The following is a 57,671-nucleotide window of genomic DNA, read 5'->3' as shown; positions in this document are numbered from 1 at the left end:
AGCAAAGCATCTGGACTCAACTCCTGGTCGCAAGCTTCCCGATCCTCGTGATCATCGCCGTGTTCATGTTCTTCATGCGGCAGATGCAGGGCGGTGCAGGCGGCAAGGGCGGGCCGATGAGCTTCGGCAAGAGCAAGGCGCGCCTGCTCTCCGAAGACCAGGTGAAAACCACATTGGCTGACGTTGCCGGTTGCGACGAAGCCAAGGAAGAAGTCGGCGAACTGGTCGAGTTCCTCCGTGATCCGGGCAAGTTCCAGCGCCTGGGGGGTCGTATTCCTCGCGGCGTGCTGATGGTCGGTCCTCCGGGTACCGGTAAAACCTTGCTGGCCAAGGCGATTGCCGGCGAAGCGAAAGTGCCGTTCTTCACTATCTCCGGTTCCGATTTCGTTGAGATGTTCGTCGGTGTCGGTGCCAGCCGTGTTCGCGATATGTTCGAACAGGCCAAGAAGCACGCGCCGTGCATCATCTTCATCGATGAAATCGACGCCGTTGGTCGCCACCGTGGCGCTGGCATGGGCGGTGGTCACGATGAACGCGAGCAGACTCTCAACCAGTTGCTGGTAGAGATGGACGGCTTCGAAATGAACGACGGCATCATCGTTATCGCTGCAACCAACCGTCCGGACGTCTTGGACCCTGCGTTGCTGCGACCAGGCCGTTTTGACCGTCAGGTTGTGGTCGGTCTGCCAGACATTCGTGGTCGCGAACAGATTCTTAAAGTTCACATGCGCAAAGTGCCAATGGGCGACGATGTTGCTCCAGCGGTGATCGCTCGCGGCACGCCTGGTTTCTCCGGTGCTGACCTGGCCAACCTGGTGAACGAAGCTTCCTTGTTCGCCGCACGTGCTGGCAAGCGCATCGTCGAAATGAAAGAGTTCGAACTGGCGAAAGACAAGATCATGATGGGCGCCGAGCGCAAATCGATGGTCATGTCCGAGAAGGAAAAGCAGAACACTGCTTATCACGAAGCCGGCCACGCTATCGTGGGGCGCGTCGTGCCAGAGCATGATCCGGTCTACAAGGTCTCGATCATTCCGCGTGGTCGTGCGCTGGGTGTGACCATGTTCCTGCCGGAAGAAGATCGTTACAGCCTGTCCAAGCGTGCACTGATCAGCCAGATCTGCTCGCTCTATGGTGGCCGTATCGCTGAAGAAATGACCTTGGGCTTCGATGGCGTCACCACCGGTGCGTCCAACGACATCATGCGTGCCAGTCAGATTGCGCGGAACATGGTGACCAAGTGGGGCCTGTCGGAAAAACTCGGTCCGTTGATGTATGCCGAAGAAGAGGGCGAAGTGTTCCTCGGTCGCGGCGGCGGTGGTCAGAGTGCGAGCTTCTCTGGTGAGACAGCCAAGCTGATCGACTCTGAAGTGCGCAGCATCATTGATCAGTGCTACGGCACGGCCAAGCAGATCCTCACGGACAACCGCGACAAGCTTGATGCCATGGCGGATGCCCTGATGAAGTACGAGACGATCGATGCTGATCAGATCGATGACATCATGGCCGGTCGTGCACCTCGCGAGCCTCGTGACTGGTCAGGTGGTACCGGTACTTCCGGGACACCTCCGGTGGTGCAGGACGAGCGTCCGGAAACACCGATCGGCGGTCCGGCTGCTGACGTATAAGGTTTGAAATGACTTCTGTTCAGTCCTCGACCCGGTTGCCTTGCGGCAACCGGGTTCTTGATTTGGCCCAGACGCATGTCATGGGCATTCTCAATGTCACTCCTGATTCCTTTTCCGACGGCGGCCGATACAGCCAGCTCGATGCGGCCCTGCGCCACGCCGAGTCGATGGTATTGGCGGGTGCGACACTGATTGATGTTGGTGGCGAATCAACCCGCCCAGGCGCCCGGGCGGTTTCGCCGCTTGAGGAGTTGGAGCGAGTAGCGCCTATCGTTGAGCGCATTCATCGCGAACTGGATGTGATCATTTCCGTCGATACCTCCACTCCAGCGGTGATGCGCGAGACTGCGCGGTTGGGGGCGGGGTTGATCAACGATGTTCGCTCGCTGCGTCGAGACGGTGCCCTGGATGCGGCCGCAGCCACCGGATTGCCCGTGTGTCTGATGCATATGCTCGGTGAGCCGGGCGACATGCAGGACAATCCGCACTACGAGGACGTCACCAGGGAAGTCGGCGATTTTCTCGCCGAGCGAATGGCTCAATGCGCGTTGGCGGGCATTCCGCCGGAGCGGATTATTCTTGATCCGGGTTTTGGCTTCGCGAAAACCTTGCAGCACAATCTAAGCTTGTTTAAGCATATGGAAGCCTTGCATGCCTTGGGGCGGCCCCTGTTGGTCGGGGTTTCGCGAAAGAGCATGATTGGTCAGGCCTTGAATCGGCCGGTTGGTGAGCGACTTTATGGTGGTCTTGCACTCGCAGCGCTGGCTTCAGCCAACGGGGCGCGTATATTGCGCGTCCATGATGTAGCTGAAACAGTGGACGTAGTGCGGATGATCGCCGCGGTGGAATCAGCCGAATAAGAATGATGGAGCACTTATGAGCAAAAAATACTTTGGTACCGACGGTATTCGTGGTCGTGTCGGTGAATACCCGATTACTCCTGACTTCATGCTCAAGCTCGGCTGGGCAGCGGGTATGGCGTTCCGCAAAATGGGCGCTTGCAAGGTATTGGTCGGCAAGGACACCCGGATCTCGGGCTACATGTTTGAATCTGCACTCGAGGCCGGGCTGACGTCGGCAGGTGCTGATGTCATGCTTCTGGGGCCGATGCCAACCCCGGCGATCGCCTACCTGACGCGTACCTTTCACGCTGAAGCCGGTATCGTGATCAGTGCCTCGCACAATCCTCACGATGACAACGGCATCAAGTTCTTCTCCGGAAAGGGTACCAAGCTGCCGGATGAAGTCGAGCTGATGATTGAAGAGTTGCTCGACACCCCGATGACCGTGGTTGAGTCGAGCAAGATCGGCAAAGTCTCGCGCATCAATGACGCTTCTGGTCGTTACATCGAATTTTGCAAAAGCAGCGTCCCGACCGGCACCAGTTTCGCGGGCCTGAAGATCGTGATCGACTGCGCTCACGGTGCGACCTACAAGGTTGCCCCAAGCGTATTCCGTGAGTTGGGTGCTGACGTTGTGGTGCTGTCCGCGCAGCCGAACGGTCTGAACATCAACGACAATTGTGGTTCTACCCATATGGGTCAATTGCAGGCTGCCGTATTGGCCGAACATGCCGACCTGGGTATCGCGTTCGATGGTGACGGTGATCGTGTCCTGATGGTCGATCACACCGGCGCCATTGTTGATGGCGACGAGCTGCTTTACATCATCGCCCGCGATCTGCATGAGCGCGACAAGCTGCAAGGCGGTGTGGTCGGCACGTTGATGAGTAACCTGGGGCTGGAATTGGCCCTGGCGGACCTGTCTATTCCATTTGTGCGTGCCAACGTTGGCGATCGCTATGTCATCGCTGACTTGCTTGAGCGTAACTGGCTGGTGGGCGGTGAGAACTCGGGGCATATCGTTTGCTTCAATCACACCACGACCGGCGATGCGATCATTGCTGCACTGCAGGTGCTGATGGCGTTGAAGACTCGCTCCGAAGGGCTGGCTCAGGCCCGTCAAGCGCTGCGAAAGTGCCCTCAAGTGCTGATCAATGTCCGTTTTGGCGGTGGTGCGAGTCCGCTCGATCATCCTGCGGTCAAGGAAGCCAGTGACCGTGTTACCACAGCGATGGCGGGTCGTGGTCGGGTGCTGTTGCGCAAGTCCGGGACAGAGCCGTTGGTGCGTGTCATGGTCGAAGGCGAGGACGAAACACAGGTTCGCGGTTACGCCGAAGAGCTGGCAAAACTCGTTACTGAAGTTTCTGCCTGAATTCGGCTTGCCAGCCTTGATTGTGTTGGGTAACATCTGCGCCCACTTTGACCGACGAGGTACAGCATGCGTCGCCCTATGGTAGCTGGTAACTGGAAGATGCACGGTACCCGCGCCAGCGTCGCTGAGCTGATTAACGGCCTTAGTCATCTGGCCTTGCCGAGCGGTGTTGATGTAGCGGTATTCCCGCCTAGCTTGTTCATCAATCAAGTGATTGATGGCGTGAAGGGCAAGTCGATTTCGGTCGGCGCGCAGAATTCTGCGGTGGAAGCCATGCAAGGCGCATTGACCGGTGAAATTGCGCCGAGTCAGTTGGTGGATGCAGGTTGTACCCTGGTACTTGTCGGGCACTCCGAACGCCGCCAGATATTGGGTGAGCAGGACGCAGTGCTGATCCGCAAGTTCGCAGCGGCACAGGCATCTGGCTTGATCCCGGTGTTGTGCATAGGGGAGACCCTTGAGCAGCGCGAAGCCGGGAAAACGATTGAAGTTGTCTCGGCTCAGCTGGACAGCATCATCGATGAGCTGGGTGTCGGTGTATTTGCAAAAGCAGTGATCGCTTACGAGCCGGTTTGGGCCATTGGCACCGGGCTGACTGCTTCGCCGCAACAGGCGCAGGATGTGCATGCAGCCATTCGCGCGCAGTTGGCGGCAAAGAATTCTGAAGTCGCACAAGGTGTGCGGCTTCTATACGGCGGCAGCGTGAAGGCGGCCAATGCGGTCGAACTGTTCGGCATGCCGGATATCGATGGGGGCCTGATTGGTGGGGCTTCCCTGAATGCAGATGAGTTCGGTGCGATCTGTCGCGCCGCGGGAAACTGAAAAAATGCTGGAAACAGTCGTAGTCGTTTTTCATCTGCTGGGTGCATTGGGCGTAGTTGCTCTCGTATTGCTGCAGCAGGGTAAAGGTGCGGATGCTGGCGCGTCTTTCGGAGCAGGTGCTTCAAATACTGTGTTCGGAAGCCAAGGTTCCTCTACCTTTCTTAGTAAGTTTACTGCTATACTTGCCGCAGGTTTCTTCATAACCAGCTTAGGGTTAGGTTACTTTGCTAAAGAGAAAGCTCACCAGCTGACTCAAGTAGGTTTGCCAAACCCGGCGGTGTTGGAAGTTCCAAAGCAACAGCCGGCTTCTGATGATGTACCGGTGCTTCAAGAGCAAAAGTCGGCTACTCCAGCGACTGACGTACCTCCAGCTCAAGAGCAAAAGTAAGAAGGGTTTCAAACGTAGTATTGCCGAGGTGGTGGAATTGGTAGACACGCAACCTTGAGGTGGTTGTGCCCATAGGGTGTAGGGGTTCGAGTCCCCTTCTCGGTACCAATTATCAGGAGAGCCCGCTGTTGCGGGCTTTCTTGTAGGTGGAAGGTTACATTGACCCTGTTCGGGATCGGTCGTATACTTCCGCCCCAGCTTTGTCGCGGGGTGGAGCAGTCTGGTAGCTCGTCGGGCTCATAACCCGAAGGTCGTCGGTTCAAATCCGGCCCCCGCAACCAGTTTAAGGAGCCCCTTTTAAGGGGCTTTTTGTTAGCTGGACACTTTCTACGCCGCTGTTCGACGGCGTTTCAAGGATGGGCGTTTCGCCCATTTTTTTATTTTGCATAGCATGCACATACATGCACGAGGGGGTTCAGGTGTCGAGCAAGCTAGAAGAGTTGCAGGCCTTGTTGGCCCCGGTGGTCGTGGCCCTGGGCTATGAATGCTGGGGTATTGAGTTTTCGGCTCAAGGTCGTCACTCGATGTTGCGCGTTTATATCGATAAAGAGGGCGGTGTGCTGGTGGACGATTGCGCCATTGTCAGCCGTCAGATCAGCGGTGTCCTGGATGTTGAAGATCCGATCGCCGTTGAATACACCCTTGAAGTTTCCTCGCCTGGCATGGAACGCCCGCTGTTCACTATTGAGCAGTTTGCAAAATTTGCCGGTGAACAAGTGAAGATCAAGCTGCGCTCGCCTTTTGAAGGACGACGCAACTTTCAGGGCCTTCTGCGCGGTGTAGAAGAGCAGGACGTCGTGGTGCAGGTAGAAGACCATGAGTTCCTGTTGCCGATCGATATGATCGACAAGGCCAACATTATTCCCAGTTTTGACTGAGACGCGGATCCCGCGGATCCAATGGCTTGCGAAAGGCGAGGCGTACGATGAGCAAAGAAGTACTGCTGGTTGTTGAGTCGGTATCCAATGAAAAGGGCGTACCGGCAAACGTAATTTTTGAAGCGCTGGAGCTGGCCCTGGCCACTGCTACCAAAAAGCGTTTTGAGGACGAAGTCGATCTGCGTGTGGAAATCAATCGCCACACCGGTGCTTACGAGACATTCCGTCGCTGGACGGTCGTCGAAGAAGCAGACCTGGACGATCCGGCCATTGAAACCTGGCCGAGCAAGGTTGCCGAAACGCATCCTGGTGCCAAGGTTGGCGATGTAGTCGAAGAAAAAATCGAATCCATCGAGTTCGGCCGTATCGCTGCACAGACTGCCAAGCAAGTCATCGTGCAGAAAGTTCGTGAAGCCGAGCGCGCTCAAGTCGTTGACGCCTATCGCGAGCGCCTGGGGGAAATCATCTCCGGCACCGTGAAGAAAGTGACCCGCGACAACGTGATCGTCGACCTGGGCAACAACGCTGAAGCGTTGCTGGCTCGTGAAGACATCATCTCTCGCGAAACCTTCCGTGTCGGCGTGCGTCTGCGTGCGCTGCTCAAGGAAATCCGCACCGAGAACCGCGGCCCGCAGCTGATCCTGTCGCGTACCGCGCCGGAAATGCTGATCGAGTTGTTCCGCATCGAAGTGCCGGAAATCGCTGAAGGCCTGATCGAAGTAATGGCTGCGTCCCGTGATCCGGGTTCGCGCGCCAAGATCGCGGTCCGCTCCAAGGACAAACGCATCGACCCGCAGGGCGCTTGCATCGGTATGCGCGGTTCGCGCGTCCAGGCAGTGTCGGGTGAGTTGGGCGGTGAGCGTGTGGACATCGTCCTGTGGGACGACAACCCGGCTCAGTTCGTGATCAATGCCATGTCCCCGGCAGAGGTTGCAGCAATTATCGTTGACGAAGATGCCCATGCAATGGACATCGCCGTTGGCGCAGACAATCTGGCTCAGGCCATCGGTCGTGGTGGTCAGAACGTGCGTCTGGCTAGCCAATTGACTGGCTGGACCCTGAACGTGATGACCGAATCGGACATCCAGGCTAAGCAGCAAGCAGAAACCGGCGACATCCTGCGCAACTTCATCGACGAGCTGGAAGTCGACGAAGACCTGGCACAGGTGCTGGTAGATGAAGGCTTCACCAGCCTGGAAGAGATTGCCTACGTACCGTTGGAAGAAATGCTCAACATCGACGGCTTTGACGAAGAAACCGTCAACGAGCTTCGCGCTCGTGCCAAGGATCGTTTGTTGACCAAAGCCATCGCTACTGAGGAAAAGCTGGCAGACGCCCATCCGGCCGAAGACCTGCTCTCGCTTGAGGGTATGGACAAGGATTTGGCGATGGAACTGGCGGTGCGCGGCGTAATTACCCGCGAAGACCTGGCCGAGCAGTCTATTGACGACCTGCTCGACATCGACGGCATTGACGATGATCGTGCCGGCAAGTTGATCATGGCCGCCCGAGCCCACTGGTTCGAGTAATTAGGCGCGGCCTGAGGAGAGAAGTGCATGACGCAAGTCACGGTGAAACAACTGGCCGATGAGGTCAAAACACCGGTAGAGCGCCTGTTGCAGCAGATGCGTGAGGCAGGTCTGCCGCACACCGCCGCCGAAGAAAGTGTGACTGACAGTGAGAAGCAATCGTTGCTGACTCACTTGAAAAGCAGTCACAAGGCGAAAGTGGAAGAACCACGCAAGATCACGCTGCAGCGTAAAACCACCAGCACCCTGCGTGTTGCTGGCAGCAAAAGCATCAGCGTTGAAGTCCGCAAAAAGAAAGTTTTCGTACAGCGCAGCCCGGAAGAAATCGAAGCCGAGCGCAAACGCGAACTGGAAGAACGTCGCGCAGTAGAAAACGCTGCCCGTCAGAAGGCTGAAGAAGAAGCCAAGCGTCGCGCCGAAGAAGAAGCGCGTCGCCAGCCTGCTGCTGCGCAAAACGCTACGACCGACGCTGTTGCAGCGCCTGCTGCAGTTGCCGAACCCGTGCGTGAAAGCGCGCCGGTTGTGGCGGCTGCACCAGCACCGTCTGCTGACGTTCGCAATAAGCAGAACGAACAGCGCCGTCCGGACAAACCACGTGCCGACGATAACAATCGTCGTGGCAGTGGCGATGGCGAGCGCAAAAACGCTCCGCATCGTGCTTCGGTCAAAGAGAAAGCGCCTGCTCCACGTGTTGCGCCACGTACTACCGACGAAGAAAGCGATGGCTTCCGTCGTGGTGGTCGCGGCAAGGCCAAGCTGAAGAAACGCAACGCCCACGGTTTCCAGAGCCCAACCGGCCCTGTTGTGCGCGAAGTGAAGATCGGCGAGACCATCACTGTTGGCGATCTCGCCCAGCAGATGTCGGTCAAGGCTGCTGAAATCATCAAGTTCATGTTCAAACTGGGTACTCCAGCGACCATCAACCAGGTACTGGATCAGGAAACTGCCCAACTGGTTGCTGAAGAGCTGGGCCACAAAGTGACCCTGGTCAGCGACACAGCCCTGGAAGATTCCCTGGCCGAGTCCCTGAAGTTTGAAGGTGAAGCGTTCTCCCGTGCACCAGTCGTGACTGTCATGGGCCACGTTGACCACGGCAAGACCTCGCTGCTCGACTACATCCGTCGTGCCAAGGTAGCTGCAGGCGAAGCCGGCGGTATCACCCAGCACATCGGTGCATACCACGTTGAAACCGAACGCGGCATGGTCACCTTCCTCGACACCCCGGGTCACGCCGCGTTTACCGCAATGCGTGCTCGTGGTGCCAAGGCGACCGACATCGTGATCCTGGTGGTTGCAGCGGACGACGGCGTTATGCCGCAGACCGTTGAAGCCGTTCAGCACGCCAAGGCTGCCGGTGTTCCGCTGGTTGTTGCAGTGAACAAAATCGACAAGCCGGGCGCCGATCTCGATCGCATCCGTAGCGAACTGTCGGTTCACGGCGTGACCTCGGAAGAGTGGGGCGGCGACACCCCGTTCGTGTCGGTTTCGGCGAAAGTCGGTACTGGCGTGGACGAGTTGCTCGAAGCTGTTCTGCTGCAAGCCGAAGTGCTGGAATTGAAAGCAACTCCGTCGGCTCCTGGCCGTGGCGTTGTGGTTGAATCGCGTCTCGACAAAGGTCGTGGCCCGGTTGCAACCGTTCTGGTTCAAGACGGTACCCTGCGTCAAGGCGACATGGTGCTGGTCGGTTCGAACTATGGCCGTGTACGTGCCATGCTCGACGAGAACGGCAAGCCGATCAAGGAAGCCGGTCCTTCCATCCCTGTCGAGATCCTCGGCCTGGACGGTACCCCGGACGCTGGCGACGAGATGAGCGTGGTTGCCGACGAGAAGAAAGCCCGTGAAGTGGCTCTGTTCCGTCAAGGCAAGTTCCGCGAAGTCAAACTGGCCCGTGCTCACGCCGGCAAGCTTGAAAACATCTTCGAGAACATGGGTCAGGAAGAGAAGAAGACGCTCAACATCGTCCTCAAATCCGACGTCCGTGGTTCGCTGGAAGCGTTGAACGGTGCCTTGAACGGCCTGGGTAACGACGAAGTGCAAGTGCGTGTTGTGGGCGGCGGCGTGGGTGGTATCACCGAGTCCGACGCCAACCTGGCACTGGCTTCCAACGCTGTACTGTTCGGCTTCAACGTGCGTGCCGATGCCGGCGCTCGCAAGATCGTCGAGCAGGAAGGTCTGGATATGCGTTACTACAACGTGATCTACGACATCATCGAAGACGTCAAGAAAGCCCTGACCGGTATGCTGGGCAGCGATGTTCGCGAGAACATCCTGGGTACCGCTGAAGTGCGTGACGTGTTCCGTTCGCCGAAGTTTGGCGCGATCGCCGGTTGCATGGTTATCGAAGGTGTTGTTCACCGTAACCGTCCAATCCGTGTACTGCGTGAAGACATCGTTATCTTCGAAGGCGAGCTGGAATCTCTGCGCCGCTTCAAGGATGACGCTTCCGAAGTACGTGCCGGCATGGAATGCGGTATCGGCGTGAAGAGCTACAACGACGTTAAAGTCGGTGACAAGATCGAAGTCTTCGAGAAGGTTCAGGTTGCTCGCAGCCTCTAACTCGCGCACTTCAAGGGCCACGCCAAGCCGCCGCATGCAAATGCGCGGCACCGCGTCAGGACTCTAAACGCAACGCCCGGTCTGGCTTTTGTCAGGCCGGGCGTTTGCCGCTTTCAGACCCCTCGGGTTTCACCGAGGGGCAGTAACAGGTAACAAGACATGGCAAAAGAATACAGCCGTACCCAACGTATCGGCGATCAGATGCAGCGTGAGCTGGCACAGCTGATCCGTCGTGAAGTCAAAGACCCGCGCGTCGGCCTGGTCACCATTACTGCTGTTGAAGTCAGCCGTGACGTCGGTCACGCCAAGATCTTCATCACCGTGATGGGGCAGGACAATGCCGAAGACATCGCACAAAGCATCAAGGTGCTCAACTCCGCCGCCGGTTTCCTGCGTATGCAGTTGGCTCGCGAAATGAAGTTGCGCAGCGTTCCTCAGTTGCACTTCCACTACGACGAAAGCGTCGTGCGTGGCGCGCACCTGTCGGCCCTGATCGAGCGTGCGGTGGCTGAAGACAATCAGCACCCTGTAGCGGCTGAACCCGAAGACGCCAAGGAGTAATCGGTGGCTCAGGTCAAACGTATCCGTCGTAACGTCAGCGGCATTATCCTGCTCGACAAGCCGCTGGGGTTCACCTCCAACGCCGCGTTGCAGAAGGTTCGCTGGTTGCTGAACGCCGAGAAGGCCGGGCACACCGGCAGTCTTGATCCGCTGGCCACCGGCGTGTTGCCGTTGTGCTTCGGTGAGGCGACCAAGTTCTCGCAGTACCTGCTCGACTCCGACAAGGGTTACGAAACCCTGGCGCAATTGGGCAAAACCACCACCACGGCCGATGCCGAGGGGGAAGTTTTGCAGGAGCGCCCGGTGACCGTTGGTCGCGCCGATGTCGAAGCTGTTTTGCCCGGTTTTCGCGGACAAATCAGTCAGATACCGCCGATGTACTCGGCGCTCAAGCGTGACGGGCAGCCGCTGTACAAGCTGGCCCGTGCTGGCGAAGTAGTGGAGCGCGAACCGCGTTCTGTTACTATTGCGCGCTTGGAATTGCTGGCCTTCGAAGGTGATACTGCGCGGCTTGCAGTGGATTGCAGCAAAGGCACCTATATCCGCACCCTGGTGGAGGATATCGGTGAGAAACTCGGTTGTGGCGCTTACGTTGCTGAATTGCGACGTACCCAGGCCGGGCCTTTCACGCTGGCGCAGACGGTCACGCTGGAAGAGTTGGAAGCGGTACATGCCGAAGGCGGCAATGAAGCGGTTGATCGCTTCCTGATGCCATCGGACAGCGGTCTGCTGGATTGGCCGCTGTTGCAGTTCTCGGAGCACAGCTCGTTCTACTGGCTTAACGGCCAGCCGGTACGAGCCCCGGATGCACCGAAGTTCGGCATGGTACGGGTACAGGATCACAATGGTCGCTTCATCGGTATCGGTGAAGTGAGCGAAGACGGGCGCATCGCGCCACGTCGACTGATTCGGTCAGAATGACCGGACGAGGGTGGCTGTCAACAGGCACGGTCACTACTCATTTTTAGATACAGGGATTTGTCCCTGGCCTGTTGAAGCTGTTTCTTTGAAACAGTTTCCTGATAAAAGGATTGCCTCATGGCTCTCGACGTTCAAGAAAAAGCTCAAATCGTAGCTGACTACCAGCAAGCTGTTGGTGACACTGGTTCGCCAGAAGTGCAAGTTGCACTGCTGACCCACAACATCAACAAGCTGCAAGGTCACTTCAAGGCCAACGGTAAAGATCACCACTCCCGTCGTGGTCTGATCCGCATGGTAAACCAGCGTCGTAAGCTGCTGGACTACCTGAAAGGCAAGGATCTGGGTCGTTATCAGGCTCTGATCGGTCGCCTGGGTCTGCGTCGCTAATAAGCGATTGCGCTAGAGGTTGGTTGTCTGTCGTACGTCAGCGGGTTTCCCGCTGGCGCATGGCAGGCTCCCAGCCTCAAGTTTTATCTGGACACACGTTTTACCCTGGACAGGCGTTGGGCCGATTCCCGACATTGCCCAAGAATTTCGCAAGAAGACAAGTTCCCCAAGAGCCACAAAAGAAGGTAGGACACCGTGAACCCGGTAATCAAAAAATTCCAGTTCGGTCAGTCGACCGTTACCCTCGAGACTGGCCGTATCGCCCGTCAGGCCTCCGGCGCAGTATTGGTCACCGTTGACGACGACGTCAGCGTATTGGTGACCGTAGTCGGTGCCAAGCAAGCCGATCCAGGCAAGGGCTTCTTCCCTCTGTCCGTTCACTACCAGGAAAAGACTTACGCTGCCGGTAAGATCCCTGGCGGTTTCTTCAAGCGCGAAGGCCGTCCTTCCGAGAAAGAAACCCTGACTTCCCGACTGATCGACCGTCCGATCCGTCCGCTGTTCCCAGAAGGCTTCATGAACGAAGTGCAGGTTGTCTGCACCGTCGTTTCCACCAGCAAGAAGACCGATCCGGACATCGCAGCGATGATCGGTACCTCGGCTGCGCTGGCCATCTCCGGCATTCCTTTCGATGGCCCGATCGGCGCTGCCCGCGTTGCGTTCCACGAAAGCACCGGTTACCTGCTGAACCCGACTTACGAACAACAGAAAGCTTCGAGCCTGGACATGGTCGTTGCCGGTACTTCGGAAGCCGTGTTGATGGTTGAATCGGAAGCCAAAGAGCTGACCGAAGACCAGATGTTGGGCGCGGTACTGTTTGCTCACGACGAGTTCCAGGTTGTGATCCAAGCCGTTAAAGAACTGGCCGCTGAAGCTGCCAAGCCGACCTGGACCTGGGCTCCGCAGCCAGAAGCCACCGCTCTGCTGGGCGCTATCCGTGCCGAGTTCGGCGACGCGATCTCCCAGGCTTACACCATCACTATCAAGGCCGACCGTTACGCTCGCCTGGGCGAACTGAAAGACCAGGTGGTTGCCAAGCTGTCCGGTGAAGAAGGCCAGCCTTCTTCCAGCGAAGTCAAAGCAGCATTCGGCGAAATCGAATACCGCACCGTTCGCGAGAACATCGTAAACGGCAAGCCACGTATCGACGGTCGCGACACCAAGACCGTACGTCCGTTGAACATCGAAGTCGGTGTTCTGCCTAAGACCCACGGTTCGGCTCTGTTCACCCGTGGCGAGACCCAGGCTCTGGTCGTTGCAACACTGGGCACCGCCCGTGACGCACAACTGCTGGATACCCTGGAAGGCGAGAAAAAAGACCCGTTCATGCTGCACTACAACTTCCCTCCGTTCTCGGTAGGTGAGTGTGGTCGCATGGGTGGCGCTGGTCGTCGCGAAATCGGTCACGGCCGTCTGGCCCGTCGTTCGATTGCAGCCATGCTGCCTGCTGCCGACGTGTTCCCGTACACCATCCGTGTTGTGTCGGAAATCACCGAGTCCAACGGTTCGAGCTCCATGGCTTCGGTCTGCGGCGCTTCCCTGGCCTTGATGGACGCTGGCGTTCCAATGAAGGCACCGGTTGCCGGTATCGCCATGGGTCTGGTTAAAGAAGGCGAGAAGTTCGCCGTCCTGACCGACATCCTGGGTGACGAAGACCACCTCGGCGACATGGACTTCAAAGTAGCGGGTACCGCCAAAGGTGTTACCGCGCTGCAGATGGACATCAAGATCAAAGGCATCACCGAAGAAATCATGGAGATCGCTCTGGGCCAAGCCCTGGAAGCGCGCCTGAACATCCTCGGTCAGATGAACCAGATCATTGGCCAGTCGCGTACCGAACTGTCGGAAAACGCTCCGACCATGATCGCGATGAAAATCGACACCGACAAAATCCGTGATGTCATCGGTAAAGGTGGCGCGACCATCCGTGCGATCTGTGAAGAGACCAAGGCTTCGATCGACATCGAAGACGACGGTTCGATCAAGATCTTCGGCGAAACCAAAGAAGCGGCTGAAGCAGCACGTCAGCGCGTTCTGGGCATCACCGCAGAAGCTGAAATCGGCAAGATCTACGTGGGTAAGGTTGAGCGCATCGTCGACTTCGGCGCATTCGTCAACATCCTGCCTGGCAAGGACGGTCTGGTTCACATCTCCATGTTGAGCGACGCTCGCGTTGAGAAAGTGACCGACATCCTGAAAGAAGGCCAGGAAGTGGAAGTACTGGTACTGGACGTGGACAACCGCGGCCGTATCAAGCTGTCCATCAAAGACGTAGCAGCCGCCAAGGCTTCGGGCGTTTAATCACTCCCCACGCCTGACCGCTTCAACGTTATAAAAAATGCCCCGCAGTGAACACTGCGGGGCATTTTTTTGTCTGCGAAACAGGGTGTGAAGTTGCTGGCCCTCGAACCCGGTGCTAGGTTTAGCCCACTGCCCGTGTAGCTCAGTTGGTAGAGCAGCGCACTCGTAACGCGAAGGTCGCAGGTTCGACTCCTGTCTCGGGCACCATCCCCGCTGTTATTTCACCTTTCTACTCAGGTCATCCACGGTACGTTTGAGCTGATCCAGCTGATTGTCCTGATCGCTGACTTCGCGCTTCAGGCTGGACAGATCACTGGAGCTTGAACTGGAACTCGATCCGGCACTGCGCTTGAGGTCTTCCACCTGGCTGGCGAGCCTTTTCAGCTCGCTGTCTTGTGCACTGACCGTACGCTTGAGGTCGCTCACTTCGCTGGAGCTGGAACTTGAGCCTGAATTCGAACTGCTACTGCGTTTGAGTTCGTCCATTTGACTGGCGAGCTTTTTCAGGGCGTTGTCCTGTTCGCTGACGGTGCGCTTGAGGTTAGCCGTTTCGCTGGCACTCGAGCTTGAACTGGACCCGGCGTTCTTTTTGAGTTCTTCGATGAGTCTGGTTTGCTCCTTGACGGTTTTCTCAAGGTTTTCGATGTCAGTCGTGTTGGTTTTAGCGGTGCTCTGTAATTGCGTCACCATGTCGATACTGATATCGCTCCTCGTCATCACATCTTTGCCGTACAAATTGTGAAAGGTGAGGAATTTGTCGCTGGAGCTGGAACTGTTGGTGCTGAACTCCAAACCGGCGTGAGCGGTACTGGACAGTGCCAGGCTGCCGAGAAGAAGGGCCGCCGTGCTGGTTGCGAGAAGGGCAGATGAACGCTTTGCAAGACTGGACATCACTAGGCTTCCTTGTGAAGTGCCTATATGGCACATCGCTATGACTTTGCCGTTATAGCGTTGTTCCGGCGACGCGAGACAATATTTTCAAAAAGGCCCCTTCCGCGTTTTTTTGTAGATTTGATGTAAAAGTCCATATAAATCGCCAACCAAACGTCCTATATTCGGAGCCTGCACACGCATCACCTTGCAGTTTTCAGATGATCCCCGAATGGTTCTGAAGGCCAGACAAACCGGGCTTCACACGGTTTTTTGCGTCAGAGAGATCCTTGATGATCCAGATCCATCTTCCATTCCTCCGATCAGCGAGAACGACATGACCGTTAAAGAATTGACCCAAGAAGCCAGACACGAAGAAGCGCTCAAAAAGTACTTACTGGATTCGGCCCAGCTCGCCGAAGAGATCAAGGACCTGCCGGCCGACGATCAGAAAGACCAGATTCAATGGGCGTTCGAGGATGAGGCAGAGTCACAGGGCTTGCAGCCGTGGGAATTGACGCTCAAGTACACCTCGACCCCGGAAGAGTTCGAGGCTGCGCGCCTGGCGCTGCACAAGGAGGCAGCCGAGGTGCTGGGCGTTGAGTGGGAAGAGTACTGCGAGATGAATAATCTGGTGGTCTGAGAGCAGCTTCAGGTTTCAAGCGGTAAGCTGCAAGTAAAAGCAAAACCGCTTGAAACTTGGAGCTTGCCGCTCGTAGCTGCTTTTTAGAGGCTGAGGCGCATCGACAGGTCCACAGCCCTCACGTCTTTGGTCATCGCGCCAATCGAAATGTAATCCACCCCGGTTTCCGCGATCGGCAGCAGCGTACTTTCGTTGATCCCGCCGCTGGCCTCCAGTTTTGCCTTGCCCGCGTTCAGGCGCACCGCTTCACGCATGTCATCCAGGCTCAACTCATCGAGCATGATGATGTCGGCACCCGCCGCCAGTGCTTCCTTGAGTTCCTTGAGACTTTCCACTTCGATCTCCACCGGTTTGCCCGGGGCAATCTTGTGCGCGGCATTAATGGCTTCAGGGATGCCACCACTGGCGGCGATGTGGTTTTCCTTGATCAGGAAGGCGTCGTAGAGGCCGATGCGGTGGTTGTGGCAGCCGCCGCACGTCACAGCGTATTTTTGCGCCAGACGCAGCCCCGGCAGGGTTTTTCGGGTGTCGAGTAACTTGACCTGGGTGCTGGCGACGAAGTCCGCCAGATGCTGCGCACGCGTGGCCACGCCCGACAGCAATTGCAGGAAGTTCAGCGCACTGCGTTCGCCCGTGAGCAGCGAGCGCGCCGGACCTTCGAGGTGAAACAGCGCCTGATTGGGTTGAACCCGTTCGCCATCACGCACCTGCCAATGCACCGCGACCCGTGGGTCCAGTTGCCGGAACACTGCATCGACCCACGCCGTGCCGGCAATGACGGCGGCATCACGCGTGATGATGGTGGCTTTTGCCAGGCGTTCAGCCGGGATCAACTGTGCGGTGATATCGCCGCTGCCGATGTCTTCGAGCAACGCACGGCGTACGTTGGCTTCGATTTCGGCGTTCAAGTCGGCGAGACGTAGGTTCGGCATAACGGACTCCACAAACAAAGTGGTCCGATTATAGGGGTATGGCATGAGCCAACCCAAGGAGTCAGAGGCTTTCCGTTTGTGCTGAAGCCTGCATTTGGTCGATTTATCGCCTGAGTCGGCGCCCGACCGCTGCGTCTATTTGAAGGGGATGAAGAGTCTGCTGGCACAGCAGGTGCTTTTTGCAAGATAATCCGCCTTGCTTTTGACGTCATGGCTTTGACGTGTTTTCGGATTGTTTTACATCCGAAACATCACCCTTTCAGGAGGCTTGGATGCACAACGACGGGAACGTAGTGCCTTTGCACAAAGGCGCTACTGATCAGGCGACTCACTCGCCGCTCGCCCGCCTGCCTGTGATTCTGCTTCAGGTTCGCGACAAGGCTGCACTGCAGCTTCGGCAGGGGTTGCAGGATCTGTTCGATAATGCCGACGACACCTTGTTCGAAATGGCCGATCGGGCTCGCAATGACGTCGAGCAGAACCTCTATTTTGAAGCCATGCGCGATTTGCGCCTCAAGCGTAAAAGCATCGAGCGTGGGTTCCTCGAGCACTTCTTCGAGGCGTTTGTCAGCCTCACTCAATACAACACCACTCAGGCTGCCTTGCCCCTTGGCACCTCGACACAACGCCCCGACGACATGGAGCGCAGCGTCGCGGTGGAGGCGATGGTCAATAAAGTGCTGAACCGTGAAGGTGTTGCCCTTGGTCAGCTCAGCGCGCGGCTCGGTGTGTTGCTCGGTAAACCGCTGGACGGTCAGCGCAATCCCATGGGGCCGGCGATGTTGTGCGAGTATTTCTTGCAGGCCGGGCGCAACCTGGGGGTGGAAATCAAGGTCAAGCTGATCATCCTCAAGTTGTTCGAGCGCTATGTGCTCAGTAGCGCCGATCAGCTCTACGCTCAATCCAATCAATTACTGGCCGCCACCGGCGTATTGCCCGAGCTCAAGCCAGCTCCCACGCGGCGTGCGGCAGATCGCACGATGTCCCGGGCGGATGACCAGCCTTCTCAGGCGAACAGCCACTCGGACACGGCACAGATCGACGAGGTTTTTGCTGCCTTGCAGGAACTGTTGCTGCCTGTGCGCGGCAGTGTCGCGCCGACCCTTGAGGCCAGCGCCGAGACACGACCCATTTCCACGCAGGACTTGTTGCGCATGCTCTCGCACCTGCAGCAACACGTGCCGGCCCTGACGGCTCAGGACGATTTCGATCTGCGTAACCAGCTCGAACAACTGCTGACACGGGGCAGCGTCAAAAGCGGCACGTCGCGCGTGGTCGGGGTCTCTGATGAGGACGTGATCAACCTGATCGCCATGCTGTTTGAATGCATGCTCGATGACCGCAACCTGCCGGATTCACTCAAGGCGCTGATCGGTCGCCTGCAGATCCCGATGCTGAAAGTGGCGGTGCTCGACAAGAGTTTCTTCAGCCGAAGCAGCCATCCGGCCCGACGCTTGCTCAACGAAATCGCCGCCGCGGCCATGGGCTGGGGTGAGTGCGATGACCATGAGCGCGACAGCCTGTACCTGCGCATCGAACAGGTGGTGCAGCATCTGTTGAACGACTTTGCTGACGACCCGGCGATTTTTTCCGAGCTGCTGGCGGATTTTCTCGCCTTCACCAGTGATGAGCGCCGTCGCAGTGAATTACTGGAGCAGCGCACCCGTGACGCCGAGGAGGGCCGTGCCAGGACCGAACTGGCTCGCCAGCGTGTCGAGCAGGCGCTGAATCAGGCGTTGTTGGGCAAAGTGCTGCCGCAAGCGGTGGTGGTGTTTGTCCAGGAGGCCTGGAGCCAAGTGCTGCTGCTGACTTGCCTCAAACACAGTGATCAGTCGGCTGAATGGCGTGCGGACGTCCACACCATGGAGCAACTGATCTGGAGTGTGCAGCGTCACGACGAGCCCGAAGCGAGCCAGCGTCTGCTGGCGCTGGTGCCTGGGCTACTGAAGTCATTGCGTGACGGGCTGAGCAGTTCGGCATTCGATCCTTTCGCCACCAGCGAGTTTTTCAGCGAACTGGAAACCTTGCACGTTCAACTGTTCACGTATCCGGGGCAGGCAAACGACGTGTCTTTCGAGGCGCCGGTGATGGTCCGGATGACGCAGGAAATCGTCCTGAAAACCGCAGACGAAGGACCGGTCGAGACGTCATTCGCCCGTTTGCCGGCGGATGACGCCAGCCTGCTGCAAGTGGATCAACTGCATCCCGGCTGCTGGGTGGAGTTTCAGGAGGACGACGAAAACACCCTGCGCTGCAAACTGGCCGCGATCATTGAAGCCACCGGCAACTACATCTTCGTCAATCGCACCGGCCTGAAAGTGTTGGAGCGCAGCCGTGCGGGCCTGGCTCTGGAATTTTGTCGCGGCGCGGTGCGGGCGTTGGACAATACGTTGCTGTTTGACCGGGCGCTGGCCTCGGTGCTGGGTAACCTGCGCCGCCTCAATCGCGGCAAGTGATCGCGTCCCGGTGGGCTATCGCGGCATACTGGGGGCCAACACAGTCGTCGCTGAAGGAACCTGTATGCAGTTGGACCCCGCGAGCGGTTGGTGCCAGGACGTGCGTTTATGCCCCTCACCCAACTTCAATGCGCGCCCCTCGGGCGAAATTTCCCTGCTGGTGATCCACAACATCAGCTTGCCGCCAGCGCAGTTCGCGACCGGCAAAGTGCAGGAATTCTTCCAGAATCGTCTGGATGTCACGGAGCATCCTTATTTTGAAGGTATTGCTGACTTGCGGGTGTCAGCGCACTTTCTGATTGAGCGTGACGGCACTGTCACTCAGTTTGTCTCTTGTCTTGAGCGCGCCTGGCACGCCGGCATCTCGAATTTCGAGGGCCGGGAAACCTGTAACGATTTTTCCGTGGGCATCGAGCTTGAAGGCACGGATGATCTGCCGTTCACCGATGCTCAGTATCACGCGCTGACGGCCTTGACCCGACAGCTGCAAAACGCCTACACCGACATCACTGCACAGCGCATTTGCGGGCACAGCGACATTGCCCCGGGGCGCAAGACCGATCCAGGACCGGCGTTCGACTGGGCACGCTATCGCGCGGCCCTGGCAAAAGAGGAAGGACAATGAGTTTTCTGGTGTTGCTGTTGGCGGTATGGATCGAGAAGTTCTCGGCATTGCGCCATCGGGTACAGCGTGATGGCGGTTGGGTGCGCGAGCTGAACAAGCTTGAGGTCATGCCACGCCTGATCGACCGGCCATGGTTGATTTTGGTCATTATGGTGTTGTTGCCGGTCGCGCTGCTGGGGTTGCTGCTGGTGGTGCTGGAGCCGGTGGCCTACGGTCTGCTGGCATTGCCGGTGCATTTGCTGGTGGTGATTTACAGCCTCGGACGCGGCGATCTGCTGGCCGGGCTGGGGCCGTTTCGCGATGCCTGGCGCCGGGAAGACCTGCAAGCCGCCGCGCATGTGGCCAAGCGAGACCTGGATATTTGCGCCGAAAGCGGCGAACAATTGCTGGAGCGGGTCGAAGCGCACCTCCTCTGGGAGGCTTACCAGAGTTTCTTTGCGGTCATTTTCTGGTACTTCCTGCTGGGTCCGGTGGCCGCCCTGAGCTATCGCTTGCTGGCGCTGGCCGAAGAGCATGGACAGAACCCGGCCGTGGTCGAGCGCGCGGCACAATTGCGTCACGCCTTTGATTGGGTGCCCGTGCGGTTGCTGGCGGCAAGTTTTGCACTGGTCGGCAACTTTGTGGCGGTCGGTCGGGTGATGTTGCATGAGTTGCTGAACTGGAACATCAGTGCCGCTCAACTGATCGAGAAGGTCGGCATGGTGGCCGGTGAAATCCCGGCACCGGTCGTCGGACCGGATGGCATCAACAGCCTGGACCGGATCTGGGAGCTACTGTTGCGCGCGGCAGTGCTTTGGTACGCCGGTTTTGCGCTGTGGACTGTCCTCCCTTAACCCACCGATCCCTGTAGCAGCTGGCGCAGCCTGCGTCCGGCTGCGCAGCAGTCGCCAATCCCAATGGCGCAATGACACCTGTCACGCCTCAGTGTCTTCATGACGACTGTTTCGCAGCCGGACGCAGGCTGCGCCAGCGGCTACGGGTCCGCGCTTCCCCTCGTTAACCTTAAGTTACAAAACCCCCTGCCGATTTAAGATATACAGGGATAGCGCTGAATAGTGGCTATGTGCCGCTGAGCCGCGCCTGCCAAATAAAAATAAGAATGCAATGGGAGACTTCCAGTGAAGAGCTTGCTCTATCCCGCCGTCGCACTGATGAACCGCCTGAGCTTCGGCATGAAGTTCAGCTTGATCAGCGTGCTGTTCCTTGTGCCCATGCTGGTCACCAACTTTTATCTGGTGCGCGACTCCTATCGCGAATTTCAGGGCACGCAAGTCGAGCTGCAAAGCCTCGACCTGCTGGGCAGCGGCATGACGTTGCGGCGTGACCTGGAGACCCTGAACAATCTGGTACAGATCAACGTCACGCTCGGCCAGTCCGGCAAAGCCGGCAACGTCGAGTCGAAGATCGGCACCTTGGAGCAGAGCATTCTGGCGCGCCTGCAAGGGCTGACCGCGATGACCACTGATCCTGAGCAGATCACCATTTTCGACGGTAAACGCGATGAAATGATCGCCGCGTTCAAGGCCCAGCAAACGGAAACCTCCCTGCAAAGTAAAAGCGGAATGATCGGCAAACTGCTGGGCAACGCGCAGATTTTCAGCCAGATCATCGCCACCCAGGCCGGCCTCAGTCGCGACAGCCAAAGCGACATGCGCCAACTGAGCGAACTGATTACCAACGTCACCCCACCGGTGACCCAACTGCTGGGCGAAGGCCGGGCGATGGGTTCCTTTTCCCTCGGCCAAGGCTTTCTCAACTCGGCGTCGAGCACTCGATTCGATGAGCTGTTGGCGCAGATCGAAAAGCTCCAGGGCGAGTACGGCCTGAAGTTGCAGGACGCACTGGGTTCCAGCAAAGCGGCGCGTGAAACCCTGGCCGCTCAAGCTGACAGCAGCAAGGCCTCGCTGAAAAAAGCCAGTGAGCTGTTCGAAGAACAAGTGGTGATGGCCGACACCCTCGATGCACCCTGGCAGGGCTTTTACGATCAGGTCACCGGCCTGATGGACCAGACTTACCAACTCAACGAAGCCACCCTGAAGTTCCTCGGTACTCAGTTGCAGCAGCGACTGGAGCAGAACCGCACCCATATGGTCTTGCAGGCTGTGGCGTTGTCGGTGGTGTTTGTGTTGATTTTCTACCTTTACGGCGGCTTTTATGCGTCGACCCGCACCACCCTCAAGCGTCTTGGCGCCATGATGGACACGGTTGCTGCGGGCGACATGACGGTGACCTTCCGCGCGGAAAGTCGCGATGAGCTCGGCGAGTTGGGCGAGGTGTTCAACGGCACGGTGAAGAAAATTCATGACCTGATCGAACGCGTCGGCAAGACCGTCAATGAGGTCGAGCGCCAGGCCGGGCAGGTGCAAAGCGTTTCTACCCAGAGCAACCAGGCGGTGGCCGGGCAACGTTCGCAGATCGAGCAGGTCGCCACGGCCATGAACCAGATGTCGGCCACATCCCTTGAGGTGGCGCGCAGTGCCGCTGCCGCAGTCAGCAGCGCCCACAGCGTCAACGACGAGACCATCAGCGGTCGCGGTCTGGTGGCGTCCCAACAAGGCAGCATCGCGCAATTGGCCAGTGAGATCGATCAGTCAGTGATCGTGATCAATCAACTGGCCAGCGACAGCCAGTCCATCAGCCGCGTGCTGGAAGTGATCAAGAGCATCGCCGAACAGACCAATCTGCTGGCCCTCAATGCGGCCATTGAAGCCGCTCGGGCCGGTGAGCAGGGGCGCGGGTTTGCGGTGGTGGCCGATGAGGTCCGCACGCTGGCCAAGCGCACTCAGCAATCGACCGAAGAAATCGAGCAGATGATCAGCAAACTTCACAGCGGCGTCGGCGCGGCGGTGAAGGCCATGGGCATCAGCCATCAGGTAGCCGATGGCACGGTCGGTCAGTCGGAAAAGGTCCAGCAGGCACTGGAAAACATCCTCGGCGCCGTCGGCATGATCGTGGACCAGAACCAGCAGATTGCTGCAGCGGTCGAGCAGCAGACCGCCGTCGCCCACGACATCGATCAGAACATCGTCGAGATCAATCGCGCAGGCGAGCGTACCGCCGAAGGGGCGCACCAGACCGAGGATGCCAGCCGCGCGTTGTCGGCCCAGGTGGTGGAACTCAAGCACCTGATCAGCGCCTTCCGGGTGTAAAGCCCCTTGTAGGAGTGAGCCTGCTCGCGATAACGGTCAAACATTCAGCAAATTAGTTGACTGTCACACCGCTATCGCAAGCAGGCTCACTCCTACAGGTTCTGCGAACAATCTGTAATATTTGTTTCCATTGCGGATGAGATTTGTCCTCTTTTCCTCCGTGCTCTGATTTTTCGTCTTCAATGAAGGAAGATCATTCACTCTGGCCAGCCCTGAGGAGGCGCGGTAATGTCTGTTGCAACACTGGGAATTCAGGGGCACTGCGCTCACTGCGGGAGCACCCTGCGGCTGGAAGCCTGGCAACTCAACGCGATTGCGATCAACGAATCATTCGCCTGTACGCACTGCCACAAAGCCTTGCAATTGAGCGACCCGAAACAGATCAAACGCTTCAAATCGCTCGATTCACTGGGCTTGCTGCGGGCGAGCACGCTGGTGATGGTGTGCACCGCGATCCTGGTGGCGTTGGTCATGGAATGGATTGGCATGCTCAGTGTCGTCGAGCAGCTGAATTTTTCGCTGGCCGCCATTTTGTTCTACTTCGTCGTCATACAGTTCGCCCATCACCGGCAACACATCACGCTGATTCTGGAAGCCGCCAAGGCACACGCCGACTGATTACCAGTTGAACAGCTCGCAGGCATTGGCCGTGCTGGCGCTGGCCAATTGCTCAGGGCTGATCGCCATGATTTGCGCCAGCGCCGAGCAGATCGCCGGCAGGTGCGCCGGGCTGTTGCGTTGACCGGGAAACATGGCCGGGGCCATGTCCGGTGAGTCGGTTTCCAGTACCACGGATTCCAGTGGCAATTCGGCAAGCACACGGTGCATGCGCAGCGCCTGCGGCCAGGTCGCCGCGCCGCCCAGACCCAGTTTGAAACCGAGCTTGATGTATTCCCGCGCCTCTTCTTTGCTGCCCGCGAAGGCGTGGATGATTCCGGCGCGTTTCAATCGAAAGCGTTTCAGCGTGGCAATCACCGCCGCATGGCTGCGCCGCACGTGGATCAGCGCCGGCAGATTGAAGTCCGCCGCCAGTTGCAGTTGCGCCGCGAACAGCGCCTGCTGGCGCTCGCGGTCCAGGGTTTCGATGAAGTAATCCAGACCGATCTCGCCCACGGCGCACAACTGCCGATGACCGGCCAGGCGCGACAGCCAGTCACCGAGTGCCTGTAGATCTTCAGGTCGATGGTCCTCCAGATACACCGGGTGCAAACCGAATGCAGCATGCAAGTCGGGATCGCTTTGCACCAGGTCCCAGACTCGCTGCCAATTCGCCTGATACACCCCCAACACCACCATTCTACGCACGCCCAAGGCGCGGCTTTCGGCCAGCAACGCCTGACGATCCGCGTCGAAATCCGGAAAATCCAGATGAGTGTGGGTGTCGATCAGCTCCACGGTTCAGTCCCGGTGAATACGCTGCTTGAAGGTCCGCGCGATGGCCTGCACGCCGGGTTGGTAATCGGACTGCTCGATGGCGGCCAGTGCCAGCGCCAGGGCTTTATCGGCGATCAACTGATGCTGCTGGGCCATGGCGTTGACCGGCAGCGGCAGGAAGTCCAGCAGCTGGGTGTCACCGAATGTCCCCAGGCGCAACGGACGGGTTTTCAGCGGGAAGTCATGCAAGGCATCGAACACCCCCTGAAGCAACACGTAGGAGGTGGTCACCAGGGCGTCTGGCAAATGCCCCAGACGCTGGAGCATTTCTTCCATCAATTGCTTGCCGCACTCGCGGCTGAACGATTCGCCGTGCTCGATCAGCACCTGGCCTTCGAACCCGTGCAGCGCTTCTTTGAAGCCGGCAGCGCGTTCCTGGCTGATGCTCAACTCGGGGCGCGCGCCGATCAAGGCGATCTGCTTGGGCAGCGGGTCCAGTAGACTGCGGGTCAATTGCAGGCTGGCCTCGCGGTCGTCACTGATGACCGAGCAAAAGTGCTCGGGCTCCATGACCCGGTCGATGGCGATGATCGGCATGCCTTTGGCCTGCAACTGGCGATAGCTGTCGTCATCAGTCGGCAGGCAACTGGCGACGATCAGCGCATCGCAGCGCCGGGCGCGGAACAGTTTGAGCAATTGCCGCTCGCTGTCGGGCGCATCGTCGGAGCTGGCGATCAGCAATTGATAGCCGCGCGCCCGGGCGCCTTGTTCCAGCAGTTTGGCGATTCGTGCGTAACTGGGGTTTTCCAGGTCCGGCAGAATAAAACCCAAGGTGCGCGTGTGCCGGCTGCGCAACCCGGCCGCTTGAGGATTGGGTGTAAAACCATGCTGTTCGACGACCGCGCGCACGCGCTCGACGGTGGCACTGCTGATGCGTTGCTGTTCGGCTTTGCCATTAATGACATAACTGGCGGTGGTTACGGACACACCGGCCAACTGTGCGATATCACTGAGTTTCAACGCGGGTTTCCTTGTTTTTCGGCCGACATTTCCGCCAATCCTACCCGAATCCGGCAGGCGACTCGTGTCCACGCACATCCGACAAGTTGGGCTTCAAGGATGAGGCATTATCGAGTAACGTGCCAAGTGTTCTAGATTAAACGTTTCAGCAAGCGTATTTTCAGGGTTGTAAGCACCCTTGGCCGGTTCTGCCGTGAAACCGCCAAAAGTGACGGTTAAGCGCTTAAGCTGATTCATTCAAAACAATACCTGGCGCCCTCAGACGCCAAAAAGGAGAAAGCATGCTCGAGCTCACTCTAGAGCAGATATCCATGGACCAGTCGGCTGTGGATAAATCCGCTGCGTTGCAGCTACTGGCCGAGCATCTGGTTGCCGATGGCCTGGTCGCCGACGGGTACCTGGCCGGGTTGCAGGCGCGTGAGGCTCAGGGCTCGACTTTTCTCGGTCAAGGTATTGCCATCCCTCACGGTACACCGCAAACCCGCGACCTGGTGTTTTCCACTGGCGTGCGGCTGATGCAGTTTCCCGAAGGCGTGGATTGGGGCGACGGCCAGATCGTGTACCTGGCGATCGGCATCGCGGCCAAGTCCGACGAACATTTACGCTTGCTGCAACTGTTGACCCGCGCCCTCGGCGAAACCGACCTGGGCCAGGCCTTGCGTCGCGCAAGCTCCGCCGAGGCCTTGTTGAAACTGCTGCAAGGCGCGCCGCAGGAATTGGCGCTGGATGCGCAGATGATCGGCTTGGGTGTGTCGGCCGATGACTTCGAAGAACTGGTCTGGCGTGGCGCGCGGTTGCTGCGTCAGGCTGATTGTGTGAGCAACGGTTTCTCCGCCGTGTTGCAACAGGTCGAAGCGTTGCCCCTGGGCGATGGCTTGTGGTGGTTACACAGCGAACAAACGGTCAAGCGCCCGGGTCTGGCCTTCGTCACCCCGGACAAACCGATTCGCTACCTTGGCCAGCCGCTCAGCGGTCTGTTCTGCCTGGCCAGCCTCGGTGAAGCCCATCAGGCCTTGCTCGAACGTCTGTGTGCGTTGCTGATTGAAGGCCGTGGCCACGAACTGGGCCGCGCCACCAGCAGCCGCAAAGTGCTCGAAGTCCTTGGCGGTGAATTGCCGGCGGACTGGCCGAGCGCGCGCATCGCACTGGCCAACGCCCACGGCTTGCACGCGCGCCCGGCGAAGATCCTCGCCCAGCTAGCGAAAAGTTTTGAAGGCGAAATTCGCGTGCGCATCGTCGACGGCCAGGACAGCGCGGTGTCAGTGAAGAGCTTGAGCAAACTGCTCAGCCTCGGCGCCCGTCGGGGTCAGGTGCTGGAATTCATTGCCGAGCCGAGCATCGCCGCCGATGCCTTGCCGGCCTTGTTGGGCGCCATCGAAGAAGGCCTCGGCGAAGAAATCGAGCCGTTGCCAGCCGTGAGTCAACAACGCGAAGAAATCGCCGAGATAGCCGAAGTGCTGCTCGCCCCGGCGTCCGGCAGCCTGATTCAAGCCATCGCCGCAGCGCCGGGCATTGCCATCGGCCCGGCGCATGTTCAAGTGTTGCAAACCATCGAATACCCGCTGCGCGGTGAGTCGGCCGCCGTCGAGCGCGAGCGTCTCAAACAGGCGCTGGCGCAGGTGCGTCGCGACATCGAAGGCCTGATCGAGCGCAGCACCTCCAAGGCGATCCGCGAGATTTTCATCACTCATCAGGAAATGCTCGACGACCCGGAACTGACCGATGAAGTCGACACCCGCCTCAAGCAAGGCGAAAGCGCCGAAGCGGCGTGGATGGCGGTGATCGAAGCGGCGGCAAGACAGCAGGAATCGTTGCAGGATGCGTTGCTCGCCGAACGTGCGGCGGACTTGCGCGACATCGGCCGGCGCGTGCTGGCGCAACTGAGCGGCGTCGAAACGCCAAGCGAGCCGGACCAGCCTTACATTCTGGTGATGGACGAAGTCGGTCCGTCCGACGTCGCGCGTCTCGATCCGGCCCGTGTCGCCGGCATTCTCACGGCTCGCGGCGGCGCCACGGCGCACAGCGCCATTGTCGCCCGGGCGCTGGGTATTCCGGCGCTGGTCGGTGCTGGCGCGGCGGTGTTGCTGTTGGCGCCGGGCACGCCGTTGCTGATTGACGGCCAGCGCGGGCGCCTGCATGTGGACGCCGATGCACTGACCTTGCAACGCGCCATCGAGGAACGCGACACCCGTGAACAGCGCCTGAAAGTGGCCGCTGAACAACGTCATCAACCGGCGCTGACCACCGATGGCCACGCGGTCGAAGTGTTCGCCAACATTGGCGAGAGCGCCGGTGTAGTCAGTGCGGTAGAGCAGGGCGCCGAAGGTATTGGCCTGTTGCGCACCGAACTGATTTTCATGGCTCACCCGCAAGCGCCCGACGAGGCCACTCAGGAAGTCGAATACCGTCGCGTCCTCGACGGTCTGGCCGGTCGGCCGCTGGTGGTGCGCACCCTCGACGTCGGTGGCGACAAACCGCTGCCGTATTGGCCGATCGCCAAAGAAGAAAACCCGTTCCTCGGCGTACGCGGTATTCGCCTGACCCTGCAGCGCCCGAAAATCATGGAAGCGCAATTGCGCGCCCTGCTGCGGGCCGCCGACAACCGCCCGCTGCGGATCATGTTTCCAATGGTCGGCAGCGTTGATGAATGGCGTCAGGCGCGGGACATGACCGAGCGCTTGCGCCTGGAAATCCCGGTCGCCGACCTGCAACTGGGGATCATGATCGAAGTGCCGTCGGCGGCATTGCTGGCACCGGTGCTGGCCAAAGAGGTCGACTTCTTCAGCGTCGGCACCAACGACCTGACCCAATACACCCTGGCCATCGACCGTGGCCATCCGACCTTGTCCGCACAGGCCGACGGCTTGCACCCGGCGGTGCTGCAACTGATCGACATCACCGTGCGTGCGGCGCATGCCCATGGCAAATGGGTCGGCGTCTGCGGCGAGTTGGCGGCCGATCCGCTGGCGGTGCCGGTGCTGGTCGGTCTGGGGGTGGACGAACTCAGCGTGTCGGGGCGCAGCATTGCCGAGGTCAAGGCGCGCATTCGCGAACTCAGCCTCGCCCAGACGCACATTCTCGCCCGACAGGCCCTGGCCGTGGGCAGCGCCAATGAAGTGCGCGCATTAGTGGAGGCTCTGTAATGGCCCGGATTTTAACCCTGACCCTCAACCCGGCGCTGGACTTGACCGTTCAGTTGCCGCGCCTTGAACCCGGTCAGGTCAACCGCAGCGACGCCATGCACACCCACGCCGCCGGCAAAGGCATAAACGTGGCGCAAGTGTTGGCGGACCTGGGTCATCAGCTCACCGTCAGCGGTTTCCTTGGGGAAGACAATCTACAGGCGTTCGAAACCCTGTTTGCCAAACGTGGTTTTGTCGACGCGTTCATCCGCGTTCCCGGCGAGATTCGCAGCAACATCAAACTGGCGGAAAGCGACGGGCGCATCACCGACGTCAACGGTCCGGGGCCGCGAGTGAGTGAAGCGGCGCAGCAGGCGTTGCTCGATCGTCTTGAGCAGATCGCACCGGGCCATGATGCTGTGGTCGTCGCCGGAAGCTTGCCGCTGGGCGTCAGTGCGCATTGGTTGCAGGCGTTGATCGTGCGCTTGAAAAAACTCGGGTTGAACGTCGCCCTCGACACCAGCGGTGAAGCGTTGCGTTCTGCACTCAAGGCCGGCCCATGGCTGATCAAACCGAACACTGAAGAGCTGGCCGATGCGCTCGGCTGTGAGGTTGTTTCGGTCGCGGCACAAGCCGAAGCCGCGAGTCGCTTGCACGCTCAAGGCATTGAGCATGTGGTGATATCCCACGGTGCCGATGGCGTGAACTGGTTCAGCGTCGGTTCGGCGCTGCATGCCACGCCGCCCAAGGTCAGCGTCGCCAGCACGGTGGGCGCGGGCGATTCGTTACTGGCCGGCATGCTCCATGGTTTGCTCAGCGCCGACACACCTGAACAGACCCTGCGCACCGCCACGGCGATTGCCGCGATGGCGGTCACCCAGATCGGTTTCGGCATCGGCGATGCCGCGCAATTGGCGCAGCTCGAACAGGGCGTGCGCGTGCGCCCCCTGACAGAACAATAAGAGGGATTGTGATGAAGTTAGCCATTGTTACGGCCTGTCCGAACGGCATGGTCACCAGTGTGCTGTGCGCCCGTTTGCTCGATGCGGCGGCTCAGCGTCAGGGCTGGATGACGTGCGTTGAAGTGGTGGATGCGACGCATCCGGAGCGTCAGCTGTCGGCGGCCACGATCGAGGGTGCGGAGTGGGTGTTGCTGGTGACCAGCGTGCCGGTTGACATGACGCGATTCGTCGGCAAACGCGTGTTCCAGTGCACTCCGGCGCAAGCCCTGCAAGATGTTGAAGCGGTGCTGCGGCGCGGTGCTCAAGAAGCTCAGGTGTACGTTGCCCCTGACGCGGTCGCCGAGTCCGCCGTCCTCACTAAGAACGCGCCTCGACTGGTCGCGATCACCGCGTGCCCGACCGGCGTCGCGCACACGTTCATGGCCGCCGAAGCCCTGCAACAAGCCGCCAAGCGTCTGGGTTACGACCTGCAAGTGGAAACCCAGGGCTCGGTCGGTGCGCGCAATCCGTTGAGCGCGGCGGCGATTGCCGATGCCGACGTGGTGCTGCTGGCCTGTGATATCGAAGTCGCCACCGAGCGTTTCGCTGGCAAGAAAATTTACCGCTGCGGCACCGGCATTGCGCTGAAACAGGCCGAGGCGACGCTGAATAAAGCGCTGGCCGAAGGTCGGCAGGAAAGCGCTGCCAGCGGCGCCAACGGCCCGGTCAAGCAAGAGAAAACCGGCGTCTATAAACACCTGTTGACCGGTGTGTCGTTCATGCTGCCGATGGTGGTGGCGGGCGGCTTGATGATCGCGTTGTCCTTTGTGTTCGGCATCACCGCCTTCAAGGAGCAGGGCACGTTGGCGGCGGCGCTGATGCAGATCGGCGGCGAGACCGCGTTCAAGTTGATGGTGCCGCTGCTGGCGGGTTACATCGCCTACTCGATTGCCGACCGGCCGGGCCTGGCGCCCGGGATGATTGGCGGTCTACTGGCGAGTACCCTCGGAGCCGGTTTTATTGGCGGGATCATTGCCGGTTTCATCGCCGGTTATGCGGCGCAGGCGATCAACCGCTACGCGCGTTTGCCGCAGAGTCTCGAGGCGCTGAAACCGATCCTGATCATCCCGTTACTGGCGAGTCTGTTCACCGGCCTGGTGATGATTTACGTGGTCGGCAAACCGGTGGCCGGGATGCTCGAAGGGCTGACCCACTTCCTCGATAGCATGGGCACCACCAACGCGATTCTGCTCGGTGTGTTGCTGGGCGGCATGATGTGCGTGGACCTTGGCGGACCGATCAACAAGGCGGCTTACGCGTTCTCGGTGGGCCTGTTGGCGTCACAGAGCTATGCACCGATGGCCGCGACCATGGCCGCCGGCATGGTGCCGCCGATTGGCCTGGGCATCGCCACGTTCATCGCACGGCGCAAGTTTGCCCAGACCGAGCGCGAAGCCGGTAAAGCGGCGTTGGTGCTGGGGTTGTGCTTCATCTCTGAAGGCGCGATTCCGTTTGCGGCGAAAGACCCGCTGCGGGTCATCCCGGCGAGCATTGCCGGTGGTGCACTGACCGGGGCGTTGTCGATGTATTTCGGCTGCAAGCTGATGGCGCCGCACGGTGGTTTGTTTGTGCTGGCGATCCCCAATGCGATCAATCATGCGCTGTTGTACCTGCTGGCGATTGTCGCCGGGAGCCTGCTGACGGCGGTGGCGTATGCGCTGCTCAAACGGCCTGAAACGGTGGAGCAGGCACTGGAACCCGCCAACGCCTGATACCAATCCCTGTGGGAGCGGGCAAGCCCGCTCCCACAGGGATTGCCTTTCACACCAGCGTCATGGGTATGTGCTTTAGTTTTCCTTTTCAGGGAGAACACCATGAGCGAATTCGACCTCGGTCGCCGTCGGGTCATGCAAGCGGTGGGCGCCGGGCTGTTGTTGCCAGGGCTGGCGCCGGCTGTGATCGCTTCGGTCAAGGATCGTCCACAACTCACTGACGGCGTGCAGTCCGGCGACCTGCTGGGCGACCGGGCGATGGTCTGGAGCCGCAGCGACCGCCCCGCGCGAATGGTCGTGGAATGGGACACCCGCAGCCTGTTCAGCAACCCGCGCCGGTTTGTCTCACCACTGGCGGATGGGCGCAGCGATTTCACTGCGCGGGTCGAACTCACCGGCCTGCCTGCCGATCAGGCGATTTTCTATCGCGTGACCTTCGAAGATGCCCAAAGCGGTGTCGCCAGCGAACCCTGGTTTGGCCATTTGCGCAGCGTGCCGCAAACCCGCCGCGACATTCGTTTTGTCTGGAGTGGCGACACCGTCGGCCAGGGCTTCGGCATCAACCCGGACATCGGCGGCATGCGCATCTACGAAGCCATGCGATTGCGCCTGCCGGACTTCTTTATCCACAGCGGCGACACCATCTACGCCGACGGCCCGGTGCCCGCGCAACTGCCCACTGAAAGTGGTCGGGTGTGGCGCAACATCACTACCGAAGCCAAGAGCAAGGTCGCGCAAAACCTCGACGATTTTCGTGGTAACTACCGCTACAACCTGATGGACGAAAATATCCGTCGCTTCAACGCCGAGGTTCCGCAGATCTGGCAATGGGACGACCATGAGGTGGTGAACAACTGGTCGCCGGGCAAGCAACTCGACGCGCGCTATCAGGAGAAAGATATCCACAACCTGGTCGGCCGCGCACGACAGGCCTGGCTCGAATACGCTCCGATGCGTTTACAGAGCGCCGATAACGGCGGGCGGATTTATCGCAAGCTCAGCTATGGGCCCCTGCTCGATGTGTTTGTGCTCGACATGCGCAGTTACCGCGGCGCCAACGACGACAACCTCGGCGCGGCAAAACCCTTTCTCGGGCGCGAGCAACTGGACTGGCTCAAGCAGGCATTGAAAGGCTCGCAAGCCCAATGGAAAGTCATCGCTGCCGACATGCCGATTGGTTTGGGCGTGCCCGACGGTGAAGTCAGCCCGGGTGTGGCGCGCTGGGAAGCGGTCGCCAATGGCGACCCGGGACCGGCCCAGGGGCGTGAACTGGAAATCGCTGAGTTGCTGGGTTTCCTGCGGGCGCAGCAGGTACGTAACTTCGTGTTTTTGACGGCGGACGTGCATTACTGCGCAGCGCATCACTACCACCCGGATCGTGCCGCGTTTCAGGACTTTGAACCGTTCTGGGAGTTTGTCGCCGGGCCGCTGAACGCCGGGAGTTTTGGGCCGAATCCGCTGGATAAGACGTTCGGCCCGGAGGTGGTATTCGAGAAGGCGCCGCCGGCGCAGAACACTTCACCGTTTGCCGGGTTTCAGTTTTTTGGCGAGGTGAATATTGACGGGCAGACGGGGGAGATGAGCGTGGTGTTGCGGGATCTGGATGGGGTCAGTGTGTTTGAACAGAAGGTGCAACCGGTCTAATGGTTGCACGCCTGCCCCCCTGTAGGAGTGAGCCTGCTCGCGATTGCGGTACAACAGCCAACAGATATGTTGAATGTTAAACCGTCATCGCCGGCAGGCTCACTCTTACAGGAGATTAGTGGTGTCAGTAGACGTCGCGACGGTAGCGGCCTTGTTCGATCAGGCGATCGACTTCAGCAATCCCGAGCACTTCATTGAGCACGTGATCCACACCCGACGCCATCCCTTGCAAGCTGCCGCAGATGTAGATGACGGCACCATCAGCCAACCATTGCTTCAACTCATCCGCCGACTCGCGCAGGCGATCCTGAACATAAATCTTCTCGGCCTGATCTCGCGAGAACGCCAGGTCCAGTCGCTCCAGGTCGCCTGAAGTCAACCACTCCTCCAACTCATCGCGGCACAGGTAATCGTGTTCCCGATTGCGCTCGCCAAACAGCAGCCAGTGCCGTTGTTGCCCGTCGGCAATGCGCGCCTTGAGCAAACTTCGCAGCCCGGCCAGACCGGTGCCGTTGCCCAGCAGGATCATCGGCACCGGCTCGGCCGGCAGATGGAACCCGCTGTTGCGCCGCACTCGCAGGCTGAGGGTGCCCCCCACGGGAGCGTGTTCGGTCAGCCAGCCGGAGCCGATGCCCAGGCTGCCATCGGCGTGCATTTCCTGGCGCACGATCAGTTCCAGAAGGCCGTCAGCCGCAATCGAAGCAATGGAGTATTCGCGCATGGCCAACGGCACCAGCGCATCGACCAGTGCCTGAGCGTGCAGGCCGACCAGATGGGCTCGGTTCTCCGGCAGCTGACGCGTGGCGAGGGCTTGCTCCAGCGGTTGTGACAAGCCATCCAATGCAACCGCAGCGCGCCCGTCGATGCCCAGGCCATCAAGGAAGTGCTCAATGGCCCACGGGCAGTTACGAGGCAACACTTCCACCAGATCACCCGCCAGCCAACTGCTGGTGGATGGGGCGGCGAGGCCCAGCAAGTACACCGGCGAGCCAATGCTGTCGGGGTTCATCAATTCGCGGCGGGTCAGCGTCCAATTGTCGTAGCTCAGTGCCTGCCAGGTGTCGACCGGTGCTTGCCCGGTCAACAGGCCCAGTTGTTGTTGCCAGTGGCGCAAGGCGTACGGATCGCCGCTGTCGACTTCCACCGGGGAGAACAAGGTTTTTCCGCCGTGCTCGCCCAGCCAGGTGTGCAAGCGTCGGGCGAAACCGCAGAAGTGTTGATACTGGCGATCACCCAGGCCGAGCACCGCGTAGTTCAAACGCTCAAGGTTTGATGCCCGCCCCAGCACCTTGCGTTCGAACCCGCGCGCACTGTCCGGTGCTTCACCGTCGCCGAAGGTACTGACCACGAACAGCGCGTTAGTGGCATTCAACAGATCCTGTTCACTGACACTCGCCAGCGGCTGCACGTTTACCGGCACGCCGGCGGCCTGCAATTGGCCGGCGGTCTGCCACGCCAATTGCTCTGCAAATCCACTCTGGCTGGCGAACCCGATCAGCCATGCCGGTGCATCGCTACCCGGTTGTTCGAGACCTTTGCGCGCGTCCTTGATCTGCTTTTTCTTGCGGCGACGATCGAGGTACAGCATCCAGCCGGTGACGAAAAACAACGGCATGGTCAGTGCGGTAATCGTCAGGATGATGCGCCCGACAATGCCGAAGTAGCTGCCGACATGCAGTGCATAAATGCTGGTCAGCAATTGCGCCTTGAGGCTCTTGTCGCTGTAGCGATCATGCTGCTTGACGATGCCGGTCGCCGGATCGAGGGTGATCTGGTTCAGGGCGCGGTCGTGGGGCGAGGTTTTCAGCAGGTAGAACACCGTCGCCGGCTGGCCGGCCACGGGCGGCATACGGATGTTGTAGGCGCTGAGTGCCGGGCCCGCGGCGCTGTAGATGCTGCTCCAGATGGCCGCGTAGTCGGCGGTGGGCGCCGGACCGCTTGGCACCGGGCCACGACCACCGCGCACGCGCTCGTTTTGCGGGGCGTCGGAGAGCAATCGGGTCAGGCCTTTGTTGTACCACTCATACGACCAGGACAACCCGGTCAGCGCCGCCAAGAGGTAAAACACCAGGCACCAGGTGCCGGCTACCGAGTGCAAATCCCAGTTGAAGCTGCGGCCTTTTTTCTTCCAGTCCAGGGTCAGCCAGGCCCGCCATTTGTTCCACTGGCGCGGCCAGCGCAGGTACAGGCCGGACAGGCAGAAGAACACCAGGATCAGCGTGCACGCGCCAGTGATGTTGCGACCGGTGTCGCCGATGGCCAGGAAGCGGTGCAATTGCAGCACGAAGCCGAAGAAGTCCTGGCCGGTGGCATCGCCCATGAGCTCGGCGGTATACGGGTCGACGTAGCGCATTTCGCCGCGGCGCTGGCCCGGTGGCGGGGTGAAAAACACCTTGGCCGCATGGCCGCTGTCGGTCTCGACGGAAAGCATCGAGACTTTTTTGCCGGACGCGGCTTCGATGCGCTCGACCAGTTCGACGGGCGGCAGGACGCCGGCGACCTGCTTCTCGACCTGCAACACGGAGGGGTTGAGCACGTTCAGGATTTCATCCTGAAACGACACCGTCGCCCCGGTGATGCCCATCAGGGCCAGGACCAGCCCGGCGCTGATGCCGAAAAACCAGTGCAACTGGAACAGGGTTTTCTTCAACACGTCACTCGCCTTGTTCGTTCAAAAAATTATCATCACGGCGCGCATTATGCCGTGGGTTGTCGAGAAACATTCTTTTTTACGCACAAAAGCCCCGTTCATGGAGATGAACGGGGCCTCACCCTGATTTCAGTCTTCACCCCCATTCCTGTAGGCGCGAGCAGGCTCACTCCTACAGGTGTTGTAGTGACTGCAATCAGAAGTGGAAGTTGGTGCTCAGCAATGCCGTACGGCCCGCCGCCTGGTTGGCGAAGTGGGTCGAGAAGGCCTTGTCGTAGTACGTTTCGTCGGTCAGGTTCTGTACGTTCAGTTGCAGATCGACGTTTTTGCTCAGCTTGTAGGCCGCCATCGCGTCGTAACGAACGTAGGAATCAACCATGGTGGTGTTGGCCACGCTGCCGAAGACATCGTCGACATAGAACGCACCGCCACCGATGGTCAGCTTCGGTGTGACCTGATAGGTCGTCCACAGGCTGGCGCTGTTTTTCGGTGTGTTAGGCAGTTCGTTGCCATCGTTGGCGGCGCCCAGCGGGCCGCCGTCGACTTGCTCGCTGTCCATGTAGGCGTAACCGGCGAACACTTGCCATTTGTCGGTGAGCTTGCCGGTGGCCGACAGTTCGACACCTTGCACGCGGGTTTTGCCGGCGTTTTCATAGCTTGTGGTGTCGACCTGAACGCGGGCGTTGTCTTTCTCGGTGCGGAAGATGTCGGCGGTCAGGGACAGGCGATCATTCATCAAGTCCCACTTGGTACCGATTTCGTAGTTCTTGGTGGTTTCCGGTTCCAGGTCGCTTTTCAGCAGGTTGCCGTTGCGATCCGGCGTGCCGCCCAGCGGGTTGCCTTCCGAACCTTCGCCCAGGGTGTTGCCCGGTGGCGTGGCCGACGTCGCGAAGGACGCATAGATGCTGCCATTTTCCGCCGGTTTGTACACCACACCGAACTGACCGGTGACGAACTCGCTGGTGTCATCGCCCTTGGACGTGGTCACGCTGGAACTGTTGAAGGTTTTGTAATCGGTGTCGAAATGGTCGTAGCGCAGCCCCATGTTCACCAGCCACTGCTGGGACAATTCCAGGGTGTCGAACACATACAGCGCATAGGTGTTGGCCTTGGTGTCGGTGCCGGCGTAGTTACGCGAGATCGCACCGTTCCAAGGATCTTTCGGGTTCGGGTTGGACAACGAGGTGCAGTTGTAACCACTTGGCGCGCCGATCAATGCCGGGGAGCAGTTGGTGGTGGCTGCGGCTGTTCGCGGGGTGGTGTCGGTGTTGACGTTGTACGAGGACTTCTGGTTTTCCTCGTGGGTGAACTCGATACCGGTGGCGAAGCTGTTCTTGAACCCGGCGATGTACAGGTCACCAAACAGATCGGTCTGGTTGGTCGTGGTCTCGGTGTTGCTGACACGGGTGTTGGCCCGACGCCAGACGCTGCCATTGTTGACGTTGCCCTTGCTGTCGTCCGGCTGGGTGAGGATGTAATCCTGCATGCTGGTGCCGTGACGCAGGGTGTTCTTGACGGTCAGCGCGTCGTTCAGGTCGTGTTCGATGGCGAAGGTCGCGGTGTCGGTGCGGCCCTTGCGGAAGTCACGGTCGTTCAGGCCGTAGAAGTTTGAGCTGTCGCCGCCATCGTTCGGTTTGTCCGGATTGGACTTGGTGCGCGCAGCCGAACCGGCCACCGGGATGGTGTACGGAATGCCCGAGTCCGGGGTGTCGTTACTTTCCAGATGGTAATAGTCGAGGTTCACGCGGGTGTCGGTGCCCAGGCCGAAGGCCAGCGACGGCGCGATGCCCCAGCGGTCGTAGTCGACGCTGTCACGGCCAGCGACGTTGCTCTCGTGGCTCATCAGGTTCAGACGGCCGGCGGCGGTGTCGGTGAACTGGTAGTTGCTGTCCAGGGTGAAACGCTGGGTCTGGTCCGAACCCCAGGTAAAACCCGCGTCATTCGAGTCGCCCAAGTGGGCTTTTTTGCTCACCAGGTTGATGCTGCCGCCGGCAGCGCCACGGCCGCCAATGGCCGAGTTCGGGCCTTTGCTGACTTCAATCGATTCGACGGCGAAGATCTCGCGGCTCTGCGAACCGGTGTCACGCACGCCGTCCAGGTAAGTGTCGCCCTGGGCGTCGAAGCCACGAATGAACGGACGGTCGCCCTGCGGGTTGCCGCCTTCACCGGCACCGAAGGTGATGCCCGGCACGGTGCGCAGCGCGTCCTGCATGTTGAGGGCGCCGGTGTCCTTGAGGACTTGTTGCGGAATGACAGTGATCGAGCGCGGGGTGTCTACCAGCGGCGCGGTGTACTTGGGCGAGGAGGCTTTTTCGACGTTGTAGGAAGTCTCGTCCTGGGCCTCGCCAGTGATGGCGGTCGCGCCCAGCGAAATCACATTACCCGGTGCTTTTTCGTCGGCTTTTTCCGCCGCGAAAACCATATGGCCCGCGGAGCCGGCAGTAATCGCCATGCCAATGGCCGATGCGAGCAAACGTGGTGAACTGACCGGTACGTGTGGTTGTTGACGTGACATTTGAATTCCCCTCCCCAAGAATTTGAGGACGCGGAATATAGGGTAGACGCGTATTTGTATCAATTGCGAAATGTTATTATTCGCGAAGAATTTACATTCTTTACAATTTAACCTTACGGTTTTTGCTGTTTCGTCCGTCGTTAAGGTTTTACATTAGCAATAAGAATCAATACCATTAGCGCCCCTTTGGTCCCAGGTGCCTTTGCCATGCTGCTGCACATTCCCGGCTTGTTCGCGAAAGAAGAAGTGCAGCGCATCCGCGAGGCTCTGGCCCAGGCCGATTGGGCGGACGGCAAGATCACCGCCGGCTATCAGTCGGCCAAGGCCAAGCACAATTTGCAGCTGCCTGAAGGCCATCCGCTGGCCATGGAAGTCGGCGCGGCGATGTTGGAACGGCTGTGGAAAAATCCGCTGTTTATGTCAGCGGCGTTACCGCACAAGGTTTTTCCTCCGTTACTGAACTGTTACACGGCCGGCGGCAGTTTCGATTTCCATATCGATAACGCGGTGCGCCAGCCCAAAAACAGCATCGAGCGCGTGCGCACTGATCTGTCGGCAACGCTGTTTTTCAGCGAGCCTGAGGACTACGACGGCGGTGAGCTGGAAATCCAGGACACCTTCGGCACACAACGGGTGAAGCTGCCCGCCGGCGATATGGTTTTGTATCCTGGTACCAGTCTGCACAAGGTCAACGCGGTCACCCGTGGCACGCGTTACGCCTCTTTTTTCTGGACGCAAAGCCTGGTGCGCGAAGACAGTCAGCGCGCCTTGCTGTTCGAGATGGACGGCGCGATCCAGCAGCTGACCCAGGACATGCCCGATCACCCCTCGCTTATCCGCCTCACCGGCACGTATCACAACCTGTTGCGTCGTTGGGTCGAGGTATGACTTATCAACTGCGCAGGGAGGAAGTTCTCAACGGTGATTCGCTCAAGGCCATGCTGGCGCAAAGTCCGGCGCGCGCGGCCCAGGCAATTTTGATCGCGGCTCGCGAAGGCGTACTCGATGCTCAGGCGCTGCTCGGGCAAATCCTGCTGGACGGCAACGGCATCGCGCAGGATCAGCCGTTGGCATTGCGCTGGTTCGAGATCGCCGCCCGTGGCGGGCACCTGATGGCGCGCAACATGCTTGGCCGTTGTCACGAACACGGCTGGGGGCGCGCGGCGGATGCCTCGGTTGCCGCGCGGCATTACCGAATCGCTGCCGAAGCCGGGCTGGATTGGGCGATGTACAACTACGCCAATCTGCTGGCGACTGGGCGCGGCGTCGCCGAAGATCAGGCGCAAGCATTGGCGTTGTATCGCCGAGCCGCCGAGTTGGGCCACGCCAAATCCATGAACCTGTTGGGGCGCTATCTGGAAGACGGCGAGGCATGCATCGCCGATACACTCGCGGCGCGAATCTGGTATCGACGATCTGCCGAAGGCGGAGATTTTCGGGGGCAGTTCAGTTATGCGGCCCTGCTGGCCGATGACGGGCATGTTGACGAATCGTTGTCCTGGCTACGTCGGGCATTGGCCGCCGGTAACCAGAACTTTTTGCGGGTGAGTGGGGAGGCGCTGAGCAACGCCCTACACCCCAGGATTCGAGCGATGGCTCAGGAATATCACCAACGAGCGTCCCAACTCGCTCAGCCAATGGGTTAACCGCGCAGCCACTGGCCTTTAAGGTTTTCCAGGTAGCGCTTGAAAGGCTTGGCTTGCGCTATCAGCTTCCGGCCCTTTTTGACGACATCGCTCTGGGCATCCTCGGTGATAGCCTCAAGAAACAGCCTCAACGCTTCGACAATATTGCTCGTTTCATCCGCATATGTATTGCGGGGTTCGATCACCTTTGTCGTATCGGTCAGCTGTTTGACTTTCTTGTCGTTGTCGCTCATTTGGGTGACTAGCGAGTCCAGGCGACCTTGCCGATCTTTTAGACGAACACGAAGCGTGGTTCGAGCTTTAATCAAACCCTGGTATTTGATCAGTTCGTTTGCCTCATCAAGAAACTTGTTCGCCACCACCAGACCGGCCTTCAATGCAGCGGCTTGAGGTGTTTCAGGTCGATTACCGATCATCCCGGTCAATTGCTCAAAAAGAGGTTTCAGGCGGTCAATGAAGCTGAGGCTTTCAAACAGGCGGATTGCTTCATTCAAGACCCTTTCATCTTCGAGAAGCGAATCCACAGGGGGGGTTTCTTTTTCCAGTTCTGCAGCCAGCACTTCGCGAGCTTCCACCAGTTCGGCAATCCTGAACCGGTTATTACTGATGGAGGAGTACCTGACACTGTAGATGGCGTGGCTAAGTTCTGCTTGAACCTCATCCAGCTTGTCAGTGCACAGGGAGATTAACTTCCTGGCTATTTCGGTATAGGACTCAATGGCGATTCTGGTGGGCGGGTTTTTTTCGCCTGCTGACAGTATGTCCAGCGCTTCCAGCGTCTCATTGAGTGCCGTGGTTTCAAGGCTGATAATCGCAGAAGTTAATGTTTTGGAAGCGGCCAGGTCTGTAGCAGTGATTTCGGCATTCAGCTGTATCAGTTCATTTCGCAGTGATTCAATATACAAGTCAGCAGAGCCGATAATGGCTTGGTAACGAATGGTTTCTCGGCTGTCGCGAATAAGCGACATAGCTGGCGCGATATACGATGGCGTTGTCATAAATATCCTTATTTATAATGGTTTAGGTCGGCTTTAGTGTCAGTCGAATGCTTGGGTGAGTGTTTTGGCGTTGGATTCGATTTTTTTCCAGTTGTTGAGTACGGTGTCCAGGCTCGAAACAAAAGTTCTGAGCGTGAGGAATTCATGAATGCCATCAATTTTGTTTTTTGAAGAGTCGATGAATTCCGAAATTGTGATCCACAGGGTTTCCAGTAGGGCGGTACTCTCCGTAGCTCCGATGATGTAAGAGTCGACGCTTTGCAAACGGTTGTGAAGGATCAATAAGGTGCCCGTCAGAACGTTTTTCTTGCGGACTTGCTCGGTGAGTTCATCCCGACGTCGGATCAATGGCGCTACACGGGCGTCCCGCATCATTGCTTTGACTTTTAGATACTGGGAGCCAAGCGGATCGGTAAAAGCCATAAAGTACTCGAAGAAGTTGGGCTCATTTTCCCTGGTTTTTTCATCGACCAGACGCTGAGCCTCATCAATCTCAGCATTGAGTCGAGTGATCTCGGCATTCAATTCGTGGTTGCCGGCCTGCTTCAGCTTTTCTCCAATCAACACCGCAACCACATCCGTCAGCTCGGTTTTGAAATGTTTCAGGCGGAGCTGGATGTCAGTGCTACTGGTTTTTTTTTGTTCGATGGAACTGGCAATGAAATGGAGAGATTCTTTGATGGACGGAAATCTGTTTGTCTCATCTCGTCCAATTTTAAGCTCGGGAAGTTTGGCAATTTCCTCATCGGTCATACTTTCGATTGTGCCAATGTAATTTATGTAGCCGGGCATTGTTTTAATGGTCGTGATAATGTCCTCTCCGAAATGCCGCAGGTCTTCGGAGAATGCCTGGAGGCTCCCGCCGACTCGTTTCATCGACAGTTCGATGTCGTTCCAGCGATTGGCATTGGTGACGATTTTTGCATAGGTATTTGCAATATCATAAGGCTCCAGTCCTGCGATGCCGGTGTTTTCGCTTTTCAACAGCTTTTTAATATCGTCGATGTTGACCGGAAGTTTCTTCGCTTCGGAAATGTATTTTTTAATTCGTGTGATATCCCCTTTGGTCACAATCGGCGGAGATGCATTAAAGGCGTCACTTTTGTTGTTGGGTGCGGTATCGAATAGTATTGGTTGATTAAGCTGCATGTTTGAAATCCTTTTCAAATGGGTGAGCGTGCAGCATAACTTCAATTAAATGGTCTGTGATTATTTGGTCTGTAACTATTTATGGTGTTGGAAATGGTATGTTTTAGTTTGCGCAGAAATAAAAAAACCCGTGAAGAGTCACGGGTTTTTTTGTGGGTCTTTACTAATTAGACGTAAAACGACTTCAGCGGCGGAAAGCCATTGAATTCAACGGCGCTGTAACTGGTGGTGTACGCACCGGTCGACAACCAGTACAAACGATCACCGATGGCCAGGTTCAGCGGCAAACCGTACTTGTAGTTTTCGTACATGATGTCGGCGCTGTCGCAGGTCGGGCCGGCGATGACCACTTCTTCCATCTCGCCTTTCTTCTCGGTCCAGATCGGGAACTTGATGGCTTCGTCCATGGTTTCGATCAGGCCGGAGAACTTGCCCACATCCGTGTACACCCAGCGTTCTACCGCCGTGCGGGATTTACGCGCGACCAGTACCACTTCGCTGACCAGGATGCCGGCGTTGGCGATCAGCGAACGGCCCGGCTCGAGGATAATTTCCGGCAGGTCATCTCCGAAGTCTTCCTTGAGGAAACGGATGATTTCTTCAGCGTAGGTTTCCAGGCTGTTGGTGCGGGTGATGTAGTTGGCCGGGAAGCCACCGCCCATGTTGATCAGCTTGAGGTGAATGCCGTCTTCTTCCTTCAGGCGTTCGAAGATCACTTTGACCTTGGCGATCGCCGCGTCCCAGACGCTGATGTCGCGCTGTTGCGAGCCGACGTGGAACGAGATGCCGTACGGCACCAGGCCCAGGTCACGGGCGAGGATCAGCAGGTCCATGGCCATGTCGGTCTGGCAGCCGAATTTGCGCGACAAAGGCCAGTCAGCCGTGGTCGAGCCCTCGGTGAGGATGCGCACGTAGACTTTCGAACCCGGTGCAGCCTTGGCGATGTTGCGCAGGTCGGCTTCGGAGTCGGTGGCATACAGACGCACGCCCTTCTCGTAGAAGTAGCGAATGTCCTTGGATTTCTTGATGGTGTTGCCGTAGCTGATGCGATCCGGGCCAACGCCCTGGTTCATCACTTTGTCGAGCTCGTAGATCGACGCGATGTCGAAGTTCGAACCTTTTTCTTTGAGCAGGTCGATGATTTCGACGGCCGGGTTGGCCTTGACGGCGTAGTAGACCTTGGCGAATTCGAAACCGGCGCGCAGGTCGTCATAGGCCTGGCTGATCATCGCGGTGTCGATCACCACGAACGGGGTTTCTTGTTTGTCGGCGAAGGCCTTCATTTTGTTGAAGGTATCGCGCGCGAAATAGTCTTCGACGTTGATCGACATGCTGGGAACTCCTACTGGCAAACTAGATTAATCAATGGGTGCGAGGGTGTGTCATCAATGAGTTCGCGAGTGCGTTGTCGCCTGAGCGCGTGCCAGGCAAGGCGCAGGCCGCCGCTAATGGTCATTCCCTTCGCAAGGCCTGCAACGCAGCATGGCGCGCGCTCAGGCACAACCCGAAGGGCCGGGCCTGCTTTTGCGCAGGGCTGCGTTACTCGTCCCTTATTTGGAACAACCAAACTTCGGTCCTCGCGCCTTGCCCTGCGCAAAAGCAGACTCCGGCGCACTCGTGAACTCATTGATGACACACCCTCCTGAACGTCCTCCGTATCCCCACTTTGGTTCGCCTACTTCCCAAGGCATGTCGCCGAAAGCAAAAAGGCCATGGGAAGCGCTGCTTTCCCTTGGCCTTGCTGTCTCGTCGTCAGTACTTGAGCCGGATGGATCGTTTCCAGCATGGACGTTCGGCGCGAACTTTAGGGCGTGAGGGGCTTGAGATCAACAAAAAATGTCGCGTTTTTGCACACATCCGTCGTGCGGTCCTGGATAGCTACTGATGTAACCGACCTGCATGACAGTGTGATGTTCCCGCTGGAGGGAGATTTGAGGTGCTTCAGGCGGGATTTGTGGTGCCCCCAATCGCGGACAAGCCCGCTCCCACAGTGATTTCTGTCGTACACAAATCTTGTGTACGCCAAGAACCCCGTGGGAGCGGGCTTGCCCGCGAGGCGTCAGATCAGGCGACAGCAGTCTCGGCCGGCGAAACAATGCTGGTCTTGCCCCCACGGGACTTGCCTGAGCTCAAGTACTCGGCAATCGATTCCTGAGTCACTTCACCCAGGAACACCCGCTCCGCATCCATCACTGGCAACCACGAGCGGTTGAACTCGTACATGCGCGACAGCAGGATGCGCAAATGCTCGTCAAACGCCGCCGTGGCGTTGAACTCACGCAAGTACTGCGCGCAAGTCCCGGTTTGACGGTGCAGATCGCGACGACGCACGTAGCCCAGAGCCTTGTTATCGGCGCAGGTGACCACGACATAGCGACGGTCGAGTTCATCCATCAACTCCAGCGCTTCAGCCACCGGTGTTTCCGGGCTCACCGACGGCGCGTTGTCCGCCGCGTCCTCGGCTTTCACCAGCAACAGACGCTTGAGCGTGCTGTCCTGGCCGACGAAGTTGCTGACGAAATCATCCGCCGGGTGCGCCAGCAGCGTGTCCGGGTGATCGATCTGCAGGAGTTTGCCGGCGCGGAAAATTGCAATCTTGTCGCCCAGCTTGATGGCTTCGTCGATGTCGTGGCTGACCATGATCACGGTCTTGTTCAGCGCGCGCTGCATCTCGAAGAACTCGTTCTGGATCATCTCGCGGTTGATCGGGTCGACCGCGCCGAAGGGTTCGTCCATCAGCAACAATGGCGCATCCGCCGCCAGTGCCCGAATCACACCGATCCGCTGCTGCTGACCGCCGGACAACTCGCGCGGATAGCGATTCAGGTATTGCTTGGGTTCCAGCTTGATCATGCTCATCAACTCGCGGGCACGGTCGTGGCATTTCTGTTTGTCCCAGCCCAGCAGGCGCGGAACGATGGTGATGTTTTCCTCGATGGTCATGTTCGGGAACAAACCAATCTGCTGGATCACATAACCGATGTTGCGGCGCAGGGTCACTGCGTCGAGGTCGGTGGTGTCTTCGCCGTTGATCAGGATCTTGCCCGAGGTCGGCTTGATCAAGCGGTTGATCATCTTCAGCGTGGTGCTTTTGCCGCAGCCCGATGGTCCGAGGAACACACAGATCTCGCCTTCATTGACGGTCAGGCTTACCGAGTCCACGGCTTTCACATCTTTGCCGTTGCTTTGGAAGGTCTTGCTGAGGTTTTGAAGTTCGATCATTTGAGCAGTCCTTTTGGAGTCAGCGTGCGTTGCAGCCATTGCAGAAGCAGGTCGGCGAAGATGGCCAGGAGACTGACCAGCACGGCGCCGACGATCAGCATCGACATGTCGCTGCGGCTGATGGAAGCGAGAATGAGTACACCGAGGCCACCGGCGCCGATGGTCGCGGCGATGGTCATGACACCGATGTTCATGACCACGGCAGTGCGTACGCCGGCGAGGATCACCGGCACTGCGATGGGCAGTTCGACCATGCGCAGGCGCTGGCCGAAGGTCATGCCGATGCCGCGGGCGGCTTCGCGAATGCCCGGTTCGACGCCGGTCAGCGCCAAGTAGGTGTTACGCATGATCGGCAGCAGCGAGTACAGAAACACGGCCGTGATCGCCGGCATCGGACCGAGGCCCTGGCCGAATTTGGAGTAAAACGGCAGCAGCAGGCCGAACAGCGCAATCGACGGCACGGTCAGCAGCACCGTGGCACTGGCTTGCAGCGGGCCGGCGAGCGTCGGAAAGCGCGTCATCAGAATGCCCAGCGGCACGCCGACCAGAATCGCCAAGGTCACGGCGATGCCGACCAGGGTGATGTGCTGCCAGGTCAGGTGCAGCACCAATGGCCAGTCGAGATGGGAAAAGGCGTTCAGAAATTCCATGTCTTTTCCTCCTTATTTGATGGGATGTTGGCGCAGGAAATCGGCGGCAACGGATGACGGGCTTTCGTGATCGACATCGACCCGCGCGTTGAGCTGGCGCATGGTTTCGTCGTCGAACAGTTCAGCCAGCGGCTTGAGTTCTTCGGCGAGTTTCGGATGGGCGTCGAGGTACACCTGACGTACCACCGGCGCGGCGGTGTAGTCCGGGAAGTAGTGCTTGTCGTCTTCGAGCAGTTTCAGCTTGAAGGCGTTAAGACGACCGTCGGTGGTGTAGACCAGACCGGCAAATACCTGGCCATTGCGCAGGGCGGTGTAGACCAAACCAGCATCCATCTGCCGGATGTTTTTGCGCGTCAGGTTCATGCCGTAGAGGTCGACCATGCCATTCAGCCCGTCGGAACGGTTGGCGAACTCGGTGTCCAGCGCGACCAGATGATTGTCCTTTTGCTCAGCTTGCAGCACCGTGTTCAGCTCGCTGATGGTGTTGATCTGCGGGTAAGCCTTCGCGGTGGTTTCCGGCAGGGCCAGGGCATAGGTGTTGCTGAATTTCGACGGGGTCAGCCAGACGAGGCCTTTTTTCGCGTCGAGTTCTTTCACCTTGGCGTAGGACTGGGCGCTGTCGAGTTTTTCCGTGATGTGGTTGTAAGCCACCAGCGACACGCCGGTGTATTCCCACATCAAATCCAGCTGGCCACTTTCGTGGGCGCTGCGAGCGAGGTTGCTGCCCAGGCCGCCGGTCACCTGGGTGTCGTAACCCTTGGTGCGCAGGTATTGGGAGGTGATTTCCGCGAGCAGGGTTTGTTCGGTGAACACCCGGGCGCCGATGCGGATGACCGGTTTTTCAGCGGCTTGGGCAAATCCTGCGAACAGCAGGGCGCAGCCTAGAAATAAGCATACTTTTTTCATATTGATTCCTTTGCCGAGGCTTAAGACGGGCGTAGGCCGCGTTCGAGCCAGAGGCGGCTGGCGAGTGTCACCAGACCGTCGAGCAGCAAGGCCAGCAGGGCGGTGCAGGCCGCGCCGAGCAGCAGTTGCGGCTGATTGTTCAGGGCGATGCCGGGGAAAATCAGGCTGCCCAGGCTGTTGGCGCCGATCAGGAACGCCAGCGGAGCCGTCCCGACGTTGATCGCCAGGGCCACGCGAACGCCACCAACGATGATCGGCACGGCGTTTGGCAGTTCGACCCGCCACAGCACTTGGGTCGGGGTCATGCCGATGCCGACAGCGGCTTCTTTCAGTGAACCCTGAACGTTTTTCAGGCCTTCATAGGTGTTGCGCACAATCGGCAACAGCGAGGCGAGGAACAGGGCGAAGATCGCGGGGCCGCTGCCGATGCCCAGAATCCCCAGGGCGATGGCCAGTACGGCGAGCGGCGGCACGGTGTTGCCGATGTTGAAGAGCTGCATGAAGCGCTCAGCTCGGTCCACCATGGACGGACGGCTGAGGAAGATACCGGCGGGAATGCCCACAACGAGGGCGGCCAGCATGGAAACAAGGACGAGAATCAGATGAGCTTGCAGGTAAAACAACAAATCGTCGCGGTAATGTTCGATCGTGTTGATGCCAATCCAATGGACCAGCAGGGCCAGAAGGGCGACGACAACCGCACCTCCTATCAGCCCTTTGCCATAGCGAATAGCCACAGGCGGACTCCTTTTTTCTTTTGTCGGCGAACGCAGTCCCGAGTGGCAATGCCATTGCTGGCTGCCGGGTCATCAACGTTCGCGAGAAGCAGCTCTTCATGCTGATGGAACCGCATGAGATCGAGCCATAAGCGCAGCCTCGTCAGGCTAACTTGCAGGTTTTTCGAACCCTGCTACGAGAGCTGTAACAGGGGAGTGGACGCCTCCACCTTTTAAAAGGTTCCATATTTAGCAGCAATTAGCCACCCCGCATCTTGTATTACCCCTGTAGCCGCTGCCGAGCCCGCGAGGCTGCGTCCGGCGACGAAGTCGTCGTCGATTCACCTGTCGCGGTGTGTCTGATACACCGCAGCGTCCGGTTTTACGACGGCTGCGCCGCCGGACGCAGCCTCGCGGGCTCGGCAGCGGCTACAGGTGAACGGTGGTCCATAGGTTACTTTTTAAGCTATACTCGCCGCCCTTTTTTGAATCACCTGCCAGGCGATTTCCCATGACCAAACAGGCCGCCGAAGTCGCGAAACGCCGCACTTTCGCCATTATTTCCCACCCCGATGCCGGTAAAACCACCATTACCGAGAAGCTCTTGCTGATGGGCAAGGCGATTGCGATTGCGGGCACGGTGAAGTCTCGCAAGTCCGACCGCCATGCCACCTCCGACTGGATGGAAATGGAAAAACAACGGGGTATTTCCATTACCACGTCGGTCATGCAGTTCCCGTATCGCGACCACATGATCAACCTGCTCGACACCCCGGGCCACGAAGACTTCTCCGAAGACACCTACCGCACCCTGACGGCGGTGGACTCGGCCTTGATGGTTCTCGACGGCGGTAAGGGTGTAGAGCCACGGACCATCGCGCTGATGGACGTGTGCCGTCTGCGTGACACGCCGATCGTCAGCTTCATCAACAAACTCGACCGTGACATCCGCGACCCGATTGAACTGCTCGATGAGATCGAAGCGGTCCTGAAGATCAAGGCCGCGCCGATCACCTGGCCGATCGGTTGCTACCGCGATTTCAAGGGCGTGTATCACCTCGCCGACGACTACATCATCGTGTACACCGCCGGTCACGGCCACGAGCGTACCGATGTGAAAATCATCGAGAAGCTCGATTCCGATGAAGCGCGCGCGCATTTGGGCGACGAGTACGATCGCTTCGTCGATCAGCTGGAGCTGGTGCAGGGCGCCTGCCACGAGTTCAACCAGCAGGAATTCCTCGACGGCCAACTGACGCCGGTGTTCTTCGGTACTGCACTGGGCAACTTCGGTGTCGATCACGTGCTCGACGCCGTGGTCAACTGGGCGCCGAAGCCATTGGCCCGTGTCGCCAACGAGCGCACCGTCGAGCCGGTTGAAGAGAAGTTCACCGGTTTCGTGTTCAAGATCCAGGCGAACATGGACCCGAAACACCGCGACCGTATCGCCTTCATGCGCATTTGCTCCGGCAAGTACGAAAAAGGCATGAAGATGCGCCACGTGCGCACCGGCAAGGATGTGCGGATCGGTGACGCGCTGACCTTCTTCTCCTCCGAGCGTGAGCAGCTGGAAGAAGCGTTTGCCGGCGACATCATCGGTTTGCACAACCACGGCACCATCCAGATCGGCGACACCTTCACCGAAGGCGAAACCCTGGGCTTCACCGGTATCCCGCACTTCGCCCCGGAACTGTTCCGTCGCGTACGCCTGCGTGATCCGTTGAAATCCAAGCAGCTGCGTCAAGGCTTGCAGCAGTTGGCGGAAGAGGGCGCGACCCAGGTGTTCTTCCCCGAGCGCAGCAACGACATCATCCTCGGCGCCGTCGGTGTGCTGCAGTTCGATGTGGTCGCCAGCCGCTTGAAAGAGGAATACAAGGTTGAGTGCTCTTACGAGCCGATCACCGTTTATTCCGCGCGCTGGATCGATTGCAGCGACAAGAAGAAGCTTGAGGAATTCTCCAACAAGGCGGTGGAAAACCTCGCGATCGACGGCGGTGGTCACCTGACCTACCTGGCCCCGACCCGGGTCAACCTGGCACTGATGGAAGAGCGCTGGCCGGACGTGAAATTCCGTGCGACGCGCGAGCATCACTAAGCGCTGAGTCGAAACACACAGAACCCCGTTGCGAAAGCTGCGGGGTTTTTTATTGCCTGACGCGAATCCCCTTGTGGGGGCGAGCAATAACGATTCGAGATAACTGTTATTCAAAACCAATCTGCCGATCACGGGCATTTCCAGCCCGTCGTTAGCGTCCTGTCTGGTGAACCACACTGATCGGAACTAGATTTCATTCAGCGCCAGTCAGGCACCCAAGCTTCACCCCAAAAAGGATGGATTCGGCTATGAGCATTGTTCAACGTATTGTGCTGTTGCTTAAGGTTTTAGTGATGTTGTCCGTGGGCATGTCGGCGGCGTGGGCGGAGTGCCCGGAGCATGGCGAACAGGTGTCGAGCGGGCAGGTGATACATGCCGGGATGATGATTGCCAAATCTGACTCCGAGGCTGGGGACAAAGATCAGGGCGGTAGTGAGGGCGATGACGACTCGACCACTGAAGAGCCCGACACCGACGAGGATGAAGGCGACAGCCAGTCTTAAACGGCAGGCAAAAGAAAACCCCTTCTACTCCAACTGATGCGCAGTCGTTGTAGAAGAGGTCCGGTATTGCTGTGGGAGCAAAACTGCTCCCACATTTTTATGCCGCGCCGTCGAGGAATTGCTCGGCGTAGTGGCAAGCCACCTGGCGGTTATCGAGAGGGCGCAGGGCTGGCTCTTCGGTGCTGCAGCGCTCGGTGGCGTATGGGCAGCGCTTGTGGAAAGCGCAACCCGATGGCGGGTTCAACGGGTTAGGCAACTCGCCGACGATCTTGATTTTCGGCTTGTTCGGGTCCGGGTGAATGGTCGGTGTGGCCGACAACAGCGCCTGGGTGTAAGGGTGCAGCGGACGCTCGTAGATGTCGTTCTTCGGACCCATTTCCACCGGGCGACCGAGGTACATCACCATCACGTCATCGGCAACGTGTTGCACCACGGCCAGGTTGTGGGAGATGAACACGTAGGCGGTGTTGAACTCTTGCTGCAAATCCATGAACAGGTTCAGCACCTGCGCCTGAATCGACACGTCCAGCGCCGAGGTCGGTTCGTCCGCTACCAGCACTTTCGGCTGCAGCATCATCGCGCGGGCCAAGGCGATCCGCTGGCGCTGACCGCCGGAGAACATGTGCGGATAACGCTGGTAGTGCTCGGGACGCAAGCCCACCTGCTTCATCATGGCCTGGACTTTTTCGCGACGTTCGGCCGCCGACAGGTTGGTGTTGATCAGCAGCGGTTCGCCGAGCTGGTCACCGACTTTCTGCCGTGGGTTGAGCGAGGCGTACGGGCTCTGGAACACCATCTGCACGTCTTTGCGCAGTTGCTTGCGCTGGGCCTTGTCGGCACCGGCGACTTCCTGGCCGGCGATTTTCAAGGAGCCGGAGGACGGCTCTTCGATCAGGGTTAACGCACGGGCCAGGGTGGATTTGCCGCAGCCCGATTCACCAACCACGGCGAGGGTCTTGCCGGCGTGCAGTTCAAACGACACGCCGTTGAGGGCGCGCACGGTCGCATGGCCCTTGAACAGGCCGCGGGACACTTCGTAGTGACGGGTCAGGTCGCGGGCGGTAAGTACGACGGCCATTACGCCACCTCCTGATTAAGCGGGTAGAAGCAGCGGGCGAGGCTGTGGCTTTTCGGGTCCAGGGCCGGGCGCGTGGCGCGGCAGCTGTCTTGCACATACGGGCAACGCGGCGACAGCAGGCAACCCTGCGGACGGTCGTAGCGCCCGGGAACGATGCCCGGCAGGGTCGACAGGCGTGTAGCGCCGAGGCTGTGTTCCGGAATCGCCTTGAGCAACGCTTCGCTGTACGGGTGCGCCGGAATGTCGAACAGCTGCGGCACCTGACCGACCTCAACCGCCTGGCCGGCGTACATCACGCACACACGCTGGGCGGTTTCAGCCACGACCGCGAGGTCGTGAGTGATCAGCACCAGGCCCATGTTCTGCTCTTTCTGCAACGCCAGCAGCAGGTCCATGATCTGCGCCTGAATCGTGACGTCGAGTGCCGTGGTCGGTTCGTCAGCGATCAGCAGTTTCGGTTCGCCGGCAATCGCCATGGCGATCGCAACACGCTGGCTCATACCGCCGGACAGTTGGTGCGGGTAGGCGTCCATACGACTGGCAGCGCCCGGGATTTCCACTTTTTCCAATAGTTCGATGGCACGCTTGCGCGCTTGCTTGCCGGACATTTTCAGGTGCAGGCGCAGCACTTCCTCGATCTGGAAACCGACGGTGTAGCTCGGGTTCAGCGCGGTCATCGGGTCCTGGAAGACCATGGCCAGGTCTTTGCCGACGATTTGTCGACGCTGACGGTTGCTGAGCTTGAGCATGTTCTTGCCGTCGAAATTCAGGGCGTCGGCAGTGACGATCCCTGGATGCTCGATCAGGCCCATCAGCGCCATCATGGTCACGGATTTACCCGAACCCGACTCGCCAACGATGGCCAGGACTTCGCCTTTTTCCACGGTGATGTCGAGCCCGTCGACCACCGGAACGGCGTTCTTGTCGCCGAAGCGAACGTTGAGATTCTTGATTTCTAACAGTGACATTTGAATCTCCTCAGGCGGCGTTCTTGAGTTTCGGGTCCAGCGCATCGCGCAGGCCGTCACCCATCAAGTTGATTGCCAGCACGCTGAGCAAAATGGTCAAGCCAGGCAGGCTGACTACCCACCAGGCGCGTTCGATGTAGTCGCGAGCCGAAGCCAGCATGGTGCCCCACTCAGGGGTTGGCGGTTGTACGCCAAGGCCGAGGAAGCCCAGTGCGGCGGCATCGAGAATCGCCGAGGAGAAGCTCAAGGTCGCCTGAACGATCAGCGGCGCCATGCAGTTAGGCAGCACGGTGATGAACATCAGGCGGGGCAGCGTGGCACCGGCCAGGCGCGCAGCGGTCACGTAGTCGCGGTTCAGTTCGCCCATCACCGCAGCGCGGGTCAGACGGACATAGGACGGCAGGGACACCACGGCGATGGCGATCACGGTGTTGATCAGGCCAGGGCCGAGGATGGCGACAATCGCCACGGCCAGCAGCAGGGACGGCAGGGCCAGCATGATGTCCATCAGACGCATGATGGTCGGGCCGAGCAAGCGCGGGAAGAAACCGGCGAACAGACCCAGCAGGATCCCCGGAATCAGCGACATCACCACCGACGACAAACCGATCATCAACGACAGACGCGAACCGGTGATCAGGCGCGACAGCAGGTCGCGACCCAGTTCATCGGTGCCGAGCAGGAACTGGATCTGCCCACCTTCCAGCCAGGCTGGCGGGGTCAGCAGGAAGTCACGGTATTGCTCGCTCGGGTTATGCGGGGCAACCCACGGCGCGAAGATCGCGCAGAAAATCACCAGGATCATGAACATCAGGCCGGCGACGGCGCCCTTGTTGCGGGAAAACGCGTGCCAGAATTCTTTGTACGGGGACGGATACAACAGGCTTTGATCGACTGTTACCGCTTGATTTGGCGTTGTAGCTGGAGTGGTCATGGTCATGATCTCAGCGCTGGTGACGGATGCGTGGGTTGGCAAAGCCGTAGAGGATGTCCACCACGAAGTTGACCAGAATCACCAGGCAGGCGATTAACAGGATGCCGTTTTGCACGACTGGATAGTCTCGGGCGCCAATGGCTTCGATCAGCCATTTACCGATGCCGGGCCACGAGAAGATGGTTTCGGTCAGGACCGCACCGGCCAGCAACGTGCCGACTTGCAGGCCGACCACGGTCAGGACCGGAATCAGCGCGTTGCGCAGGCCGTGCACGAACACCACGCGAGAAGGCGACAGGCCTTTGGCGCGGGCGGTACGGATGTAGTCTTCACGCAGTACTTCGAGCATCGAAGAACGGGTCATCCGCGCAATAACGGCCAGCGGGATGGTACCCAGCACGATGGCCGGCAGGATCAGGTGATGCAGGGCATCGAAGAACGCACCGACGTCATCGGCCAGCAGCGTGTCGATGAGCATGAAGCCGGTGCGCGGCTCGATGTCATAGAGCAAGTCGATCCGCCCGGACACCGGGGTCCAGCCCAGGCTCACCGAGAAGAACATGATCAGGATCAGGCCCCACCAGAAGATCGGCATCGAATATCCCGCCAGGGAGATGCCCATCACCCCATGGTCGAACAGGGATCCTCGCTTGAGTGCCGCGATCACCCCGGCCAGGAGGCCCAGGATGCCGGCGAACAGCAGGGCGGCCATGGACAGTTCCAGGGTCGCTGGGAATAGAGAGGTGAACTCGCTCCACACGCTTTCACGGGTACGCAGCGATTCGCCGAGGTCGCCGTGAGCCAGTTTGCCGACGTAGTCCAGGTATTGGGCATACAGCGGTTTGTTCAGACCAAGGCGTTCCATTGCCTGAGCATGCATTTCGGGGTCGACTCGGCGTTCGCCCATCATTACTTCCACGGGGTCGCCTGGAATCATGCGAATCAACGCGAAAGTCAGCAAGGTGATGCCGAAGAACGTGGGGATCAATAACCCCAATCGGCGGGCAATAAAACTAAACATCTTGTGGTGTACCTCATCAGCCGGTTAGGCGTGCCTGGTGTCCCTGGAGTCAGGGACACCGGGAGTTTTCTTATTTACTTCACCTGGGTGGTGGCGAAGTTATTCGTGGTAAGCGGGCTAATGTGATAGCCCTCTACGTTGTTGCGCATTGCAGTAAACATACGGGTGTGCGCCATGCTGATCCATGGCTGGTCCTGATTGAAAACCTCCTGGGCTTGCTCGTAGAGCGCCGCACGTTCCGTCGGGTTCACTTTAGCTCGGGCTTCATCGATCAGCGTCTGGAATTTCTCGTTGCACCAGCGCGCGTAGTTTTCGCCGTTCTTGGCTGCTTCGCAACTCAGCATAGGCGTCAGGAAGTTATCCGGATCGCCGTTATCACCCGCCCATCCGGCGGAAACCATGTCGTGCTCGCCGTTTTTCGCACGTTTGAGCATTTCGCCCCATTCCATGACGCGAATGTCGATCTTGATGCCGACCTTGGCCAGGTCAGCCTGCATCATCTGCGCGCCCAGCATCGGGTTCGGGTTGGTCGGCCCGCCGCCGTTACGGGTGAACAGTGTAAACGTTGTGCCTTCCGGTACGCCTGCTTCCTTGAGCAAGGCGCGGGCCTTGTCCAGGTCTCGCGGCGGGTTGGTCAGCTTGTGGTTGTAGCCCAGCAGAGTGTCCGGGTACGGGTTGACCGCGACAGTCGCATTGCCTTTGCCGAACAGCGCGTTGACATAGGCCGCCTTGTCGAACGCGATGTCGATGGCTTTGCGCACGCGCACATCGCTCATGTATTTGTGCGAGGTGTTCATGGCGATGTACGAAACGGTCATCGCGTTCATCTCATCAACCTTGAGGTTGGTGTCTTTCTTGATGCTCGGGATGTCATCCGGTTTCGGATACAGCGCGATCTGGCACTCGTTGGCCTTGAGCTTTTGCAGGCGCACGTTGTTGTCGGTGGCAATTGCCAGAATCAACGCGTCAGCCGGTGGCTTGCCACGGAAGTACTCCGGGTTGGCCTTGAAGCGAACCTGAGCGTCCTTGTTGTAGCGCTGGAACACGAATGGACCGGTGCCAATTGGCTTGTTGTTCAAGTCGCCGGCCTTGTTCGCCTTGAGCAACTGGTCGGCGTATTCGGCGGAGTAGATCGAGGAGAAGGCCATGGCGATGTCGGCCAGGAACGGCGCTTCACGACGGGTCAGGGTGAACTTGACCGTGTTGTCGTCGACTTTCTCGACGCTTTTGAGCAGTTCCTTGAAGCCCATGCTTTCAAAGTACGGGAAGCCCACGCTCGACAGTTTGTGCCATGGGTGGTTCGGGTCCAGCTGACGCTGGAAGCTCCAGACCACGTCGTCGGCGTTCATGTCGCGCGTCGGCTTGAAGTAATCGGTGGTGTGAAACTTGACGCCTTTGCGCAGGTGGAACGTGTAGCTCAGACCGTCTTCGCTGATGTCCCAGGAATCGGCCAGTGCCGGAATCACTTCAGTGGTGCCCGGCTTGAAGTCCGCCAGACGGTTGAAGATGGTTTCAGCCACGGCGTCGGCTGTGACTGCAGTCGTGTACTGGACCATATCGAAGCCTTCCGGACTGGCTTCGGTGCAGACCACCAGGGGTTTGGCAGCGACGCCAACAGCGACACTCAGCAACGCGGCAGCGATGGCCGCACGTAGGGGAAGCATTTTCATCAAGAACCCTCTGCAATCAGTTAAAGGACTAATGCCTAACAGCTGATTCGTCACTGAATCAGCTGTTAGGCAGGTGCATTACAGGATGTTGAACGGAATGGTGGTCACGAGACGGAACTCGTTGATGCTGCCATCGCCCTGGTTTTCACTGGCGCGGTGAGCGGTGTAGGTCGCGCGAACAGTGGTGGCCTTGAGTGGGCCGCTCTGAATGGCGTACGTCGAACCGATGCCGTATTCGTAGTGGGTTTCGCCGTCCATGTTTTTCACGTCATAGGCGGTACCGGTGTAGTGAGTACCGTCGATGCCCCAGCCACGCGCCTGGTAGATGTTGAACTTCAGGCCTGGCACGCCGTATTCAGCCATGTTCAGGCCGTAGGCGATCTGGAAGGATTTCTCGTTCGGGCCGTTGAAGTCCGACAGCAGGGAGTTGGCCAGGTAGATGCCGTTGGTTTCGTGCAGGTAGTCGAAGTACTCGTTACCGTTAATTTCCTGGTACGAGAAGGTCAGGGTGTGAGCCTGGTGAGTCAGGCCAAACGACAGGGAGCCGGCCTGGTTGTCGATTTCGCCCAGCAGTCTCTTACCTTCATCGACGGTCTTGTAGTAGTTCAGGCCGGTGGTCAGGCTCAGTACCGAACTGTCACCCAACACGTGGCTGGCGCCGAAGTAGTACTGGTTCCAGAAGTCTTCGGCCTGGGTCGCCCACAGGCTGGTGGTCAGGCTGGCGAAAGGGGTATAGGTGAGGCCTGCCGTATTAACGTGATCGGTCTCAGCAGTAATGTTTTGGTATTCGGAGCGGAACTTGCTCAGGCTTTCTTCGGTACGGGGCGAAACGCGGTCAAAGGTCCCCAGGTCGAAAGCCAGGTTGTTCAGCTCTTCGCTGTGGACCGCGACGCCCTGGAAGCTCGAAGGCAGGGCACGGTTGCCGATCACATCGACCTGCGGGCTGCTGAAGTTCATGCGGCCGGCGGTCAGGGTGGTGTTGGAGATGCGAGCCTTGACGTTGGCCAGGCCCAGCTTGCTCCACTGACCTTGAGCGTCGCCGCCTTCTTTGGTCAGGGTACGGTTGTTGCCCGCGCCTGGGCGGGAGCCCGGTGCGCCACCGTTGTTGGAGGCCAGGTTCTCGCGATCGCGCTCCAGAGCAACAGCGTTGTAGGCGGCCACTTCGGTGCTGAAACCTACAGTGCCTTCGGTGAAACCGGAGTTGTACTTGACGATGGTGCCTTGAACCCAGTTGATACGACGATCAGTCGGGGTGGCGACACCGTCTTTGCGGTAAGTGAACTTGCCGCCACGTTTCAGTTGTTCGTTGGCGTACCAGTTACGCGTGGTGCCGGAGATGGATTGACCTTCGACGAAGCCAGTTGCATCAGCTTGTGCACTTTTGGTGTTAACCGTCACCGGGGTGAATGCCTGGCTCTGGGTTTCTGCGTACGCCGAGGCGGTTACGCTGCTGATGGCCAAGGCCAATAACGCGGTGCTGCTCAGTTTCATGGGTGAAGCTCCTTACTTTCTTTTTTTAATGCCGGTCTTATTGGTGATCCGGCTATTGGTTTAGAACACATTCAAGGCATCGCAAACGTTTGCTGCAGGCCGGATTGACGAATTACGGCAATACGCTTGCGTGAGGGCGTAATACGCCCCCAGCGTTCTGGCTAATCGGTTATTGGTCGATACTGACGCCCGAGAACACGTTGCGGCCGAAGGGGCTGACTTTGAACCCTTCGACTTTGGCGCTTAACGGCTGGTTAACCGTCGAGTGGGCGACTGGCGTGATCGGCACCTGCTGTTTGAGGTACTGCTGCGCCTGTTTGTACAGGATGGTGCGTTGGTCGCGGTCGGTGACGACCTTGGCCTGCTTGACCAGCTTGTCGTAAGCCGGATCACACCACATGGAGTAGTTGTTGCCGCCAATGGCGTCGCAGCTGTAAAGCGTGCCGAGCCAGTTGTCCGGGTCCCCATTGTCCCCGGTCCAGCCGATCAGGCTGATGTCGTGCTCGCCATTCTTGGTGCGCTTGATGTACTCGCCCCATTCATAGCTGACGATCTTCACTTTGAGGCCGATTTTTGCCCAGTCAGCCTGGAGCATTTCGGCCATCAACTTGGCGTTCGGGTTGTAAGGGCGTTGAACGGGCATCGCCCACAGGGTGATTTCAGTGCCTTCCTTCACGCCGGCAGCCTTGAGCAATTCCCTGGCTTTTTCCGGGTTGTAGGCGGCGT

Annotated in this window: 47 protein-coding genes, 3 tRNA genes and 1 pseudogene (2 of these 51 running past the window's edge); 30 read left to right on the top strand and 21 right to left on the bottom strand. The window is 58.9% G+C overall.

The annotated features are described in order from the left end of the window. The 15 genes from ftsH to AB4N43_RS12670 form a co-directional block, all read left to right on the top strand. A protein-coding gene (gene ftsH / locus AB4N43_RS12740; protein WP_032833566.1) for an ATP-dependent zinc metalloprotease FtsH crosses the window boundary here: on the top strand, positions 1-1,628 show its 3' portion. It extends 283 nt beyond the left edge of the window; 1,628 of the gene's 1,911 nt are visible here — the last part of the coding sequence; its start codon lies beyond the left edge, outside the window; its stop codon occupies positions 1,626-1,628. An 8-nt stretch (positions 1,629-1,636) separates the two neighbouring features. Then, entirely contained in the window at positions 1,637-2,488 is an 852-nt protein-coding gene (gene folP / locus AB4N43_RS12735) for a dihydropteroate synthase (RefSeq protein WP_059181636.1), read from the top strand. A 16-nt stretch (positions 2,489-2,504) separates the two neighbouring features. Continuing rightward, a complete protein-coding gene (gene glmM, locus AB4N43_RS12730; RefSeq protein WP_027924461.1) occupies positions 2,505-3,842 on the top strand; it encodes a phosphoglucosamine mutase in 1,338 nt (445 codons plus the stop codon). A 66-nt stretch (positions 3,843-3,908) separates the two neighbouring features. Next, positions 3,909-4,664 (top strand): triose-phosphate isomerase, encoded by a 756-nt coding sequence (gene tpiA / locus AB4N43_RS12725; RefSeq protein WP_027924462.1) that lies wholly within the window; start codon positions 3,909-3,911, stop codon positions 4,662-4,664. 4 nt (positions 4,665-4,668) lie between these two features. Continuing rightward, positions 4,669-5,052: a preprotein translocase subunit SecG gene (secG, locus tag AB4N43_RS12720; protein WP_017336473.1), complete on the top strand. Its 384-nt coding sequence runs from the start codon at positions 4,669-4,671 to the stop codon at positions 5,050-5,052. A 22-nt stretch (positions 5,053-5,074) separates the two neighbouring features. Beyond that, a tRNA-Leu gene (locus AB4N43_RS12715) sits at positions 5,075-5,160 on the top strand. Between the two features lie 96 nt (positions 5,161-5,256). Next, positions 5,257-5,333 (top strand) — tRNA-Met (locus tag AB4N43_RS12710). A gap of 138 nt (positions 5,334-5,471) precedes the next feature. Beyond that, positions 5,472-5,930, top strand: coding sequence for a ribosome maturation factor RimP (gene rimP, locus AB4N43_RS12705; protein ID WP_010463487.1), 459 nt, complete (start codon positions 5,472-5,474; stop codon positions 5,928-5,930). A gap of 47 nt (positions 5,931-5,977) precedes the next feature. Beyond that, on the top strand, positions 5,978-7,459 hold the full coding sequence (gene nusA, locus AB4N43_RS12700; RefSeq protein WP_007900474.1) for a transcription termination factor NusA: 1,482 nt from the start codon (positions 5,978-5,980) through the stop codon (positions 7,457-7,459). Between the two features lie 27 nt (positions 7,460-7,486). After that, positions 7,487-10,015, top strand: coding sequence for a translation initiation factor IF-2 (gene infB, locus AB4N43_RS12695; protein WP_027924463.1), 2,529 nt, complete (start codon positions 7,487-7,489; stop codon positions 10,013-10,015). Positions 10,016-10,174: 159 nt separating this feature from the next. Next, on the top strand, positions 10,175-10,576 hold the full coding sequence (gene rbfA / locus AB4N43_RS12690) for a 30S ribosome-binding factor RbfA (RefSeq protein ID WP_007942872.1): 402 nt from the start codon (positions 10,175-10,177) through the stop codon (positions 10,574-10,576). 3 nt (positions 10,577-10,579) lie between these two features. Continuing rightward, the gene (gene truB / locus AB4N43_RS12685) at positions 10,580-11,497 is read left to right on the top strand and encodes a tRNA pseudouridine(55) synthase TruB (protein WP_027924464.1); all 918 of its coding nucleotides are present in this window, start codon (positions 10,580-10,582) and stop codon (positions 11,495-11,497) included. A gap of 117 nt (positions 11,498-11,614) precedes the next feature. After that, positions 11,615-11,884: a 30S ribosomal protein S15 gene (rpsO, locus tag AB4N43_RS12680; protein ID WP_003176135.1), complete on the top strand. Its 270-nt coding sequence runs from the start codon at positions 11,615-11,617 to the stop codon at positions 11,882-11,884. Between the two features lie 195 nt (positions 11,885-12,079). After that, positions 12,080-14,185 (top strand): polyribonucleotide nucleotidyltransferase, encoded by a 2,106-nt coding sequence (gene pnp / locus AB4N43_RS12675; RefSeq protein ID WP_027924465.1) that lies wholly within the window; start codon positions 12,080-12,082, stop codon positions 14,183-14,185. A gap of 131 nt (positions 14,186-14,316) precedes the next feature. Beyond that, positions 14,317-14,392: transfer RNA gene (locus tag AB4N43_RS12670), tRNA-Thr, on the top strand. Between the two features lie 9 nt (positions 14,393-14,401). On the opposite strand, the gene AB4N43_RS12665 is transcribed toward AB4N43_RS12670, so the two are convergent. After that, positions 14,402-15,076: a hypothetical protein gene (locus AB4N43_RS12665; protein ID WP_027924466.1), complete on the bottom strand. Its 675-nt coding sequence runs from the start codon at positions 15,074-15,076 to the stop codon at positions 14,402-14,404. A 316-nt stretch (positions 15,077-15,392) separates the two neighbouring features. Here AB4N43_RS12665 and AB4N43_RS12660 point away from each other — a divergent pair, with 316 nt between their 5' ends. Continuing rightward, entirely contained in the window at positions 15,393-15,698 is a 306-nt protein-coding gene (locus AB4N43_RS12660) for a DUF6388 family protein (RefSeq protein ID WP_460154109.1), read from the top strand. 83 nt (positions 15,699-15,781) lie between these two features. Here the strand turns inward: AB4N43_RS12660 and nadC are convergent, their stop codons facing one another. Then, positions 15,782-16,630, bottom strand: coding sequence for a carboxylating nicotinate-nucleotide diphosphorylase (gene nadC / locus AB4N43_RS12655; protein WP_027924468.1), 849 nt, complete (start codon positions 16,628-16,630; stop codon positions 15,782-15,784). 272 nt (positions 16,631-16,902) lie between these two features. Here nadC and AB4N43_RS12650 point away from each other — a divergent pair, with 272 nt between their 5' ends. The 6 genes and pseudogenes from AB4N43_RS12650 to AB4N43_RS12625 all read left to right on the top strand — a co-directional run bounded on the left by AB4N43_RS12650 (position 16,903) and on the right by AB4N43_RS12625 (position 23,478). Beyond that, positions 16,903-19,086, top strand: a complete 2,184-nt coding sequence (locus AB4N43_RS12650) for a DUF1631 domain-containing protein (RefSeq protein ID WP_460154108.1) — start codon at positions 16,903-16,905, stop codon at positions 19,084-19,086. A 64-nt stretch (positions 19,087-19,150) separates the two neighbouring features. Continuing rightward, positions 19,151-19,711: a 1,6-anhydro-N-acetylmuramyl-L-alanine amidase AmpD gene (gene ampD, locus AB4N43_RS12645; RefSeq protein ID WP_027924470.1), complete on the top strand. Its 561-nt coding sequence runs from the start codon at positions 19,151-19,153 to the stop codon at positions 19,709-19,711. Further along, the gene (gene ampE / locus AB4N43_RS12640; RefSeq protein ID WP_027924471.1) at positions 19,708-20,544 is read left to right on the top strand and encodes a regulatory signaling modulator protein AmpE; all 837 of its coding nucleotides are present in this window, start codon (positions 19,708-19,710) and stop codon (positions 20,542-20,544) included. The genes ampD and ampE overlap by 4 nt, the downstream gene beginning before the upstream one ends. A 318-nt stretch (positions 20,545-20,862) precedes the next feature. Beyond that, a pseudogene (locus tag AB4N43_RS12635) lies at positions 20,863-21,954 on the top strand (methyl-accepting chemotaxis protein); the annotation flags it as partial. Then, positions 21,931-22,860, top strand: a complete 930-nt coding sequence (locus AB4N43_RS12630; RefSeq protein WP_407692653.1) for a methyl-accepting chemotaxis protein — start codon at positions 21,931-21,933, stop codon at positions 22,858-22,860. The pseudogene AB4N43_RS12635 and the gene AB4N43_RS12630, both read left to right, overlap by 24 nt. Before the next feature lie 228 nt (positions 22,861-23,088). Further along, a complete protein-coding gene (locus AB4N43_RS12625; protein ID WP_027924473.1) occupies positions 23,089-23,478 on the top strand; it encodes a hypothetical protein in 390 nt (129 codons plus the stop codon). On the opposite strand, the gene AB4N43_RS12620 is transcribed toward AB4N43_RS12625, so the two are convergent. The 3 genes from AB4N43_RS12620 to AB4N43_RS12610 all read right to left on the bottom strand — a co-directional run bounded on the left by AB4N43_RS12620 (position 23,479) and on the right by AB4N43_RS12610 (position 25,491). Beyond that, positions 23,479-24,255, bottom strand: coding sequence for a TatD family hydrolase (locus AB4N43_RS12620; RefSeq protein ID WP_027924474.1), 777 nt, complete (start codon positions 24,253-24,255; stop codon positions 23,479-23,481). A 3-nt stretch (positions 24,256-24,258) separates the two neighbouring features. Beyond that, the gene (gene cra / locus AB4N43_RS12615) at positions 24,259-25,254 is read right to left on the bottom strand and encodes a catabolite repressor/activator (protein ID WP_027924475.1); all 996 of its coding nucleotides are present in this window, start codon (positions 25,252-25,254) and stop codon (positions 24,259-24,261) included. A 93-nt stretch (positions 25,255-25,347) separates the two neighbouring features. Then, positions 25,348-25,491 carry a hypothetical protein gene (locus AB4N43_RS12610; protein WP_155953736.1) on the bottom strand — a complete coding sequence of 48 codons (144 nt, stop codon included), beginning with the start codon at positions 25,489-25,491 and terminating at the stop codon, positions 25,348-25,350. 44 nt (positions 25,492-25,535) lie between these two features. Here AB4N43_RS12610 and ptsP point away from each other — a divergent pair, with 44 nt between their 5' ends. The 4 genes from ptsP to AB4N43_RS12590 all read left to right on the top strand — a co-directional run bounded on the left by ptsP (position 25,536) and on the right by AB4N43_RS12590 (position 32,733). Beyond that, positions 25,536-28,397 (top strand): phosphoenolpyruvate--protein phosphotransferase, encoded by a 2,862-nt coding sequence (gene ptsP, locus AB4N43_RS12605; RefSeq protein WP_460154107.1) that lies wholly within the window; start codon positions 25,536-25,538, stop codon positions 28,395-28,397. Continuing rightward, a complete protein-coding gene (gene pfkB, locus AB4N43_RS12600; protein ID WP_410922642.1) occupies positions 28,397-29,338 on the top strand; it encodes a 1-phosphofructokinase in 942 nt (313 codons plus the stop codon). The genes ptsP and pfkB overlap by 1 nt, the downstream gene beginning before the upstream one ends. Positions 29,339-29,349: 11 nt before the next feature. Beyond that, positions 29,350-31,089 carry a PTS fructose-like transporter subunit IIB gene (locus AB4N43_RS12595; RefSeq protein ID WP_027924478.1) on the top strand — a complete coding sequence of 580 codons (1,740 nt, stop codon included), beginning with the start codon at positions 29,350-29,352 and terminating at the stop codon, positions 31,087-31,089. A gap of 102 nt (positions 31,090-31,191) precedes the next feature. Then, positions 31,192-32,733, top strand: coding sequence for an alkaline phosphatase D family protein (locus AB4N43_RS12590; RefSeq protein ID WP_460154106.1), 1,542 nt, complete (start codon positions 31,192-31,194; stop codon positions 32,731-32,733). 124 nt (positions 32,734-32,857) lie between these two features. Here the strand turns inward: AB4N43_RS12590 and AB4N43_RS12585 are convergent, their stop codons facing one another. Together AB4N43_RS12585 and AB4N43_RS12580 are read right to left on the bottom strand one after the other, a co-directional pair. Next, positions 32,858-35,386 (bottom strand): PepSY domain-containing protein, encoded by a 2,529-nt coding sequence (locus tag AB4N43_RS12585; RefSeq protein WP_027924480.1) that lies wholly within the window; start codon positions 35,384-35,386, stop codon positions 32,858-32,860. Positions 35,387-35,579: 193 nt separating this feature from the next. Next, on the bottom strand, positions 35,580-37,898 hold the full coding sequence (locus AB4N43_RS12580) for a TonB-dependent receptor (RefSeq protein WP_027924481.1): 2,319 nt from the start codon (positions 37,896-37,898) through the stop codon (positions 35,580-35,582). A 207-nt stretch (positions 37,899-38,105) separates the two neighbouring features. Here AB4N43_RS12580 and AB4N43_RS12575 point away from each other — a divergent pair, with 207 nt between their 5' ends. Next, entirely contained in the window at positions 38,106-38,786 is a 681-nt protein-coding gene (locus tag AB4N43_RS12575; RefSeq protein WP_027924482.1) for a Fe2+-dependent dioxygenase, read from the top strand. Next, positions 38,783-39,544, top strand: a complete 762-nt coding sequence (locus AB4N43_RS12570) for a tetratricopeptide repeat protein (protein ID WP_027924483.1) — start codon at positions 38,783-38,785, stop codon at positions 39,542-39,544. The genes AB4N43_RS12575 and AB4N43_RS12570 overlap by 4 nt, the downstream gene beginning before the upstream one ends. On the opposite strand, the gene AB4N43_RS12565 is transcribed toward AB4N43_RS12570, so the two are convergent. The 7 genes from AB4N43_RS12565 to AB4N43_RS12535 all read right to left on the bottom strand — a co-directional run bounded on the left by AB4N43_RS12565 (position 39,541) and on the right by AB4N43_RS12535 (position 47,206). Next, positions 39,541-40,542, bottom strand: a complete 1,002-nt coding sequence (locus AB4N43_RS12565) for an alpha-xenorhabdolysin family binary toxin subunit B (protein ID WP_460154105.1) — start codon at positions 40,540-40,542, stop codon at positions 39,541-39,543. The genes AB4N43_RS12570 and AB4N43_RS12565 overlap by 4 nt on opposite strands. A gap of 39 nt (positions 40,543-40,581) precedes the next feature. Beyond that, positions 40,582-41,691, bottom strand: a complete 1,110-nt coding sequence (locus AB4N43_RS12560; RefSeq protein ID WP_460154104.1) for an alpha-xenorhabdolysin family binary toxin subunit A — start codon at positions 41,689-41,691, stop codon at positions 40,582-40,584. 167 nt (positions 41,692-41,858) lie between these two features. Next, positions 41,859-43,022, bottom strand: a complete 1,164-nt coding sequence (locus tag AB4N43_RS12555) for a type III PLP-dependent enzyme (protein ID WP_027924486.1) — start codon at positions 43,020-43,022, stop codon at positions 41,859-41,861. Between the two features lie 733 nt (positions 43,023-43,755). Continuing rightward, on the bottom strand, positions 43,756-44,913 hold the full coding sequence (locus AB4N43_RS12550; RefSeq protein ID WP_008148962.1) for an osmoprotectant ABC transporter ATP-binding protein OsmV: 1,158 nt from the start codon (positions 44,911-44,913) through the stop codon (positions 43,756-43,758). Then, entirely contained in the window at positions 44,910-45,563 is a 654-nt protein-coding gene (locus AB4N43_RS12545) for an ABC transporter permease (RefSeq protein WP_007942812.1), read from the bottom strand. Before AB4N43_RS12545 ends, AB4N43_RS12550 begins: the two co-directional genes overlap by 4 nt. Before the next feature lie 12 nt (positions 45,564-45,575). Then, positions 45,576-46,469, bottom strand: a complete 894-nt coding sequence (locus tag AB4N43_RS12540) for a glycine betaine ABC transporter substrate-binding protein (RefSeq protein WP_059181623.1) — start codon at positions 46,467-46,469, stop codon at positions 45,576-45,578. A gap of 20 nt (positions 46,470-46,489) precedes the next feature. Next, on the bottom strand, positions 46,490-47,206 hold the full coding sequence (locus tag AB4N43_RS12535; RefSeq protein ID WP_027924488.1) for an ABC transporter permease: 717 nt from the start codon (positions 47,204-47,206) through the stop codon (positions 46,490-46,492). A 490-nt stretch (positions 47,207-47,696) separates the two neighbouring features. Here AB4N43_RS12535 and AB4N43_RS12530 point away from each other — a divergent pair, with 490 nt between their 5' ends. Then, positions 47,697-49,280 (top strand): peptide chain release factor 3, encoded by a 1,584-nt coding sequence (locus AB4N43_RS12530; RefSeq protein WP_027924489.1) that lies wholly within the window; start codon positions 47,697-47,699, stop codon positions 49,278-49,280. Positions 49,281-49,528: 248 nt separating this feature from the next. Further along, complete coding sequence (locus AB4N43_RS12525) at positions 49,529-49,783, top strand: hypothetical protein (RefSeq protein WP_027924490.1); 255 nt, start codon at positions 49,529-49,531, stop codon at positions 49,781-49,783. A gap of 97 nt (positions 49,784-49,880) precedes the next feature. On the opposite strand, the gene AB4N43_RS12520 is transcribed toward AB4N43_RS12525, so the two are convergent. From AB4N43_RS12520 to AB4N43_RS12490, 7 genes are all read right to left on the bottom strand, one after another. After that, positions 49,881-50,861 (bottom strand): peptide ABC transporter ATP-binding protein, encoded by a 981-nt coding sequence (locus AB4N43_RS12520; RefSeq protein WP_059181621.1) that lies wholly within the window; start codon positions 50,859-50,861, stop codon positions 49,881-49,883. After that, positions 50,861-51,829, bottom strand: a complete 969-nt coding sequence (locus AB4N43_RS12515; protein WP_027924492.1) for an ABC transporter ATP-binding protein — start codon at positions 51,827-51,829, stop codon at positions 50,861-50,863. The genes AB4N43_RS12520 and AB4N43_RS12515 overlap by 1 nt, the downstream gene beginning before the upstream one ends. Positions 51,830-51,839: 10 nt before the next feature. Further along, positions 51,840-52,763 carry an ABC transporter permease subunit gene (locus AB4N43_RS12510; protein ID WP_027924493.1) on the bottom strand — a complete coding sequence of 308 codons (924 nt, stop codon included), beginning with the start codon at positions 52,761-52,763 and terminating at the stop codon, positions 51,840-51,842. A 10-nt stretch (positions 52,764-52,773) separates the two neighbouring features. Further along, entirely contained in the window at positions 52,774-53,784 is a 1,011-nt protein-coding gene (locus tag AB4N43_RS12505; RefSeq protein WP_027924494.1) for an ABC transporter permease subunit, read from the bottom strand. Positions 53,785-53,858: 74 nt separating this feature from the next. Continuing rightward, positions 53,859-55,454 carry an ABC transporter substrate-binding protein gene (locus AB4N43_RS12500; protein ID WP_194940811.1) on the bottom strand — a complete coding sequence of 532 codons (1,596 nt, stop codon included), beginning with the start codon at positions 55,452-55,454 and terminating at the stop codon, positions 53,859-53,861. A gap of 78 nt (positions 55,455-55,532) precedes the next feature. After that, positions 55,533-56,945 carry an OprD family porin gene (locus AB4N43_RS12495; protein WP_027924496.1) on the bottom strand — a complete coding sequence of 471 codons (1,413 nt, stop codon included), beginning with the start codon at positions 56,943-56,945 and terminating at the stop codon, positions 55,533-55,535. A gap of 169 nt (positions 56,946-57,114) precedes the next feature. Beyond that, positions 57,115-57,671, bottom strand: the 3' end of a protein-coding gene (locus AB4N43_RS12490) for an ABC transporter substrate-binding protein (RefSeq protein WP_460154103.1). Its footprint extends 1,042 nt past the window's final position; the window shows 557 of its 1,599 coding nt (coding positions 1,043-1,599); its start codon lies off the right edge, out of view — the gene reads right to left on this strand; it ends in the stop codon at positions 57,115-57,117.

This window comes from Pseudomonas sp. S2_B07 (assembly GCF_054668435.1).
Note: the sequence above shows the minus strand (reverse complement) of the source record. Positions and strands in the feature narration are given on the sequence as shown.

What these genes read in the sequence shown, in the direction of transcription:
- secG (WP_017336473.1), top strand. Translation starts at nt 4,669, where the DNA reads ATGCTGGAAACAGTCGTAGTCGTTTTTCATCTGCTGGGTGCATTGGGC.
- nadC (WP_027924468.1), bottom strand. Translation starts at nt 16,630, where the DNA reads ATGCCGAACCTACGTCTCGCCGACTTGAACGCCGAAATCGAAGCCAAC.
- AB4N43_RS12530 (WP_027924489.1), top strand. Translation starts at nt 47,697, where the DNA reads ATGACCAAACAGGCCGCCGAAGTCGCGAAACGCCGCACTTTCGCCATT.
- AB4N43_RS12630 (WP_407692653.1), top strand. Translation starts at nt 21,931, where the DNA reads ATGACGGTGACCTTCCGCGCGGAAAGTCGCGATGAGCTCGGCGAGTTG.
- AB4N43_RS12555 (WP_027924486.1), bottom strand. Translation starts at nt 43,022, where the DNA reads ATGTCGATCAACGTCGAAGACTATTTCGCGCGCGATACCTTCAACAAA.
- AB4N43_RS12500 (WP_194940811.1), bottom strand. Translation starts at nt 55,454, where the DNA reads ATGAAAATGCTTCCCCTACGTGCGGCCATCGCTGCCGCGTTGCTGAGT.
- AB4N43_RS12550 (WP_008148962.1), bottom strand. Translation starts at nt 44,913, where the DNA reads ATGATCGAACTTCAAAACCTCAGCAAGACCTTCCAAAGCAACGGCAAA.
- ptsP (WP_460154107.1), top strand. Translation starts at nt 25,536, where the DNA reads ATGCTCGAGCTCACTCTAGAGCAGATATCCATGGACCAGTCGGCTGTG.
- ampE (WP_027924471.1), top strand. Translation starts at nt 19,708, where the DNA reads ATGAGTTTTCTGGTGTTGCTGTTGGCGGTATGGATCGAGAAGTTCTCG.
- AB4N43_RS12610 (WP_155953736.1), bottom strand. Translation starts at nt 25,491, where the DNA reads ATGAATCAGCTTAAGCGCTTAACCGTCACTTTTGGCGGTTTCACGGCA.
- ampD (WP_027924470.1), top strand. Translation starts at nt 19,151, where the DNA reads ATGCAGTTGGACCCCGCGAGCGGTTGGTGCCAGGACGTGCGTTTATGC.
- AB4N43_RS12540 (WP_059181623.1), bottom strand. Translation starts at nt 46,469, where the DNA reads ATGAAAAAAGTATGCTTATTTCTAGGCTGCGCCCTGCTGTTCGCAGGA.
- AB4N43_RS12665 (WP_027924466.1), bottom strand. Translation starts at nt 15,076, where the DNA reads ATGTCCAGTCTTGCAAAGCGTTCATCTGCCCTTCTCGCAACCAGCACG.
- AB4N43_RS12650 (WP_460154108.1), top strand. Translation starts at nt 16,903, where the DNA reads ATGCACAACGACGGGAACGTAGTGCCTTTGCACAAAGGCGCTACTGAT.
- AB4N43_RS12560 (WP_460154104.1), bottom strand. Translation starts at nt 41,691, where the DNA reads ATGCAGCTTAATCAACCAATACTATTCGATACCGCACCCAACAACAAA.
- AB4N43_RS12515 (WP_027924492.1), bottom strand. Translation starts at nt 51,829, where the DNA reads ATGTCACTGTTAGAAATCAAGAATCTCAACGTTCGCTTCGGCGACAAG.
- AB4N43_RS12660 (WP_460154109.1), top strand. Translation starts at nt 15,393, where the DNA reads ATGACCGTTAAAGAATTGACCCAAGAAGCCAGACACGAAGAAGCGCTC.
- rbfA (WP_007942872.1), top strand. Translation starts at nt 10,175, where the DNA reads ATGGCAAAAGAATACAGCCGTACCCAACGTATCGGCGATCAGATGCAG.
- rpsO (WP_003176135.1), top strand. Translation starts at nt 11,615, where the DNA reads ATGGCTCTCGACGTTCAAGAAAAAGCTCAAATCGTAGCTGACTACCAG.
- folP (WP_059181636.1), top strand. Translation starts at nt 1,637, where the DNA reads ATGACTTCTGTTCAGTCCTCGACCCGGTTGCCTTGCGGCAACCGGGTT.
- AB4N43_RS12625 (WP_027924473.1), top strand. Translation starts at nt 23,089, where the DNA reads ATGTCTGTTGCAACACTGGGAATTCAGGGGCACTGCGCTCACTGCGGG.
- AB4N43_RS12595 (WP_027924478.1), top strand. Translation starts at nt 29,350, where the DNA reads ATGAAGTTAGCCATTGTTACGGCCTGTCCGAACGGCATGGTCACCAGT.
- AB4N43_RS12575 (WP_027924482.1), top strand. Translation starts at nt 38,106, where the DNA reads ATGCTGCTGCACATTCCCGGCTTGTTCGCGAAAGAAGAAGTGCAGCGC.
- AB4N43_RS12495 (WP_027924496.1), bottom strand. Translation starts at nt 56,945, where the DNA reads ATGAAACTGAGCAGCACCGCGTTATTGGCCTTGGCCATCAGCAGCGTA.
- infB (WP_027924463.1), top strand. Translation starts at nt 7,487, where the DNA reads ATGACGCAAGTCACGGTGAAACAACTGGCCGATGAGGTCAAAACACCG.
- AB4N43_RS12510 (WP_027924493.1), bottom strand. Translation starts at nt 52,763, where the DNA reads ATGACCACTCCAGCTACAACGCCAAATCAAGCGGTAACAGTCGATCAA.
- nusA (WP_007900474.1), top strand. Translation starts at nt 5,978, where the DNA reads ATGAGCAAAGAAGTACTGCTGGTTGTTGAGTCGGTATCCAATGAAAAG.
- AB4N43_RS12590 (WP_460154106.1), top strand. Translation starts at nt 31,192, where the DNA reads ATGAGCGAATTCGACCTCGGTCGCCGTCGGGTCATGCAAGCGGTGGGC.
- AB4N43_RS12570 (WP_027924483.1), top strand. Translation starts at nt 38,783, where the DNA reads ATGACTTATCAACTGCGCAGGGAGGAAGTTCTCAACGGTGATTCGCTC.
- AB4N43_RS12545 (WP_007942812.1), bottom strand. Translation starts at nt 45,563, where the DNA reads ATGGAATTTCTGAACGCCTTTTCCCATCTCGACTGGCCATTGGTGCTG.
- AB4N43_RS12565 (WP_460154105.1), bottom strand. Translation starts at nt 40,542, where the DNA reads ATGACAACGCCATCGTATATCGCGCCAGCTATGTCGCTTATTCGCGAC.
- AB4N43_RS12525 (WP_027924490.1), top strand. Translation starts at nt 49,529, where the DNA reads ATGAGCATTGTTCAACGTATTGTGCTGTTGCTTAAGGTTTTAGTGATG.
- AB4N43_RS12505 (WP_027924494.1), bottom strand. Translation starts at nt 53,784, where the DNA reads ATGTTTAGTTTTATTGCCCGCCGATTGGGGTTATTGATCCCCACGTTC.
- tpiA (WP_027924462.1), top strand. Translation starts at nt 3,909, where the DNA reads ATGCGTCGCCCTATGGTAGCTGGTAACTGGAAGATGCACGGTACCCGC.
- glmM (WP_027924461.1), top strand. Translation starts at nt 2,505, where the DNA reads ATGAGCAAAAAATACTTTGGTACCGACGGTATTCGTGGTCGTGTCGGT.
- AB4N43_RS12580 (WP_027924481.1), bottom strand. Translation starts at nt 37,898, where the DNA reads ATGTCACGTCAACAACCACACGTACCGGTCAGTTCACCACGTTTGCTC.
- pfkB (WP_410922642.1), top strand. Translation starts at nt 28,397, where the DNA reads ATGGCCCGGATTTTAACCCTGACCCTCAACCCGGCGCTGGACTTGACC.
- AB4N43_RS12520 (WP_059181621.1), bottom strand. Translation starts at nt 50,861, where the DNA reads ATGGCCGTCGTACTTACCGCCCGCGACCTGACCCGTCACTACGAAGTG.